Raw genomic sequence first — 57,671 nt, 5'->3', positions numbered from 1 at the left:
TCATTGGCATAACCCAGGCAGTGGAGGGCGAGCAGGGAATTGAGCATGGCGGGCTGAATACCGCCCCAATCCCCGCTGTCTTCCTGATGTTCCAGAATCCAGTCCTCGGCCCGCTTGAGAGCCAATCGGCGGAAAAGGTGAAGTGGCCAGCTCTGGTAAAATTTCAAGACCCGATCCCAGAGCACAAAGAGATTATCCAGACTCAAGCCATTGTGATTCCATTGTACCCGGTGGTTCCGGAACCCTTCTTCCGCATCACTAAACAACTCCCTCACTCCCAATTCCAGGGGCAGGGAGAGCACAGGCTGTTTGGCCATGACCACCGACAAGGGCACAATGGTGGCGCGAGACCAACTGGAAAATTCGTAGATGCTCAAGCCACTCTGGGGGGGGAAAAGTATAAATTCCACCGGCAGGGTGGGAACTCCTTCCCAACTTACCTGGCCAAACAGGGCCAAGAAAATTCGGGTGAAAACCCGGGTCCGCAACGGTCCCCCACGCTGTTGAATAAAGGCCCGGGCCCGCTGCACAGCCGGCTCCTGAGGCGAGAGGCCAGCCAACTTCAGGGCTAGGTAAGCCTCCACCGAGGTGCTCAGGTCGCCGCCATCTCCATAATAGATAGACCAGCCACCGTTGTCGAGCTGTTGCTGAAGAATATAGTTGGCCAAGGCGGAAATCTTGGCTGGCTCGGCTATTTCCAGTAGATAATGGAGCATAAGGTATTCGGCTGTAATAGTAACATTGGACTCCAGCTCCGCCCACCAATAGCCATCTCGCGTCTGCATTCCCAACAACGCCTGGCGAGCCCCAGCCACGGCTTTTTCCACGGCTTCAGTCAGTGACTCATTCGCCAGGAACCAGGTCCTTTGTTGAGACATCCCAGTGTACTGCAAACCCTCAGTCATTCTGTCCGCCTTTAACTTAACAATTATATATGGGAAATTTAACAAAAAAGATTATCATACATTGGTGTTCAATTCAAAAGATTTTTATAAGTAAATTTTGGTCCCGCGGTTTCGGCCTGGAAACAAACTTTTTTTTCTGCGCCTTTATTTCTATCAGCTAACGACATTTAATTACCTGGAATGACTTCTATCTGTGTATAGACAGGATGTTGTCGATGAGGTAAACTCAGAGGGCAATTTTAAGGCAGCATTCAAGCAACCTAACGCCTCTTCTAACAGGTTCCGCTGCTTATGGCGATACCCATAGGGACATCTCAGAAAATCCCTCCAGCTCTGCTCTTGAAGGAACCGGGCCTGCAGGTCGTGCGCCTCAGCGGCACCCCACCTGAGTTGGGCTTTGCTCACGGCCGCTGGTTAGCCCGGGAGATTTGCCAAATTCGGTGTAGTATACTGAAATATTTGGCCAAAATCACCGGCTGGCTGGGGGGCTTGCCGCTCTATCTGGGACTGGTTGTTCTGGCCTGGCGTTTCCGGCCTTTTATCCCTGGTCCTTATTGGAAGGAAATGAAAGGGGTGGCGGCAGGTGCGAGGGTCGGGGTACATTTCATTTTATTGCTTAATGTTTTTGATGACCTGGCCCAGAACATGCCGCACTGCTCGGCTGTAGCCGGCCGGGGGAGGTGCAATCAAACCGGTGCCTGGCTGCTGGCCCGGAATTTGGATTATGCGGTCTTCACCGAGGTCATGACCCGACTGCAGACCGTCTTTCTGTTACATCCGGTGCGGGGAGTGCCTCTGGTTTCGGTCGCCTGGCCGGGGTTTGTTGGACTCTATACCGGTATGAATCAGAATCAGGTAGCCTTGGCCCAGCTCTCGACCATGACCGTGGACCGGACCCTCAGGGGCTGCCCGGCAGGTATCCGCAATCGCCAGGCCTTGCAGCAGGGCCGGAGTCTGCCGGAAGTGGCTGGTCTGATTACCGCCAGTACCCGGACCAGCGGCAACAATCTGGTGCTTTGCAGCCCCACCGAAGCCCAGGTACTGGAGGTTTCTGCCCGCCATTGGCAAGCCCGGCAGGCCGCCCAAGGTTTAATTATCGCCACCAATCACTACCATAGTGCCACCATGCAGCCCCTCCAGGGCCGGTTTCCGCCCCGGCCGCCGTTTTCGCCGCTTTCCCCCAGGCACTTTACTGAAGCCTATAGCCATAGCCGCTACCGGCGCTTACAAGAATTGGCCGCTGGTGGCCTAAATATCCCCAAGGCCAGAACCTTGCTGGCTGATCCGGAAGTAGCCAATCCAGGCACGGTCAGCAGCGTCATCTTCCAGCCCCCGGACCTGGCCATGTGGTTAGCGCAATCTTTGCAAACTCCTGTGGCTACCGGCGGCTGGCGCCGGCTGGCCAGATTATTTGCGGATAATGGCCCCGACATTGAGCTGATGCCCGGTTAATCTTATTCCATCCATGCCCGGAGGGATATAAGTGTTTTAATGGACTCTGTCAACTAGAGCTGGCAACTTGCCGTAATTACCGGCTTGATTTAAAATAGAAACTGACCTATCGGCTCGGAGGTGGAAATTGCGGGAACGGCTGCGGAAGTTATACAAACTCTTTGCTCACGATGACCGGCTGTTGATCCTGATCGACGCTGACCCTGATTCCATCGCCAGCGCTTTAGCGCTGAAACGGTTGCTCTGGCGTCGGGTGGCCACCTGTGTCATTGTGCCCATCCGCCCCATCACTCGACCGCAGAATCAGACCATGGTCCGACTCCTGGAAATTCCTCTGGTAGCTTATGAGAAAATTGATCCGCGGGAGTTCTCACGCAAGGCCCTGGTCGATAGCCAACCGAGTCATCATGAACGGTTAGCCGACCTCGATTACGACCTGATCATTGATCACCATCCTCTTCATCCCCAGACCGAAGCGCCGTTCCTAGATATTCGCCCGAAATATGGGGCTACTGCCACCATCCTGACCGAGTACCTCCGGGATGCCAAGATCAAACCATCCTTGAAATTGGCGACCGCACTGTTCTACGCCATCAAGACTGATACGTCTAATTTTGAGAGCCATTCCACCGAAGCCGATGTGCGGGCCTTCCACTTTCTATTTCAATTCACCCGCCGGGCTTTGGTGCGCCGCATCGAAATCGCCGAATTGACTCTGGGGATGCTCAAGTATTTCCGGCGGGGGCTGGGACGTTGGCAGATTCACCATGACCGGCTTTATAGCTTTGTGGGCTCGGTCCCAACCCCCGACCTTTTAGTGATGCTGGCGGATTTTTTCCTGCGTTTGGTTGAGATTTCCTGGAGCATTGTCGCTGGCATTTACCAGGACAAACTGATTGTCATCTTTCGCAATGACGGCTTGCGAAAAAATGCTGGCCGTCTGGCCAATAAAGCCTTTGGCAAGCTGGGCTCGGCCGGCGGCCACCCCGCCAGTGCCCGGGCGGAGATTCCACTGGAGGCGCTGGGGGAAATCGGGCAAGAAGACGAAGACGCCTGGGAAAACTTTCTGATCACCAGGGTAGAAGGAAAATAATTCTCTATGAGGTAAAACTGCAGGCCAGGCACTAAGGCCCCCCGATTAATTATCCGCTCTGAGTGCAACCCCTTATTGACGGATTGTTCTTTTTGATACTTATTCCAATCGCCGGGCGAAGACCACCCGTTGGATCTTCTGGTAATCGTACCGGGTCTCGGCGGGGGCGTAAGCTCCCTGTTGGAGTAACAGGTCCAAAACTGCCGAGGCCTGCCCCTGTCCGACCTCCAGGGCCAAAAGTCCGCCCGGAATCAGATATTGATGAGCTTCCGAGACCAACCGCCGGATCACTGCTAAGCCATCAGGGCCGCCGTCCAGGGCAGCGCGTGGTTCATAGTGGCGAATCTCCCGGGGCAGGTGCTGCCATTCCCTGGTAGGCACATAAGGGGGGTTAGAAATGATTACCGAAAAGGTGGGGCGAGGCGCCAGCGGCTGGAAGAGATCGCCCCGGATGAATCCGATGCGTTCCACAACCTGATGGCGTCGGGCATTTTCCTGGGCCACAGCCAAGGCCGCGGCCGACAGATCCAGAGCGACAAATCGAGCAACTGGAAGTTCTCGGGCCAGGACGATGGCCAGCACCCCGCTGCCGGTGCCAAGGTCTAACAAGGGGCCTTGGGCCAGAGGAAAATCCGGCTGTTGCACCTGCTTCAGGACGGTGTCGATCAGAATTTCGGTCTCCGGACGGGGGATCAGGACCGCAGGGTTGACCAGGAAATCCAGGGACCAGAATTCCTGGTGGCCGGTGATATATTGGGTCGGTTCCCCGGCCAGACGGCGCCGGATCAGCTCCTTAAAGTTGGCCAGTTCCGCGGTGCTCAGAGGCTGATCATGTTGCAGATAAAGAGCCAGCCGCCCCCGACCCAGACAGTGCGCCAACAACACTTCGGCCGAGGCCCGGGGTTCGCTGATTCCTTTGTGGTGAAAATAACTGGTAGTCCAGCAGAGCAGTTCCATGATGGTCCAGGCTGCTCCGGGGTCGGCGGTCATCCGACCTGCTGTTTCAGGGCCGTGCTGCGGTGATAGGTGTTCAAGGCATCAAGCAGTTCATCCAGATTCCCGGCCAGAATATCCTCCAGACGGTAAAGAGTAAGTCCGGGGCGGTGGTCAGTGATGCGCCCCTGGGGGAAATTATAGGTGCGGATGCGTTCGCTGCGATCACCAGTGCCGACCTGGGTCTTGCGGTCCTGGGCAATTTTTTGCCGCTGTTCCCGCTGTTTTAGATCCAACAGGCGAGCTCTAAGCACCTTCAAGGCCTTGGCTTTGTTTTTATGCTGGGATTTTTCATCCTGACAAGAAACCACCAGACCGGTGGGCAAATGGGTAACGCGCACCGCCGAATCAGTGGTGTTGACGCTTTGCCCCCCGGGGCCAGAGGAGCGGAAGACATCCACCCGGATTTCCTCCGGGTTAATCTGGACGTCAACTTCTTCGGCCTCCGGCAAGATGGCCACGGTGACCGCCGAGGTGTGAATCCGGCCCTGGGATTCGGTGACCGGCACTCGCTGCACCCGGTGCACTCCACTCTCAAATTTTAAGCGGCTATAAACCCGTTGGCCCGAGATCAAGGCAATGATCTCTTTCAGTCCACCCATGCCTGTGGGGCTATGACTCAGCACTTCGACCTTCCAACCCTTATTTTCAGCATAGCGGCTATACATCCGGAAAAGATCGGCGACAAACAGGGCTGCTTCCTCGCCTCCGGTGCCGGCCCGGATTTCGAGAAGAATGTTCCGGGCATCATTGGGATCTTTGGGGAGTAAATGTAACCGCAGTTCTTCCTCTAATTCCAGCAATTGGGCTCGCAGCTGCTGAATCTCTTCCCGGGCCAGGGCCTTGAATTCCTCGTCGGTCTCCTCTTTTAACAGGACTTGGTTAGATTCCAACTCCTGGCGGACCTGTTGATAGCGCCGAAAGGTTTGAATCAACGGCATTAACTCAGCGTGTTCCCGGGCATATTGCTGATAACGCTCCTGATCTTTGATGATCTCAGGATTGCTCAGGCAGGCTTCCAGTCCCTGGAATTTATCTTCGATGGCTTGCAAGCGTTCGATAAACATAATGAATCGGGGTCAAAAAAACCCTCTTCCCTACCCCGTAAGGGGGGTGGGAGGGGAGTTTGAGGGAAGGGCGGGGGCCGGTAGTCCTCCGGCCCTTTCCCCAAGTATTTTTCTTAATGCTGCAAATTATAATTATATTATAAAACAGACGGCTTTGGGCCGCAAGTTACCGATTCCACCCTGGATAATAAATGTTAGGAAAGTTAAGGCCGCCGCGGTCCCTTTAACCAGGGGTTTGCAAGACTTCCTGTTCACCGTGGATGGCGGCGCGCAGGGCTGCCAGAGCCACCTCCAACTGATCGTCGGCGGGTTCACGGGCAGTAAGGTGTTGGGTCATCAGTCCTGGCCACAGCACCAGTCTCATGAGGGGATGGTCGGCATGGCGCCCACCGAAGCGGATGACTTCATAGGACAGCGCCGCGATGGGGATCATGAGGATGATTTTTAGACCTACCTGCAGGAGTAGATCTAGCCAGCGTCCCCAACCGCTCAGGCCGGGTACCAGCGGAAATAGCGCCGCAAACAGAAAAATACTGAGCAGCAGCACTACCAGAATGAACGAGGTGCCGCAGCGGGGATGCATGATCTGGTGCTGCCGGGCATTTTCCAGGGTGAGGGCCTGTCCAGCCTCATAAGTAAAGATCGATTTATGCTCTGCACCATGATATTCAAATACCCGTCGAACTTCTTGGAAAAGGGATATGGACCAGACATATAACAGGAAAAATCCGATCTTGAGCAGGCCGTCGATGACATGGAAGGCCAAGGTATCGGTACTTAACTCCTCGCCCCACAGGCGGCCGATCAGACCGCTCAGATAATGCGGCAGCAGTCCGAAAAAAAACAGCGCCAGCGCAAAGGCGGCGATTACCGTCAGGATCAGCGCCCCGGACCCGAGTTGTTCCTCATCTTCCTCTACGGCGGCCTGGGCCGAAAAGGTCAGGGCCTGGAGGCCGTAGAGCAGGGATTCCCACAGAACGATTGGCCCCCGTAAAAAAGGCCAGCGCAACCAGGGGAGGCGGTCGCCCAACAGCTTGAGACGGTCTGCCCTTACGATTATTGACCCGTCAGGCTTGCGGACCGCAATGGTCATCATGTGGGGAGCGCGCATCATCACGCCCTCAATGACTGCCTGCCCGCCCACGGGAAAATCTGGCATCGCCGATTACTCCGCGGCTTCGCCTTCTGCAGCTTGATTCTGAACCTTAGAGTATTTCCGCAAAAACCGATCCACCTGGCCGGTGGAGTCCACCAACTTCTGTTTGCCGGTAAAGAAAGGGTGGCACTTGGAGCAAATCTCCACCCGGATATTCTCCTGAGTAGAGCCGGTGACAAATTCATGGCCACAGGCACAACGCACTGTGGTCTGATAATATTTGGGATGGATATCCTTTTTCATCAGTAATACTGTTCCCTCCATTTTTTACTAATCTTTATAATTATGTTTATTTTTAAACCAAAAATCAAGGATTTTTAGTGAATTAATGGTTAGTACGATTTAATCCGGGGTTCTGGGTGGAGAATCTGACAACCGGGGCAGAAAAAACTGCTGCGACCGGCCTGGACCAAACGCTCAATCGGGGTGCCACAGCGAGGACAGTGTTCCCCGGCCCGGCCATATACCTTAAGTTGAGGATGGAACCTGCCGCTCTCCCCCTGGCTGTTCTTAAAGTCGGCAATGGTGGTCCCTCCCAGGCGGATGGCAGCCCGTAAAATGCGGCGCATGGCCTTGATCAGGGTCTGCCAGTCCTCCCTGGTTAGCTGCCCTACCGGGGTCTGGGGATGGAGGCGGGCAGCAAAGAGAATTTCGCTGGCGTAGATGTTGCCGATGCCGGCGATAATCCGCCCATCTAACATGAAATTCTTGATGGGCCGCTGGTGCCCCCGGGTGAGCTCCAGGAGGCGGTCCGGGGTAAGACGTCGGGAAAAAGGCTCCAGCCCCACCGCGGCCAGAGGCAGAGGCTTGACTCCGGGAGGATAGATAAGAAACTGGCCAAATCGTCTGGCATCCTGAAAAACCAGTGCGTGGCCGTCATCCAGGTGAAGGATGATATGTCCGTGGGGTAGGGCAGGGGAGGGGGTGTCAAACAGCAGCAAGCTGCCGCTCATCCCCAGATGAATCAGCAGGGTTGCCCCTTGCTCCAGGTGGAGTAAGAGATATTTACCCCGTCGGGAAAGTTTCTCAATGGTATGCCCGATCGTCCATCTTGCCAATTCTTCCCGGGAGGATTGTTGCCGCAGCCGCTTTTGCCCTATAGTCAGAGCGGTAATCCGCCCTCCGGGGAGATGTAATGCCAATCCCCGGCGAATGACCTCGACCTCAGGTCCTTCTGGCATGGGACTTTAAACCTCGGCGGCCATCCAGGCTTTGAGGCGCGGCAGTTCCGTTGCCTCCCACTCCGGGCTCAGGCGGAGTCGCAAGAATTCGGCAAACAGGCCGTCGAGGATGTCAGTAATTTCCTCAACCTGGGCCATCTGATCAAAAAAGTGGGCTTCATCGTCTTCGTCGGCAAGGGAATGACTGGTATTGTTTTTCAGGCCTTTGACCTCGAAGGTGGTTGCCTTCAGGGTCAGAGGCCACTCTTGGTCCTCCCGGGTAACCTTGAGGTGCAGCTCCTCCAGAGTCTTGCCCTGTCGTAGTCCCAGGCGGGCCTCCTGGTGGTTGGAATGGCTGCCTTGGACCGCCAGACTCTGGAAATATTCTCCTTCCCCTACTTCCAGCCGCATTTTCTCTCCAACTTCCAGGGACAGAGGTTTTTGCCCGGGCAATTGGATGGTGCCATCAGGATCATCTTCGCTCTTGAACCAGAGCCAGGTTAGGAATTCCCGCCCCAGGAAGCGATAGTTCCACAGCCGCTCCACTATATCCATGTTAGTCATACCTGCTCTCCGGACAAAATTTCAGTCCCCAGGGAGGGGCTGAGACTTTCCAGGGCCTGCCATTGAGATTCCATTTTTATCAGGCTCTGGGCCAGGGTATAGGGAAAAAGGAGATAAAGGTCCAGTTCAAAGGTGTCGCGAAATAAAGTCTCAAAGACTTCTCGCACCTTGGGGCTGGTGCTGAACAGCCATAAACGTCCTTGGGCCGGGCTCCAGACCACATCGTAGAGATGCGGTTGGGGCATCTGACGGCGCAGGAGCTCCTGCATTACGGTTTCCTTCAATTCTGCCTTCTGGGTGCGGCTTAAAGCTCGGGAGCGTTGCCGGGTCTGGGTGGATTCGGCCAACAGATAATGTTTACGGAACAGCGCGGGCGGGACTTTACGGGTATCGATGCGCAGAGAAAAAGCCAGGTATTCACCCTTATGAGTGCCCCCCTGCTGGAAATCAGTCTCCAATAGATTTCCTAACTCCACCCAGCCTACAGATTTTTCCTGGGCGCTGTCATCAATATCCAGAAACTGGTATTTCTGTAAGCAATTGTCAACCCAGGGGAGGAAATCCTCTGGGACCTCCCCCCGAACCATATAGCGGCAAAAACTCAATGACTTAGACGAGATTCCCATCTTGACGAGTTCTCCTTTCCAGCCTTCAGCATCCTAACTGAAAACATTGATAAACGCAAGGCCATTTATCATATTACTCGGAGCTTCAAATAAGGATAATTTGAGGGGGGAGCGGGGAACTGCCAGCTTTCCGCCCCCCTCAAGTTCCCCTTTCAACCCCCTTTAATACCAAGTTGCGATCAAAGAGCTAAAATGCCCCCTCACCCTCGCCCTCTCCCCCGCCAGCGGGGGAGAGGGGATATAAGGATAAAATTACTCATTTGAAAGCTAATCGGAATAAGGGGTTGGGGGAGTGGGTTTGGCAGAGGGCGAAGTTTTCTATCCGGTTGACTACTGACGAACGGGCCTCGACCAAACCTTGGCGAGAGTTATTTCAGCAAGGGCGGTGGTGAACCGTCATTTTCCGATAAGATCGAGATTATAAAACTAATATTCTTTGGACAGGTTGATTTTGGGGATTAGATAATTGCTAATCAGATCACTAAACTCTGCTCTTTTTGACATCACGGAGACGCCGGAGCACCTGCCACCGGCCCGGCCGGATCTCCCTCTCAGCCAGATCTCGGCGCTGCCAGAGGATTAGATTGCGTTCCCACGGGAAAATAGGCCAGGGTCGAAATGGTTGCAAGCCATAGTGGTGGATTTTTTTCAACGTACGTACGTATCCATGGAGCCGAAGCTGCTGTCTTTCGCAGCCGTGCAGGTCCTCCTGGAGCACCAGCTTGGGCATCATGGAGGCGATCAGCTCTTCCCAGCGACAGTATGGGTACACTCTCTGACAGACCACCACCGCGCAGTGAATACCGTTCAGCTCCTCCACCCAGGTTTTCGGAAAAAGTTTAGCAGCCTCCCAGAACTTCTGGGGCTCGCCCTGATAATATTCGATCAGCAAGTCGGTCATCCCCTCAGGGTCCATGAATAGGTCGGGAGATGACGGATTGATGGAAGGGCCGTAGTCAATGCCAACGTAGTAGGTGAGATTCAAGGCGGTCATAAGACGGAGGTGATTGTCAAGCCGGTTAAGCTCCAGGCCGCAACCAAGGCTGACAAGAGAGTTGTGCCCGAATTTGCCGAGGAAGGCCACCGCGGGGCTGGTCATTGCTAAGCTCTCCCTGGAAATGGTCAGAATCGGCGCGGCCGCGTCAATCACTTTCAGGAAAACCTTAAAGCGCTAAACGCCGGGCGCAGGAGGCAGATCCCGAATAGGGAGTTTCCGTCATCTCATAGACATAGTAAAGTCGTAGGCTGTTATAATATTTGTAATAAAGGGTCGGAACAAAGGTCGCCAGAGCAAAACCCGGGGGTAAGGCATTGAGCATGCCGCGTTGCTGCGCGTCCTGTCCGGCGCACTTATGGATCAATTCCGAGCCAGGCAGATCAATCCAATGGCTTTCCAGTACTTCGGGGAACTGCTTGATAAGAGCTAACCCCTCGTCAATAGTTAAAGGCAATCTTCCTTGGTTTTGGAAAAGGGCAACGCATTTTTTCGGAGGGGTATTTAGCATGGCATAACCGGTCTCGACATCTAACAGAAGATAGGGTTGGTCTGGAGTCGATACCCCTTCGGCGTTCTTAAACCATTCAGGTCTGACGATATATTCCAGTTGGGTATCGTTGAGGTTCTCTCGGATGGATTTTAATTGATAGCTTAAACTGACTATATTGTTAGGTACTACAATTAGGATGGGAATACGGTCTTCGGTTGATTCGGTCTCGGTATGAATGTCAACCATTAATTGCTCTAAGGGCCTGATATAGCTGTTGATAAAATCCTCTTGACTCAGGCCGGCCGCCAGATGAAACCGATTAGCAATAATCCGGTTTACCTGTTGGTAAAAAAGTTCTTTCAAGAAATCCATAGATTGACCTGCTTCTTAGTGCATGCCAGATATTTATTCTATTTTAACCTATTATTAAACAAACCAGGTTGCCCTCTAACCTGCATAGTTTGAGGCAAAACGGGGGATTTCGCCTCAGTTTGGCCTAGCCCCTGATTTTAAACCCGACCCCTTCCGGACATTGATCACTTCTCATGAAGGCCGGAATGGATTTTAGCATGGATCGCAGTTGACAAAGCGATTTCTAATACTATATATTAAAAAAATTTTAAAAAAATTAATTTACCCATAGAAAGGGGGATGAGTGCCATGGACTGTTTAACTATCAAAGCGGGGTATCCGTGCGCCTTCATGACCAAAAAGGGTTGTACGTTCAACGGGGGTAAGTGTCACCCCATCATCGACAAATGCGAGGGATGCGACCGGATTTTGGATTTGGAAACTGGGCGCTACTGTATGATCAGCCCGGACCCGGCGATGAAATGGCGGAACGGTAACTGTAATATGGCCACCCATATGAAGAACGGCAATAACGGCGGTCAGGCAGCCAGGCTCAATCCGCTCAAAGCCTCTAAGCGGGGTGCCAGTAGTAAGTAAACCCTCGCTGGGCGTGCAGCGCGACGGCCCTTCCACTCTGGCCGGTCGCGCTGACACCTAAAAATTTATCTGCTCAACTTTTCTAAAGCTCGCCCCAAACGCTCCAGGCCGGTAGCGATCCGTTCCCGTGAGGTAGCATACGAAAAGCGGATGCAATTGTCTTCACCGAAGCCGCTTCCGGCCACCACGGCCACATGGGCCTCTTCCAGCAGATAATCCGCCAAGGCGTCCGAGAAACCTTGTTCCGGGCCGGGCCGGAAGTAGGACTGATAATGGGAGAAGTTGGGAAATACGTAAAAGGCTCCGCCCGGACGGATACAGCTGACTCCGGGTAACCGGGCCAGCCGGGAGAGGATATCGTCCCGGCGCCAGGCAAATTCCTGAACCATGGCTGCCACCGAGTCTTGGGGGCCGAGCAGGGCCTCGATCGCGGCTTTCTGGGCAATGGAATTGGGATTAGAGGTGCTCTGACTCTGAATTTTGGTCACCGCCTTGATCACCGTTTCCGGGCCTGCCATGTAGCCTATGCGCCAGCCGGTCATGGCATAAGTTTTGGAAACCCCATTCAGCACAAAGGTCCGGGCCTTTAATTCCGGGTCCAATTGGGCGAGGCTGACAAATTCCTGACCATCGAATAGAATCTTTTCATAAATGTCGTCTGAGACTACGAAAAGATGGTGCTCCAGAATCACTTCTGCCAAGGCCGCCAATTCCTCCCGGGTATAGACGGAACCGGTGGGATTGGAAGGGCTGTTCAAGATTAGGCCCTTGGTGCGCGGGGTCAGGACTTCCCGTAACATCTGGGGAGTAATTTTAAAGCCGTTATCTTCCGGGGTGGAGACAATTACCGGCACTGCTTCGGCTAACAGCAGCATGGGCGGATAAGAGACCCAATAAGGCGCGGGCACGATGACCTCATCGCCCCTTTCGAACAGCACTTGAAAAAGATTGTACAGGGAATGTTTGCCGCCGCATGAGACCACGATCTCTTCGGCCCGGTAATCCAGGTTATTGTCTTTTTTGAATTTATGGATAATCGCTTCTTTTAACGCCGGGATGCCACCGACCGCAGTATAGCGGGTAAAACCTTCCTGGATGGCCTGAATGGCGGCCCGGCAGATATTATCCGGAGTATCAAAGTCTGGTTCCCCAATGCCAAAATTGACGATGTCCACACCTTGGGCAGCCAGGGCCTTGCATTTGGTGTCGATGGCCAGAGTAGGGGAAGGTTTAATCTGGCCGATGCGTTTTGCCAAAACCAATTTTTAATTCTCCTTATTCTGATCTGTAATCCGAGATTGATAAATATAAGAAACTATGATATTTGTCAACGGTAACTCAATCTGCTCAGGAGATCTTGACGAATTTAACGGAAATCCCGGCCAAGCCTGATATTAGTGAGTCTTAGACCCAAAACTTAGGCTTTTTCCCTGGTCCGGTGTGGAACACTGGCAACTACAACTATCGAAAAGTAACCGACAATGATTCAACAATTGGCCATTATTACTAAAAAACACAAATCCGATGCCTATCAGGCCGGGAAAGAGTTCAAAGACTGGCTGACTGCCAAAGGGGTAAAGGCAGCGCTGTTCGAAAATGAACCTGAACCACAGATTCCCAATCTGCCAGCCGGAACCGAAATGATCGTGGTCATGGGTGGAGACGGGACCTTGCTCAGTGCCGCCCGGCATTATGGCCAGCAAGGCATTCCAATTTTAGGGGTCAATGTCGGCGGTCTGGGGTTTATCACCGAGATCGCCTTAAGAGAGCTCTATCCGGTCATCGAACAGATCCTGGGACACGATTTTGTCATTGAAAAACGGATGCTGCTGGCCGCCACCGTTATCCGGGGCGGGAAAAAGCTGGAACAGCAGTGCGTCTTAAATGATGTGGTGATCAATAAAGGGGCGTTGGCCCGGATCGTGGAGTTGGATACCTTTATCGACGATGAATACCTGACCACCTATCGTGCCGATGGCCTGATCGTCTCCACCCCGACCGGCTCCACCGCCTACACCCTGGCAGCGGGCGGACCGATTGTTTACCCCACCCTGAAAACCATAACACTGATTCCGATCTGCCCTTTCACATTGACTAACCGCCCCATTATCCTGCCTGATTCAGTAACCATCACGGTGGCCATGGATGCCAAAAGCCGTGATGTTTATCTAACCTTTGATGGCCAGATCGGCTTGGCCCTCCAACCTCAGGATCGGGTTGAGATCCGCAAAGCCGCCAAGTCTATCCGACTGGTGAAATCGCCTTCGAAAAGCTATTTTGAAATCCTACGGACCAAGCTGCGTTGGGGTTGAGCAAACTTAAAGATACCTTAGGCCCAAACCCAAGGTTAACAACCATGGCTGCTTAGACAACATGGGAACCGGGACCAGACAGACTTTTGGCAAAGGAGATGATGGGTATGGAGAAAATCAATATTGGCACCAATGTTAGCCCTTATCCCATGCCGGTGTCGCTGTTGGGCGCCATGGTCGGGGGCCGGATCAATTTTATGGCCGTGGCCTGGCTGGCCAGGGTCAACTACAAACCGGCCATTATGGCCGTGGCCATCAACCGGCGGCATTTTACTACGCCAGGCATTAGAGAAAATGGCTGCTTCAGCGTCAATTTTCCCAGTGCCGATATGGTAGTCGAGACCGACTACTGCGGCATGGTCTCTGGACGGGTAGCCGATAAATCAGGCCTTTTCGAGGTCTTTTATGGCGAACTGGAAAATGCCCCGATGATTAAAAAATGCCCGCTTTGCCTGGAATGCCGCCTGATCGACACTGTGGCCCTGCCCAATAACGAGCTTTTCCTGGGTGAAATTGTCGGGGCCTATACCGAAGAACGATACCTGACGGACGGCAGGCCCGACATCCAGAAGATGAATCCTTTAGTATTATCCATGCCGGACAATAGCTACTGGACGGTCGGGGCCCATGCCGGGACGGCCTGGGAGGCCGGTAAAAAACTTAAACAGAAGAGAAAGTCGGAAAGTGATTAGTGGTCAGTGGTTAGCTTTGGCAGTTGGTTTAAACTGGCCATCGATTATGGATAACTGCCCGCTTACCTTAAAATAAGGCCATGCTCAGCCAGATCGCCAAGGCCAGGGTTTGGAAATACTCCCCCTCAGAGCTGGTAGCCATGGAAGAACCGGTAGTTGTAGAGGAGCTGTTGGCCATTAGCATCGAGGGGAACAGTTGTCAATATCGGCTCTACCTGCCTGGCCAGGAGAAGCCTCTGGCCCTGGGCTTCTTATTCACTGCCGGAGTCATTGGCGGTTTAGCTGACATCGCCGCCATTGAATTTTATCCTCCCGACCCAGAGGCTGGCCGGTCCTGGGCCGTGGTCGAAATCGGGCTGACGGAATCGGCCAGGACCCGGAGTGCGGCTCCGGACTTGCCCATTGTCCTTTTAAAGGACCGCGGCGGCGGGGACTGGAATGCCGAGTTGGCAAGCCGGTTCCCGCCCCTCAACCGTGAGCTTCAGATCAAGGCCGATGATTTGCTCGCCCTGATGGCCCGGCTTCCCTTGCGACAGGAGCTCTTCCAGCGGACCGGCGCTACTCATGCCGTTGCCGTGGCTAATGTCCAGGGCGATATTATCCTCAGTGCCGAAGATGTGGGCCGCCATAATGCCTTTGATAAGGTCATAGGCCGGGCCTTGCTGGAAGGCCTTCCGTTACATGACAAGATTACCTTGTTGAGCGGCAGGGTCAGTTATGAAATGATGTTCAAGGCAGCCCGGGCCGGGATACCCATCCTGGCGGCGGTCTCCGCCCCCACCCACTTGGCCATCCGCCTGGGAGAGGCCCTGGGCCTCACCCTGGCCGGTTTTGTACGAGGCAACCGAATGAATATCTACAGCCATCCCGAGAGGCTGATCGATCTTTCGGCCTAATTTAAGGGACGGTTAAGCCGATCACCCCGCAGAACCTAATGGTTGGCCGGGCTGGTCTGTAATTTTTCCAATTCATTGCAACATAGCGGATGGCCCAGTTGACAGCCCCGACGGTAATCAGCCAGGGCCTTATCCTTCTGGTGCAGATGGTGTAGATATAGATTGCCGCGGAAAAAGTAGGCGTGCGGCAAATCGGGCCCCAGGCGGATGGATTGGGTAAAATCAGCCACCGCGGCTTGGTAGTCCCCCTGGCAAAATTTTACCATCCCTCGATGGTTAAAAACCCAGGGATCCTTGGGATTGAGAGCGGCAGCCTGGTTGAGATCGTTTAGGGCCTCGGCAAAACGGCCCTCTTGGGCCTGACTGACCCCCCGTTCTTTCCAAGCTTCCGGGTTCTTGGGGTCCAGGGCAATGACCTGCGAAAAGGCGGCGATGGCCTCTGAATGCTGCTTCAATCTGGCCAAAAGTTTCCCCCTCTCCAGGAGTAAAGGGATACTTTGGGGATTTTGAGCCAGTCCCTGATCCAGGGCCGATAAGGCCTCGCGGTGGTGCTCCAGTCTGGTGAGGGCCAGGGCCAGATAGCGGCTGGCCTCCGCGGCGTCGGGATGATCCTTCAGATATTGCCCTAATAACTCAACCGCCGTGGCATATTGCGATTGTTGATAGGCGGTCATCCCCTGGGTCAGCAGATTTTCTTGAGCCTGAGAAGCGATGACCATAAAGCCGCAGCATAGAATGACGGTTAAAATCTGTAATTGCCTTTTCACCCCAATCCCCCAGATCTGGGTTGAAGGTTGCTACACTGCTTTCAGTTTTCGGTTAACAGATTTTAGAATTGGACTATATCCTTCACCCTGGAAAAAAATTAAAGGATCATCTGCCGCGGCAAATGACCCCGTTCATCCTTTAAGGTCGTGCTATCCGGTTGGCTTAATATCTGCGCATGGCCCGGAGCCGGGCGACCCGTTCCTCAATGGGCGGATGAGTGCTGAACCAGCTCATCAGCCCACCGCCGGTCAGCGGGTTGACAATGAACATGTGCGCGGTACTGGGGTTGGCCTGCATGGGAATCCTCTGGTTGCCATAGGCCAATTTCTCCAAGGCGCTGGCCAGGGCTTGGGGATTGTGGCACAGTCTGGCCCCGGTGGCGTCAGCCATGTACTCCCGCGACCGGGAGATGGCCATCTGAATCAGCATGGCCGCAATCGGAGCCAGGATGGCCATAGCGAGCGCCCCCAAAACGCCGCCGCCTTCCTCGTCATCCCGCCCGCCAAAAATGGCCGCCCATTGGGCCATATAAGCCAGATAAGTAATGGCTCCACCCAGAGTAGCGGCCACCGTTTGAATGAGGATGTCACGATTTTTGACATGCCCCATCTCATGGGCCAACACTCCTTTCAGTTCCGTGGGGGAAAGGAGTTTCAGGATGCCACTGGTAACCGCCACCGCGGCATGTTGGGGGTTGCGACCGGTGGCAAAGGCATTAGGGGTTTCGCTCGGAACCACATAAACCCGCGGCATCGGCACTTGGGCCTCGCGGGCCAATTCTCCGACCATCGCATGTAGCTCCGGGGCCTCCTGGGGGCTGACCTCTTGCGCCCGATATAGCCGCAGGACAATCTTATCCGAATACCAGTAACTGAAAAAATTCATCGCCAAGGCCAGAATCAGGGCAATCTGAACCCCCCGGGTGCCACCAATGACTTGGCCCATAAAGAGGATCAGGCCGGTCAAGGCTCCTAACAACAGAACCGTTTTTATCTGATTGCTCATGAACCTACCTCCGTTGGCTATAAACAGCCAATCCATGGTGATTGATAGTCAGATTTATCTTTAATATAAATGTGCCGAGTCGATTTTGTCAATAGCGCTAAGACTCTACCACTGGTGAATCACTGGCTCGGCACCAAGTGAATCACGAAAGCGATTTTTATAAGGTCAGCACTAAAGGCAGAATCATCGGCCGCCGTTCCAGGAGTTTAAAGAAATACTTGCGCAGCGCCTTGCCGATCTGGATCTGGATTTCCAACCAATCCTGGGTGGGTTCTAGCAAGGCCCGAGAGACAATTTCCTTAATGATCTCGCGCGCCGTAGTCAGCATCGGGGTCTGTTCCTCTTCAAACACAAAGCCCCGGGAGACCAGATCCGGACCGGACACTATCTTCCCTTCCCGGGCATCCACAGCTACCACGGCGATGACCAAGCCGTCTTCAGCCAGATGGCGGCGGTCGCGCAGAACAATCTGGCTGACGTCCCCCACTCCTTTGCCATCAACAAATACCCGCCCTACATCCACCTGATCTAACACGCGGCCGCCGGTGGCATCAAACCGCAACCGGTCGCCGTTGCGCGCCAGTAATAGCCGTTCCTTAGCAATCCCCAAAGATTTGGCCACCTGGGTATGTTTGATCAGGTGGCGTAGTTCTCCATGGATGGGGATAAAATATTGCGGTTTGGTGAGATTGATCAACAGCTTTAATTCCTCCTGGGAGGCATGGCCGGAGACATGAATATCGGCTACCTCTTCGTAGACCACCTCCGCTCCCAGCCGATAGAGATTGTTGATCACGGTGCTGATGGCCTTTTCGTTGCCCGGAATGAATTTGGAAGACAGAATCACCAAGTCTCCGGCCTTAATGTGGATGTGTTTATGGGAGTCCAGGGCGATGCGGGCCAAAGCACTCATGGGTTCCCCCTGGCTGCCGGTGGTGACAATGACCACTTCCTTATCCGGCAAGTGTTTGAGCTGGCTGACGGTGATTTCCTGTTCCGGAGGGATCTTTAGGAAGCCCAGTTCCTTGGCAATCCGAACATTAATGGCCATACTCTTGCCGTTAAAGAGCAGCTTGCGGTTAAACTTGGCCGCCAGATGGACTATCTGTTGCAGGCGGGGGATATGCGAGGCGAAAACGGCAATAATTATCCGCCCCCGCGCCTCTCGGAAAAGCCCCTCCAGGGTCTCCCCGATATCTCGCTCAGACATGGTGTATCCGGGCCGCTCCGCATTAGTCGAATCCGACAGCAGGGCCAGCACTCCCTTCTCACCGTATTCCGCAAAACGGTTGAGATCGGTTATCTCACTGGTCATCGGGGTCGAATCGATCTTGAAATCACCGGAATGAATAAAGGTTCCCACCGGGGTATTAACGGCTAACCCCACGCCATCCACAATGCTATGGGAAACCCTGATAAAATCGAACTCAAACGGTCCCAAGGGCAGTGGATGCCGCGGTTGGATAAGCCGCAGGTCGGCTTGGTCTAACATTCGGTGTTCTTTAAGTTTCTCCTTGACCAACTCCAGAGTGAGGGCAGTGCCATAAACTGGCAAGGAAATCTCTTTCAGGAGGAAAGGCACCGCGCCGATATGGTCCTCATGACCATGGGTCAGGATCAGGGCGGCTGCCTTCTGGCGGCGCTCCCGGATATATGAAAAATCAGGGATAACAATATCAATTCCCAACATATAGTCTTCCGGGAACATGATGCCGGCATCAATGATGATCAGATCCTCGGAACTCTCAAACACCATCATATTGAGGCCAATTTCACCCAGGCCGCCTAAAAAAACCAGGTCCACCCAAGGCCCGTTGGCGGCGGGAAATGGTTGGGAAATGGACATCGGTTTAGGTCACCCTCGTTTCAGAAGCTCGGCAATAGGGGTAATTAGGATCCAAATTTCTTTCGATGGCGGCCCGCAACTCCGCCATCAGTTCCTGTTTACGGTTAAGAGTATAGGCGGTGGTCTCCAAAGGAGGACCCAAAACCACTTTTACCGGCCCCGGATGGATGCGCAGCACCCCCCGAGGTTGGATAAACTGGGTACCACTGATACTTACCGGCACGATCGGCTGGCCGGATTTAATCGCCAGGACGAAGCCGCCCTTTTTAAAGGGTAACAACTGTCCGGTAGCCCCCCGGGTGCCCTCGGGGAAAATGATGATCGAAGTCCCACCCTGGACCTTGGCCGCGGCCTGATCCAGGCTTTTGATCGCTGTCTGCCGATTACTGCGGTCAATCGGCAGACTTCCCATCAGTCTGAGGGCCTTGCCAAAGATGGGGACAGAAAAAAGTTCAACCTTGGCCAGCCATCGGAACTGACCGGGCAAATAGGCCTGGAGCACGAAGATATCAAATTGGCTCTGATGATTGGCCGCGAAAATATAAGAGCGATCAGGAGCCAGATGCTCCAACCCCTGGATGGAAACAGCAACCCCGGCTATTTTTAACAAAGTTCTGGCCCACCACCGGCCGATCTCATGGACCCGATTCCCCTGGCGGTCATGCAACGCTAACAGGATGACCGCTATGCCCCCGAATATGGTCAAAAAGACCAACCAGAAATTAAACCACAGGCTTTTTAGCATGATCTCCGAGACCTCCCAGGGACGGCAGTCTGAAATTATGTTTACTGAGAATGACCCGCGGCGTCAACTCTTATTATAACCCATCGGACTCCCGTTCATAATGGGATGCCACTCACACCCTAATATTTGCTTAAGAAGGTAAATTCGATTGGGAGGTTGGAAGATGGCATAGTATCAGCAAGTTAGATGTTTCTCAAGTTTTCAATTTAGCGTCTTAAGGAAGCTAATTAAATTAAGCCAGGTCAGCCCTGAGCCGGGTAAGCAGTTGCGGCAACAGTTCTCCGGCCCGGCCGGAGAAGGCCCAGTCTGCATGCTGAGTCAAGGGCGTCGGCTCCAGGTTGAATTCCGCAATGGCAGCCCCCGCCTGCTGGGCCCAATAGGCAAAGGAAGCTGCGGGTTGGACCACGGCCGAGGTCCCGACCACCAGCATAACCTGGGCCTGTTGCAGAGCTAACTGAGCCTGGCGCAGAATGGTTTCATCGAGCGACTCCCCGAACCACACCACATTAGGCCGCAACAGGCCGCCGCATTCCGGACAATAAGGCAACAGCGGCAGTGGCACTCGCCGGTCTTCGCGGACCCGGCCACACTCCTGGCAACGCACCTGCCAGAGGTTGCCATGAATCTCCAGCAGCCGCTTTGATCCCGCCAACCCATGTAAGCCATCGACATTTTGAGTTATTAAGGTGAATTCGGGGGTCTCGTTTTCTAATGCAACCAGAGCGTGATGAGCCGGATTGGGCTGTTTGGTGGCGATCAGACTGCGGCGCCAATCATACCATTCCCACACCAGTTGGGGATTTCGGCGAAACGCCGCCGGGGTAGCCAGCTCTTCCGGGCGATGTTGCCGCCACAGACCTTCGGGGCCGCGAAAGGTCGGTATTCCGCTCTCCTGGGAGATTCCGGCCCCAGTCAGGACCACCACCCGCTGGGAGCTCTGCAGACGCTTGGCCAACTGTTGCATGCTTGCTTCCCGGGACTGATAACGGCTTTTAGGTTCTGCCATAGTCTCTCGGTCCCCCTACGTAGTTTTTAAAAATCATAAAACCTTAAAAGTGCTAATGACAAGGAAAAGTTGAAAAATTGTGACAAATTTGCTTTCATTTCTGGATAAATTGAGATTATAAAAGCTATACAAACTATAAAGCTCGAGGGAATCATGAGCGTTATGCCAAAGAGCTTGATTAGATTTATTTTTGCCATTATAGTGCTTTGGGGAGTAGGCCTTGGCTGTGTGACGGTTAAGGTGTCCCTGTGGGAAGAGCCTGCTCCCCTGAAAGAAAAGGTTGTTGCCGGACAGGGCCGGGATAAGATTCTATTGCTGGATATATCCGGGATGCTCCTGGAGCAGTCCCCCACCCGCTGGCTGGGGCTAGGGGGCCCGGTCAGTCTGCCCACCCGGGTCAAGGAGGAACTAAAAAAGGCTTCTAAGGATAAGCGAGTCAAGGCCGTGGTGCTGCGGCTGCATAGTCCGGGGGGCACGGTTAACGCCGCTGACCTGATCTACCATGAGCTGGTGCAATTCAAAGAAGACCATCAGGTCAAAATGGTTGCCTGGGTGATGGGGCTGGCAGCCTCGGGAGGCTACTATGTAGCTCAGGCGGCTGATACGATCGTGGCCCAGCCTACCAGTATCATTGGCTCTATCGGGGTGTTGGCCTTAAAGTTCAATGTTAAGGGGTTGATGGATAAACTCGGCGTGGATACTGAACTGGTCAAAGCCGGAGAATTGAAGGATCTGTGGTCCCCCTTCCGACCTGCCACCTCCCAGGAGGAATTCCTGATGCAGGGGATCATCGATGATTTCTACGGCCGTTTTGTGACAGTAGTGGCCGAAAATCGTCAGCTCAGTCGATCCGAAGTCTTAAAATGCGCCGATGGCCGCATTTTCACCGCCTCTCAAGCCTTAACCCATCGATTGATCGATAAGGTCGGCTATCTGGATGAGGCCTTGGAATTAGCCCGGGAACAGGCGGGGTTGAAAGAGGCGCGGGTGGTTAGGTATCATCGTCCGGAGGCTTATGTAAACAATATTTATTCATTATTACTGGCCGGGGGACCGCCAAGGGTTGGTCTCCCGGAATGGCTGGCCGAAGCCAAGGCTATAGAATCATTGCCAGAATTTTTTTACCTGTGGTGGCCAGGAGCAGGGTCACCATAAAAATTGGATTGATGAGCAAAGTACTATAAAGTTTTCAAGATTTATGGCTTTGGTCCGATAAGTAAAGTTAAAGGGCCAGTCATGACCATAACCAGCTATCAGATCCAGAATGTGCTGCGAGCCTATAGCCGGCAGCTGCGTCGGAAGCTCAAAAAGCGTTATGCCACCGGCATGGAATCCCCGGAACAAATCTTTCCAGGGATCATGCGCCAACAGGTCATCGACTGGGTTGCCCAAGATATGATGAAAAAGTCACTGTCACCGGAGTATATAATAACATCGGCAAAGCGGCTCTGGCCAGATTAATCCAGGAGGTTGGTCCTGATGTGGAAATCGTTCCTGATATCGAGGGGAACAGCAGCTAAATATTGCCTCTGCTGAGAAGACCAGACCAGAGGACGAACTTCGACTATTTCTGCAATCTCTAAGCACTAGAGAAAAAACGCATGTTAACTTAATTAAGACACCACTGCTCACAACCGTAAACATGATGAATCAGGAGCATTGCCAATGAGAATACACTATGCCCATAGCAGCGGGTTAAATAATCTCCGCACTGATAAAGCCGTCCCTTTCGAGATCAGACCCGAAGCCAAACCTTTACCCACTTATAAACTTGATAAAATAAATCCTGTTAAGTTGCCAACCCGATCGCGGCTGCAAAAGGCTAACCAGTTGATCGCCCAGACCTTAGAACGGCGTGCCCAGAAAGTGCGAGCAATTGCCAAGGCTATCCAGAATAATTCTTATCAAATTGATAGCCTTAAGGTAGCCGATGCCATTATCGCCAATGCCATCTTGGAACGCTGAGTGGTCTTTCCCTCCTAGCCGACCTCACTCTTGATGGAGCCATCTTATACCGATTAGCTTTCAAATGAGTAATTTTATCCTTTATCCCCTCTCCCCCGCTGGCGGGGCAGAGGGCGAGGGTGAGGGGGGCATTTTAGCTTTTTGATCGCAACTTGGTATTAATCCTCAATATTTGGCAATACGCCAGGGACTCATCGAGTTTGGCACTAGAACCACGGCGAGACGCAATTGCAGGCCAGGGCCGGTTAGCTTACCTCGGGATCAATCGAAAAAAAGCCTGTGGAACTGCTATCCTTAGCATCTGCTTGGTAACTTTTTTACTCTATTGGCTGGCCAAAACCGGGGCCGACCCGGATCTGTGGGGCTATATGGCCTTCGGCCGGCTATTCTGGGAGACCGGCAAATTTCCCTATCAAGATGTGTTTTCCTATGTTCCCACCCTGGAAACCTGGGTCTATCACGAATGGCTCACCGGAGTAATATTTTTTCCGCTTTATGAGACCTTCGGGGCAACTGGTCTGCAGCTACTCAGGTATGGATTGGGCCTGGCCACCGCCGGACTTATTTATCTCAGTGCGGTAAGACGCGGGGCCACCCCGGCAGCCGCAGCATTTATGCTGTTTCTAATCAGTGGCTTCTTCTCATTAGGCTACAGTCCGGTTCGGGCCCAGGTATTCACCTTTTTCTTTTTCGCGCTGTCAATTTACCTTTTAGAAACAGCCCGGCTCACCCGGCGCTGGCGCGGTTTATGGCTGCTGGTACTGATCCAGATTCCCTGGTGTAACCTGCATGGGGGATTTGTCTCTGGGTTGGGATTACTGGGACTTTACACTCTGGGAGAAGCCCTCAGCCGCCGACCTTGGTGGCCTTACCTAGGGATTTTGTTGCTTTCCGGGTTGGCCACCCTGATTAACCCCTACGGCCTGGAATATTGGCACTATATCATCTACGCGGTCACCATGCCGCGCCCTGAGATCACGGAATGGGCCTCGGTTATTAAGGGCTATCAGAAGGACATTATTAGTCTAGGTGAACTGGTTTATATTCTGTCCATCGTCGTTTTTGGCGCGTTGTTGATAATATGGGCCCGCTGGCGGGAGATTACCGCGGGGTTGGTAGTAGGAGTATCCTTATATTTAGGATTGAAGCACATTCGCCACCTGTCTCTTTTTTGGATTGTATTAGGGGCATATCTTCCGGTATTAGTCAGCGCTTTTTTTGAACGTCTTAAGACCATCCCTTGGATAAAGGCCGGTCACGAACGTTTAGATTGGAGGGTTTTGATATTACTGGCCTTGGGTCTGATAGCCTTCAACTCTTATCGCTTCATCCATCATCAGCCTCTAAACCTAACCATTCCTTCTCAGCCCGAACAACCGGACGGCACCAAGATCAAAATGTATTACCCGGTGGGGGCGATCGACTACATCCAGAGGCATCATTTATCCGGAAATATTCTGACCTGGTTCGAATGGGGGGAATATCTGTTCTGGACCTTATATCCGCAGTGCCTGGTAGCCCTGGACGGACGCTACGAAACCGTGTACCCGGAAGCAGTTAGTTTAGAATATTTTGATTTTCTCAATGGTCGCCCTAACTGGCAGCAGTTCTTGTCCCATTACCCGCCCGACATGATCGTCATCAGGGTTACTTCCAAGATACATGATCTGCTTCAAAAGCATACCGAGTGGCGTCGGGTCTATAGCGATTCCGGTTGCGCCTTATTCTTGCCCCGCGGGAGTTCTTCCCCGTTATCCGATACACCACCCACCCATAACCGCTAGGGACGCTTGATCGAGCAGAGGGCAACCCATTGAGTAAATCCGGGGCGATTCCTAAGTCCGGGTTTGACTTGACAGAATCCCTATTCTTATATAGTTTTAAGCAGATTGGATAATCTTCCCCCACTTAGGAATTAAGCTTGCGAGATCGGTTTCTTCAACTCACCGGCCACAACGTGGTCCGCTTCGTGGACTATATGGGAAGGCTGACCCTGTTTTTTGGCGAGGCCTTTACTTCCCTGTTCCGCCCTCCCTGGTTCTTTCGGGAGGTCATCGCCCAGATGTTCCACTTAGGGGTCAAATCCCTGCCGCTGGTGGCGGTGGCCGCGTTTTCGGTGGGGCTGGTACTGGCCATGCAGACAGTGGGGGTGCTCTCCTGGTTTGGGGCGGCTAATTATATCGCCACCATCGTGGGGATGTCCATGGTCCGGGAACTAGGCCCGGTATTAACCGCCCTCATGGTGGTGGGTCGGGCCGGATCGGGGATGACTGCCGAACTAGGCTCTATGCGGGTGACCAGACAGATTGATGCCATGCGGGTCTCAGCCGTTAATCCGATGAAGTACCTGGTGAGCACCCGTTTACTGGCCTGCATGTTGGTAATGCCCCTGCTTACCGGGGTAGCCGATATCTTGGGCATCCTGGGCGGCTGGGTTATTGGTGTTACCCAGGTTGGGCTGACCTCCAAGTATTATTACCAGCTTACCTTAAAATATATCAGTTTAAATGATGTAATACCGGGGGTGTTGAAGACCGTGGTCTTTGGCGCCATCATCGGCACCGTGGGCTGTTTTCATGGTTATCATACCTCTCATGGAACTTTCGGGGTGGGGCAGTCCACTAAAGCGGCGGTAGTTTCCGGATCGCTATTGGTTTTGGTCTCTGATGTATTTTTAACCCGGATTTCTCTAATCATCTGGCCTTGAGAACTCAGAGATAGACGGTGACTTCGCAATCGGCTCCGAACCTGGTTTTTCCACCTAAAGGCGAGCCGTTAATCTATTTCCAAGGCATTTACAAGACCTACAACGGTAAACCGGTGCTCCAGGGGATCGATCTGGAGGTCCGGTGTGGTGAGACCCTGGTGCTGTTAGGCCGTAGCGGGGCCGGCAAATCAGTATTAACCAGTATGTTGGTGGGATTGGAAACCCCGGACGCCGGGGCCATCATATTGAACGGTGTGGAACTCACCAAACTGCGGAATGAAGCAGACTGGGATAGACTGCGTCTGCAGATGGGTTATCTATTCCAAGGCTCAGCTCTATACGATTCCATGACCGTCGGGGAGAATATCGCCTTCCCGCTGGTCCATCACAGCCGTCTGCCTCCGTCCCGCATTAATCAGATAGTTAAAGAAAAACTGGCCCTGGTAGGTCTTAAAGATGTTGAGGAGCTGGAACCTTCGGCCCTATCGGGGGGCATGCAACGACGGGTGGCCCTGGCCCGGACCCTGGCTTTGGACCCGCACATCATTATCTATGATGAACCGACTACCGGGCTGGACCCCATTACTTCAGACGGCATTGCCCATTTAATCCGGGATTTGCAAAAATCCCTGGAAGTAACCTCGATTTTGGTAACTCATGACATCCGTACTGCCAGGTTTGTGGGCGACCGTCTGGCCATGCTATATGACGGCAAGATTGTCTTCGTGGGAACCTGTCAGGAGCTGGATGCCTGCCCCAATCCCGAGGTAAAACGCTTCCTCGCCACGACCCCACTGATGGAGTGAGATAGCAATGAGCCAGAAGAAATATGAGACTATTGTCGGGGTCTTTGTAGTGGTCACTTTGTTGCTCCTCATGGCCATGGTGCTAATCATCGCCCAGCAGGAGCGCTTGTTTGAAAAACGCCTGGAATATCGCACCGTGTTCAAAAACATCGGCGGTTTAAAGGAAGGGGCGGAGGTACGCCTGTCGGGGGTAACAGTAGGCAGTGTGAGGAAGATTTCCTTCGATCCCAAAGGCAATATAATTGTCGAGTTTGAAGTGCTGGCCGAATATCGCGAACGTATCCGGAAAGATTCCAAGGCTTCCATCGGTTATCTCGGACTCCTGGGGGATATGTGCCTGGACATTACTTCCGGGTCCCCCGAAGTAGCGATGCTTCCGCCTGGCAGTACTATTTCTTCGATAGAACCTTTAGCTCTTACTACTTTTATCGAACGAGCCACCCCTTCTTTAGAGGATATTCAAAAAATTTTGGCCAATCTGAACAAGATCACCGCTTCCTGGGCCGATGAACAGGGCACCTTAAACCGAATGGTCAATCAGTTAAAAGATATCACCACTAAGATCAACGAGGGTCAGGGCAGCCTGGGCAAACTGGTCAATGACCCTGCTCTCTATAACGATCTGAGACAGGCCATTTCCGGGACCGAAAAGGTCATCACCAGCCTTAATACCCAGGAGGGTCTGTTGGCGACCCTGCTACATGATCAGGAATTCAAGGCCGAGGCCCAAGAATCCATGGCAGCGCTTAAAGCCACCCTGGAGAATTTCCGTCAGGCCTCGGACAAATTTCGCAAAATGGCGGAGAAAATGCCAGTCGCGGTGGAGAAAGGAGAAAACTTTCTGGACCACTTAAACCGGGCCGGGGCCGGGTTGCCGGAATTAGTTAATAGTGGCCAGATGCTAATCAATGATGCCGATGATGTGGCCCAAGCCGCCCAGAAGAGCTGGCTGTTACGCCGTCATATCCCTAAAAAGGAAGAAAAGACGATCCGCCTGGATCGGGAAATTCAAGGGAGCAATAGACCGTGAGAGCCAGCCGGGCTAGGCAGAGGTACGGCAGTGTAGTATTAGCAGTTTTACTGATTCTGCTCCAGGGCTGTGCCGCCCCAACCCCCAAACCTGGGGTAGGCCTGCGCCAGGACGCCCTCAATGCCAATGATACCGGCTACCATTATTATGCCCGGGGAAATCTGGAACTGGCCCAGGAAAAATTTGCCCAGGCCCTCAGACTTAACCGGTTAATCGACCATATCCCCGGGATCGCCGCAAATCTCAATAACCTGGGGGCTATCCACCAGGAACAGGGCCAATATGACCAGGCCGAGAGATGTTATAAGGAGGCCTTGGCATTGCATCGGCAACAGGACGACGCGGCCGGCATCATTGAAACTTTAAATAATCTCGGGACCCTCTGGCAGGCCCAGGGAAAGCTTAAGCAAGCTAGGGCGGCCTATACCGAGGCCCAGGCTCTGGCCCAGCTACCAGGTTTGGAGCGGCTCTTGGCTCTGACTCTGACCCACCGGGGGGATTTGGCCCGCCAGCAGCAAGACTATGATGAAGCCCTAAGCCTTTATGAGCAATCCCGGCAGTTAAATACAGCTTATGGAGCCGCCCGGGGACGGGCCGTAAGTCTGGAAAGACTGGGGCGTACTCATCTCGAACTGGGGAATTTTTCTCAGGCTGAAATGGATTTAAAATCAGCCTTGCAAGAGTTCCGCCGCTTGGAGTCAGTGCCCGGGGTAATCGATGCCTTGGACGGCCTGTTCAAATTGTATCTGGCTACCGGCAATCAAGCCGCGGCTCAGGACTACGGCCAACGCTTATGCCAGCTTTATAAGGCCTTGGGCAAAACCCAAGAGGCCCAAAGGATATGCCTGCTTCTGGAGTCTTTGACTGCAGATTCCACCCATTAAGGTTAACCGGGAGAGATTATGAATAATAAAAGAGTATGGGAATCCCTGATTCTGGGTGCGTTCATAGGCTTGGGTCTGATAATCCTGGGATATTTCTTGGCTGATAGTGTAACCCGGCTAAAGGCTCAGGATAGAACGGTTACGGTTAAGGGTTTGGCCGAACAAGAAATGCCCGCCGATATCGCCATTTGGCCCATAAGATTTACCGTGGCTGATAATGATCTGAGCAATCTGTTTACGGTTATTCAACGAAATAATGCATTGGTCATGGAATTTCTGAAAAACCACGGCTTTAGCGAGCAGGAAATATCAATATCCGTTCCCGCCATCCTGGATCGCCAGGCCCAGGAATATGTGGACGCCTCCAAAACCCAATATCGCTACTCGGCCTTTTCGGCCATAACGGTTTATACTGACAAAGTAGCTAAGGTTAGGGAAACCATGGAGAAAATCGTGGAACTGGTAGAGCACGGCATTGCCATTGCCGGCAGCAACTATCAGAGCAAACCACAATTTTTGTTTACCCGGTTAAATGATTTAAAACCGGCCATGATCGAAAAGGCTACCCAAGAGGCCCGACAAGTGGCCGAGAAGTTTGCCAAAGATTCTGGGAGTCAACTGGGTAAAATTAAACGGGCCCGCCAGGGACTGTTCGAGATTAAAGATCGGGACAGTAATACTCCTTATATCAAAAAGATCAGAGTCGTTTCAACGATAGAGTATTTCCTGTCGGATTAGATCAAACCAGGCAACGATGTTTTTTAAGTCTCCCCAGCCAGCGGCGCTGATCAGCATCATTTCTAACCTGACCCTGACCACCGGTAAGGCCGGGGTAGCCCTGCTCAGTGGCAGTACCGCCATTCTGAGCGAAGCCTTGCACAGCAGCCTGGATCTTATGGCCTGGCTGGCTCTGAAATTTTCTGCGTCGCCGCCTGACCGGGAGCACCCTTACGGCCATGGGAAATTTGAAAACCTGAGCGGCTTCCTGGAGGGCCTGTTGATCTTTGGGGTGGCGGCCGGCATCTTTTATCAGGCCGGACAGCGGTTGTTTCATCCGGTGCTGGTCCGTTTTCTGGGCACTGCCATGGGGGTAATGGGGCTATCGGCGGGGCTTAATCTGGTGGTCGCCACCTACCTCTACAAGGCGGCCCGTCGCTTTGACTCGGTAGCCCTGGAGGCTGATGCCGCCCACCTGCTTACCGATGTCTATACTCGGTCGGAGTATTGTTCGGGCTGGCAGGTTATTATCTAAGAGGAGAAAACCACTGTATTTCCGAGACTTGCATCTGTCCCTTCCGTCTGGACGTTACTGTTTAAACCCCAACTTCCTCAACCTCACCCCAGCCTGAACCTCAGGACGATCAATAGTGAGCGCTGCGGTATTTTGTATTTCATTATATGGAAAATACGCCAGAATTTGATGTAATCCTAAGGAAAGCTTTAGTTGTCGGCCGATATCTGGTCTGCTTGATCATCGCTGGGGTCATCTTAATCTCAGCCGGGGTCGCGGCCAGCGCGACTCCGGGGGATCGTCTCCGACTGATCGGTAAAGTTGAGGATGAGCGAGGCAAGGGTATCAAAGAGGCCGAAATAGAGATTTTGGTCAACGGTCAGCCGATCAAGCCGATCGAGGGAAAGCAGACCCTTACTACTGACAACCATGGGGAGTTTCTGGGGGAATACAAGCTTGCCGGCGGGATCCTGACAGGTGCCCAGGTAGAGGTCCAGGCGCACAAGCCCGGTTGGCAGTCCCCATCCCCCACGGTGGCCAAGCTGTTCAGAATCGGCCAGGATAAAGAGGGGTATCGACTCTTTCAGGCCCAGCAACATCTCACCCTGAGTCGCCAGATTACTCCCGCCTTCTGGATTGCCACCCTCATTCTGGTGCTGGTTTACGCGGTTATCGCCGCCGAGCTGATGCACCGGACTTTAGCGGCCATGCTGGGTGCGGCCCTGATCCTGTTCATCAGCTATACCCTGGGAACCTTCAATAAGGAATATTTTATTATTTCCTTCGAGGATGCGGTCCGGGCCATTGACATGAATGTCATCTTTCTGCTCATGGGCATGATGATGATTATCGGGGTGTTGAAAAAGACCGGCCTGTTCCAGTGGTTGGCCTGTCAATCTTATGCCCTGGCCCGAGGCAAAATTTTTTTATTGTCTGGCATACTGATGATAGTAACCGCGGTCCTCTCAGCCTTTCTAGATAATGTTACCACCATGCTGCTGCTGATTCCGGTAACCATCGAGATCGCCTTGACCCTGAAGATTAACCCTATTACCCTCTTAATTCCGGAAGTATTTGCCTCCAATGTGGGCGGCACCGCCACCCTGATCGGCGATCCCCCGAATATCATGATCGGCTCCTATGCCCGGCTCAGTTTCGGCGATTTTGTGGTCAATCTGACCGGCATCATTGTCATCTGCCTGCTAGCCACTTTGATTTACTACATTTACTGGTATAAAAAAGCTTATCTGACCGCGGAAGTCAAAGATGTTGAAGGCACTATCGTTGAACTGCGACGGCAATACCGCATTACTGACAGGAAGCTGCTAGCCACGGCTTTAATCATCCTGGTCTTTACCATCTTCCTGTTCGTCATCCACGGTATGCTCCATATGGAACCCTGCATCGCCGCCCTGACCGGAGCCATACTGTTGTTGACCATTGCCCGGGTAAATATCGTCGAACTGCTGGAACACGATATCGAGTGGCCTACTCTGATGTTTTTTATCGGCCTATTTATTATCGTGGCCGGAGCCGAAGCGACCGGGTTGATTCATGTTATTGCCGAGTGGGTGGCCCGGGTTTCCCAAGGGTCATTAATTATGGCAGTGCTGATGGTGCTCTGGGTATCGGCCCTGGCCTCGGCCTTTGTGGATAATATTCCCTTTACCGCCACCATGCTGCCGATTATTGCCTTTTTGAACGAGACCATTCCGGGAGCAGAGAGCGGGGTGCTGTGGTGGTCTTTGGCCCTCGGGGCCTGCCTGGGGGGGAACGGCACCATGATCGGCGCCTCGGCCAACGTGGTCACTGTGGGCCTGGCCGAAAGGGCCGGAGTGCACATCTCTTTTCTTTACTACCTACGGGCCTGCTTTGTGCCGATGTTGATCACTATCATTCTGGGCACGGCTTATTTGCTGATTTTTAAAATTTAGGGTTGGAAAAATCGGGACAATCGATATTGCGCTTGCCCTCAACTTCAGTGAACAATTTTCATAACTTAAATATTTAGGGGCCGGCCATAGATTTGGCTGAGGATTTCCCGGCCGCCCTGGTCCAGAAGGGATTCAGCCAGGCTAGTTCCCAGGGTTTCGGCGTCCTTGGGGATCCCCTCTACCTTCTCTCGGAGCAGCAGACGCCCCTCTGGATCACTGATCAGGCCCTCCAGGGTCAGACGGCCCTCCGTCAGCAAACCCAGGGCGGCCACCGGCACCTGACAGCCGCCCTGGAGCCGGGCCAGAAAGGCGCGTTCGGCCCGGACCGCGACCCGGCTAGCCGGATCATCGAGACAGGCCACCAGTTCCTGGGAGCAGGTATCCTGGCGCCGCAGTTCCAATCCCAGGGCACCCTGGCCAATGGCCGGAAGCATCTGCGGGGCTGGCAGGTAGCTGGTGATCAGATGTTCGAGTCCCAGTCGCTTCAGGCCCGCCACCGCCAGGATGATAGCGTCCAGATTTTCCTCCGCCAGTTTGCGAAGTCGGGTATCGACGTTACCTCTTAGGGGCACGATGTTGAGATCCGGCCGCTGGTGCAGCAGTTGGGCCCGGCGGCGCAGGCTGCTGGTGCCGATCCGGCCTCCGGCGGGAATATCCTCCAGCCGCGGATATCGATGCGAAATCAGGGCATCCCGCCAATCCTCGCGCGTCGTGATAGTGCTGATCGTCAATCCAGCGGGCAACTCGGCCGGAACATCTTTCATACTGTGCACCCCCAAATCCACTTCCCTGGCCAACAGGGCCTGTTCGATTTCCTTGGTAAACAGTCCCTTGCCCCCCACCTGGGCCAGGGGCACATCCAGAATTTTATCTCCGGTGGTTTTGATAATGGTAAGGGTTACCTGTAAATGAGGATGGTGAGCCTCTAACCGGGCCTGGACCCAGCGGGCCTGGGCCAGGGCCAGGGGGCTACCGCGGGTACCGATAAGGAGTTGGACGGTCATGGTCGGGTGCGTTCGCAGGCCATAATTCAGGTAATCTCTCGGTGTCTTTCAGGTAGGACCTTCTTTACCACAAGGACCCAGAGACCCAGAGGATTTAGGATGGCGCCAAACTTTTCAGGCGCTCCTGGACGCTGGGGAAATACTCTGCTTTGGTATGCGGCAAAAACAGGGCTGCAACATATTGGTCCATAAAACCAGGGGTTTCCGAAAGTTCGAAATTGGTCATCATCAAGGCCACGCGGCGTTCTTCCTCCAGCATTTCCCGGGAAAAAGCCACGCAAGTGGCCCCTAATAAGGAGCCATTGCCGACAAAGTGAAATCTGTCCAGGGGCAGGTCAGGCATCAGCCCGATGGTAATAGCATTTTCAATATTGATGAAATTGCCGAAAGCCCCGGCCAGAATTACCTGTTCGACGTCCTGGATGTCAAGCCCAATATTCTGCAACAGGGTGAGGTAGCCGGCATACATCGCCCCCTTGGCCCGCATCAAGTTGTCGATGTCCACTTCGCTCAGAGTCAGATCCTGGTCGATCTGGGTGTCGGCCGCCCAGGCCAGGACATATTCCCGTCCATCTTCTCCTATCCGCAACCGGGGGGTGTCCACATCTTCCCGGAACTTGCCGTTGGGGTCGATAATGCCGGTTTCCATCAAGGCGGCCAGGATATTTATCAGGCCGGAGCCGCAGATGCCTTTGGGTTTGACCATACCGATGGTCATCAGCATGGGCTCGGCATTGGCCGGATTGATGCTGACATCCTCAATCGCTCCCTGGGTAGCCCGCATCCCGAAACGGATGCCGCCGCCTTCAAAGGCCGGCCCCGCAGAACAGGCGGCACAGGCCATCCATTCCTGATTACCGACAACAATTTCGCCGTTGGTGCCAATATCGATAAACAGGGTTAACTTGCTCTCCTGATACATTCCCGAGCCCAGCACCCCGGAGACGATATCGCCGCCCACGTAGCTGGAGACCGAACTGATACAATACACAAACACATGTTCAGCGACATCCAGCCCCAGATCCCGGCCCCGGACCGGAGGTACCGAGCAGGTGGTCGGAGTATAGGGGGCCAGCCGGATATATTTGGGCTCCAGTCCTAAAAAAAGGTGGGTCATGGTGGTGTTGGCCGCTAAGGTCAGGTGAGAGATCTGGTCTCGGGCAACCCGGTGTTTCTTCAACAGGCGGTGGATAACCTGATTGATGGTGCTGACCACCAGCTTTTGCATCTTGTCCAGGCCCTCCGGCTTCTGGGCGTAGACGATCCGGCTAATGACATCCTCCCCATAACTGATCTGGGCATTGTATTCCGCGGCTTCACCGATGATCTTGCCCTCGGTCAGTTCCAGCAACTGGCCCCAGACCGTGGTAGTGCCGATGTCGATGCTGATGGCATAGTGGGCGGCAGTGGTATCCCCCGGTTCGACGTCGACCAGCCGCGGCTTGCGGGAGCGCCGCTGGGCAAAATCGAGGACCGCGGTAACCTCAAAATCTTTTTCTCGCAGCACATGAGCCAATTTGCGGAGCAGGAAGAAATCCAGGGTGATGTTATCGAGGCCGTGTTGTTTTCTCAGACCTTCCCGTAAGCGCCGCAGATCACAGACGTTGTCGGCCAAAGTGGGGGGCGGCAATTTGACAAATTTTTTCTGGAAGGCGGGATTGTAACGGCCACTGGCCTGCAGTTCGGCAATATCGAACGGCATCGGCCGCAAGCGGGCGGTTTTGGGCTTGAGCCGCAAGACCTTGCGGTCTAACAGCGATTCCGGGGGGATGCGGACGACGACATCGGAGACCACCTGCGACTGACAGGCCAGCCGAAAGCCCAGCCGCCAGTCTTCCTCACTCTGGGTGACCCCGCGTTTACTCTCCAATTCACCCTGTTCCAGGATGATCTTACATTTGCCGCAGACCCCTTCGCCGCCACATGAGGCATTGATATGGACACCGGCCTCCATGGCGGCCCTTAATAGATTTTCTCCCTCTTCGACCTCTACAGTAATATTATAAGGCTGAAAGCAAACGGTCTTTTTCACAGCTACCACAACAAGTTATCGAGATTAACCATAAACTGAGACCTTAACTTTAACTAAAGCGGTAGGTGACCAGAAGGTCTAATCTTCCTGGTTTATTTAAAAGGGCGATAGCCGTAGGCAAAGCCCGGATGTCCTTTGATCCACTCCAGTAAGGCAGCCAGATAGCGCAGGGCCTCCTCTTTATCCTTAACAATTACGATTTCTTCAATTTTCTGTTCTTGGGAAATCATAAAAAGTTATAACCACATCCGCCACCGGCCATTCTCCTCTGAATCAGGGGTTATTCCATATTTTAAGGGACTTGAGGTCGTGGTGTTCCCTGGGCTAGGTCGCCGGGCTCTCTACCTCAGATAAAAAAACCCGGATCGTGCCTGACCCGGGTAAGGCACCCAGTTTTTTTTGATCCCCAGACCCACTAGTTGGCCTGATTGCGGGTCCTGGAACAATGCCTTTCTTCAAGCTTTAGTAGAGCCTCTGTTGTTTGCTTATCTTATTAAGATAAAATAATCAGGGTCTGTCAAGCAAAAAATGGTTGGGAGAGATTCTGGGGGGGGGATTTGATTTTATATAGAGCTGGGCTGACCATGGTGAAGAGCGATCTTATCAGAATTCATTAACTTAAGGGAAATTAATTCTTTTACTTCTGGAAACCGATTAAAAATTCTAAGAATGGTAAAAAAGTACTGACTTGTTTGGGTTTTTTTAGTATAATGAAATGCCAAATTAGGTCCTAAAGGGGTGGATGTGGCAACTTGGTGGGCCCGAAGGCTTATACTAGCAGGTCTTTTATTATGCTTTGGGGATGGCATAGCCTTGGCCCAGGGGCAAGACTTTAAACTCCATCCCGACGGCTCCATCGTTATAACTGGAAATACGCCCTCCCCATCTGTCACTCAAGACCCGGTTTCCGAAGCTGACCAGAAATTGTCAAAGTCTCAGGTGCAGGTTTATATTTTCCGAAATTCCTCCCGAGTATGCCCTCCGGCACCGACACCAACGGCTTCCCCGGCTTCTTTCAGACAACCAGTGCCCAAAAAACGACTTCCGCAGGTCCGACAGCTAGAGCCCTTGATCGAGAAATATGCCCGGCATTACGGGGTGGATAAAAAACTGGTGCGGGCAGTAATGCGCCAGGAGTCGGGTTTCAATCCCCGGGCCGTGTCTCCGAAGGGGGCCATGGGATTGATGCAGCTGATGCCTGAAACCGCCGCCCTGATGGGAGTACAAAATCCCTTCGACCCGGAACAGAACATTGCCGGCGGGGTCAGATATCTGAGGCGATGTTTGGTCCAATTCCAGGATGTCCGGCACGCGCTGGCGGCTTACAATGCCGGGCCGGAGAATGTGGTAAAGTATAATGGTTGCCCGCCTTTTGAGGAGACCCGCAACTACGTCGCCACCGTCATGCGCAACTATTCCGGCGCCCCCATACCCCAAGGTTATAACCCCAGCCCCTCCCGCGCTTCATCATTCATTAAAAAAGCGCCCCGGCTTACTCCCCCTCGACCCCAATGGCATACCTACTGCTATGCCTCTGGGATTCCGGTGAAGATCTGTTACTCTCCCTCCGGCAAGGCCAAGATTATTAAGGTAATTCCCAGAACCAGGAGGAGGAGATCAAGGTAAAACTTGGATCCAGGTAGGTTTACTTTAAGGCAAAGTTGAGTTGATCGGCGATGCCTAGCAAGATATCCAGATCCAGGATTCCGGTAGTAATCTCTTCGCCTGCCGCGCTCTCTTTAAGTTGACGCCCCTCCTCCTGCCAGAATTGATAAAAACGGTTCTGTGCTCCCCAGAAATTGACCGGAAATGGCAGGACATGGGCAATCTTCAGCATCTGCAAAACCTTTTCCAGCTTCTCGGGCTGATCCAAAGACCGCAGGGCGCAGTCCAAAGACTTTTCCAGAGTCCGGCGAAATTGGGGTTCCAGGCGCTCTGCCTCCACCCTTAAATTCCAGCGGCGAATTTCCTCGACTAAGGAGGCTATCCTCTCCAAATCCGGGGTTTCCTCCAAATCGGTGATCTCCCGCTCCAGGTCCTGGGTAAGAGTGTATTCTGCGGCCACCAGGAAGGGACGCGGAATCGGGGTCTCAATATCTTTTAGGTATTCCATTAACTTGCGGTTCTCTTCATACTGTTGCCGATAGGTATTTTCAAACCTGGCAAAAGTCTCCGCAATTATCTGAAAGATTAGCTTGCGGCGTTCTTCGGTCAGCAGATCTTTCAAACTATAATAATTGGTCCCAAAATTGTTATCCAGGTAACGGATTACCTCGGTAAGGGAATGAAAGGAGAAAATCTGGAACAGTTCCTTTTTGAGTTGTTCATACTCCATGATACCCCGGGTAGTACGTAAGACGCAGTGAAAATCATGTCCCCCCAGGTAGAGCACTACGAAAGTCAACTCCTCGGCCGACATGGTGATCTGGGAAATAACCATTACTCGGCCAACTGCCAGGGCAGTGCCGCCATAGGTTTCTTGCCGGTAATCCCGATGTTCTAAATCAAAGCAATAGATCTGACTTCTTTCTGGTTTCTCTTCGAAAATCGAGGAGATAGCGTATTGCGCAATAATCCGTCTGAGATCAACCAGCGCCGGCATTACCAAACATCGATAAACTCGGGCCCCATTACCGAATTCGGAGATATTACTGGGAGCCCAGGAAAGCCTGCGCAAGAACTCCTCTTCTAGATCCTCCCCGGTAAAGGACCGGGCCAGTTGCAGGGCCCGGGCTGCGTACTTAAGGTTTTGAACCGTCTCTTCGCCGGAAATTTCATCAAAGAACCAAGCACAACTGGTATACATCAATAAGGCATGGCGCTGCATTTCCAACAGTTTCAGGGTATCCCGACGCTCGAAATATTTCAGGGGATATTTCTGGTGCTGATTTAGAAACTTATCCAAATTATCCAAACCGCGGTCCAGGATTACGGAAATGTATTGATTCCGGGCTTCCCAGGGATCGCGCAGGTATTGGCCGCCACGAGTCTCAAACAGGACTGACAGTTCATTGCGCAGCCAATCGAGGGCGGCCCGCAAGGGGGCACGCCAAGCCTGATTCCAGCCTGGATGCCCGCCACTATTGCAGCCACAATCAGCCTGCCAGCGCTCCACCCCATGGGGGCAGCTCCAGGAGGAATTATCATACACCTCTACTTCCCAGGTTGGCGGGTATTCCTCCAGAAACTGGCCATAATTAATCAGTTGACATTCATTATTGGACCGTAGCCTTTCAATGGCATAGGCCAGCGCCATCTCGCCAAAATGGTGATGATGGCCATAGGATTCACCGTCCGTAGCGATATGGACCAATTGGGGGCCTTGCCGATCATCTGAAAATCCTCCCAGTAGCCGAGTGGTCAGATGCTCACCACTAGACAGCAACCCCTCAAAAGCCACGGCTCGAGCAATGGTTTCGTTATAGAAAAAGATATCGATATATTTAGGATTATTGGGGTTTGGGTCAAGCACTACCCGATAGGGCTGGCTAGGGTCGATCTGCCCGCCACTCACATCTAGCCAATCACCTTCGGTTCCCCCTAAGGGCCGGATGCGATGGGCCTGGTGTTGCGCCAGGATAGTAAACTTAATACCATGATCGACCAGCACTTCCAAGGACTTGCGATCAACCGCGGTTTCCGGCAGCCACATTCCTTCAGGGCGCCGTCCATAACGGTGTTCAAAATCCTTGATCCCCCAGAAAACCTGGGTTTGCTTATCACGGCGGTTGGCTAAGGGCATAATCAGGTGATTATAAACCTGAGCCAGGGCATTGCCATGGCCGCTGAAATTATTCTGACTGAGGCGATCGGCTTCCAGAATGGCCTGATAAATATTTGGGGCATGCCGTTGGAGCCAGGTCATTAAGGTGGGGCCAAAATTGAAGCTGATATATTGATAATTATTGATAATATCAATTATCCGGCCATCTTCCCGCAGGATGCGGGCCGCGGTGTTAGGTCCGTAACATTCCGCGGTGATCAGCTCATTCCAATCATGGAACGGCGCCGCCGCATCCTGGACCTCGACCTCTTCCAACCAGGGGTTTTCCCGCGGCGGCTGATAAAAATGGCCGTGGATACAGATATATCGGGAGGGAGCTGGTTTCACTCGGGTGACTCCGCAAGCATCATCCTATTCTTTTAGGGATCGATTATAGGGGGTAGGTCAGGGCATGTCAATAGTCTGACTCAAACCGCGACCTTTTACCCAACTCTTCTTGGCCGGTGGATTCATGCCGTCGCATCAAAAGAATATGGTTGGACTCTGGCATTTGCTTAATATGGAGATCACGCTGCGGAAAGGGGATCTCGATGCCGTGTTCCCGGAAGGCGTCAAAGATGGCGCAGTTCAACTCATGGGTCACAGTGATCCGAACATCCGGGGTCCTAAGGTAAACCCATATGTTAAAATCCAGGGAACTGTCGCCAAAGGCACTAAAATAGATGGTGGGCGGGGGGGCATGGAGCACATTGGGATTGTCCCGGCAGACACGATCAATAATTTTGGTCACCCGATGCACATCCGAGCCATAAGCCACCCCCACTTTAAGGCTGAGACGGTTAATCCCCTTGCCGTAAAAGGTCCAATTGAGAACCTTATTGGAGATCAGTTCCGAGTTGGGGATGATCAACACATAGCGGTCAAAGGTCTGAAATACGGTGCTGCGCACCCGGACTTCCTTCACCATGCCCCACTGGCCATCGATGATCAGCATGTCCCCAACCTTGATGGGCCGTTCCAACAGCAGGATCAAGCCGCTGATAAAATTATGAACGATATTTTGCAAACCAAAGCCGATCCCCACTCCCAGAGCGCCTGCGATTAGAGCGATGTTTGTGAGATTAAATCCCATGAAACCCAGGGCCACAATAGTCCCCAGGGTCATCAGGGCATAATGCGTTGTTTTAGAGATAGTAGCCTGAACCCCCTCATCCCAGCCTTTGCGGGAATAAAGGCGTTTTTCCATCAGGAACTGGAGTAGATAAGAGAGACGGTTAGCTAGATAGAGCACCACAATTGCCAATACAATTGCCAGCGGCGTTAATTTAACCGGCCCCAAGTGCGGCCCATAGGTGAGTATCTTCAAAAGCTTAGCGGAAATTGTTGACCACATTCCCCAGATATCTAAAATGAAGGGTATAGCTAAAATGACAATCGCGGCGGGGACTAGTTTCCGCCACTGCTGATAGATATTTGCTATACTTGCGGTCCAGGAAGGAAATTTTTGGACCAACAAGCCTTCTTTAGGGTGGATAAAAAAGGTAGCAAAATCGTCGCTCAATTGGGCCAGAACTAAGAAGAGAAACAAGATTCCGGTGGTATTAACTGTGGCTTGGGAGAGATAAGTGGCCAGATTGTGAAACCCCAAGAGATCGCCCAAAATAACCACCATTAATCCAAATAATACTAATAACCGAAGAGCCTTGATGATATCCTGCCACCAGAAACACTCGGACACCCCCATGCCGTCTAAGAGGTTGCCTAAATGGGGCTTTTTGAGCAGCCCCGCCAGCCCTAATAAGATACTGATTTCATAAATAAATTCTGAGAAATCCAAAGTTCCCATAGGATATTTTAATAACTCTAAAACCACCAGGACCCACTGGCCAGCCACCACATAAATCAGGTATAAGCTGCCATATCGGCCATAAAACCGGGCGGTTTCGTCAACTACCGGAATGATTCGGCGATCTGGATCTCGGGGGCCAAACAAAACCTGGTTCAAATTAGTCAGCAGTCTGATCACTACCCAGGCTACCAAACCGGAAAGGACCATTTTTATGGCGGTAATTTTCAGCAGGTCCAGGATCCATAGTCCGAGAGCCAACCATAGAACTAAAACCAGTGAAATAGCATGCCGGGAAATAAGCTGGACAATAGCCAGGAAGGACTTCTGGGCAAAACTGAAGGCCCTGGCTTCCCACTGTTTGATAAATAAATCAACAAGCTTCTTCAGGCGTCGCGTTCCGTACAATACGAAGGCCAGAGAAACCAGCAACCCCACCAGTGGGGCCATTTGGTCTTTGACTTTCTGCCTCAGGGCTTCCGACTCAATCTGCTGCTGGGTCCAGTCTTTTAGCCTGGCTGGCAAGGATACGGATTCCTTTGCCAATTTTACGATATCGTACCAAAAATCATAAATACTGCGGCGGGTGAACAGTTGTTCTTTCCAGGTCTCAGTGATGTGGGTCTGAAAGGAGCCGGTCAAGTCATGCACTAGTTTCTGTTGCTGGTGAAGTTCCTGGGCCTGAGCCCGCTGTATCTGAATCAACTGATTGACTAACTTGCCCTGAGCAGTTGCCAATCTCAAATATCTCTGATAAATTGCGCGAATACTTTTTTGCTGCTCCGCCGGTAGGTCTGAGTCTTTGAGCCGATCGATTTGTGCTTTTAAATCGGCCAGAGAGGCAGCGTCATCGGCCTGTTTTTTCTCAAGGGTAGCGATTTGCTCTTCTAACTTTTGAAGAGAAGAGTTAATTTTTTCTTCCTGGGCGGAGAATCTTTTAAGGAGTGTTTCAGCCTGTCGTAAAGGTATTTTATCAAGCGCCAAGGCCGCTTTCATGGCGCTGATAGAAGTGTTGAGTTCCTCGGTGACCTTTTGGGCTGAGTCTAAGTCTTTCTTGTTTTTGTTAATCTGTTCTTCCAAGGAGGCAATTTCTTTTTCTACATCCTGGGTCGTTAACATCAGGATTTTCACCATCGCCGGTTGTACATTTGGCGCTGGCGAGGTTCCCCCGGTGGACTCAGTAGCTTGGCTTTCCTCCCAGGCGAGGCCGAGAAATCCCGCGAGCAGAATAACCCCCAAGAGAGATAGCAGAAATTTATTACCAGATCTCGCGGCATTTCTTCTCCAGATCATTTACCCTCCAAATAAATAGTTCTTTGATGTTCGATCATTATTCATGCTCAAGTTGAATCCCCTGGTAGGAGAGGGCCGGGGAGAGGGGGAGACACGTGGAGGTATTGTTGCTTACGATGCTTCCTCCACCCTAACCATCCGCCCAAGACGGGGAGAAGAATTTAGGGTTTTCGGACAAGCATGATATATTTTATAGGCTAGAGCGGAACTTGTCAATTGTGGTACGAGAGGTGATCTTATGGCCGAATTCGAACAGACTTTTGCCGACCTGGTCGCAGCCCATCGCTGGGAAGACCTCAAATCGACCTTGAATGAAAAAAATCCCATGGATCTGGCCGGTCTGATCACCTCCCTGCCCGCCAGTGAACGTGCCCTGGTTTTCCGGCTGCTCGATAAACGTCAAGCCGTGGAAGTGTTTGAAAGTCTGGAAGTCAATGACCAGCAGGAATTGTTAGCCAGCTTTCGGGATGAACAGGCCCGAGACCTGGTCGAACATATGTCACCGGATGATCGGGCCTATCTTTTGGATGAAGTCCCGGCCAAGGTCGCCAAAAGACTGCTCCGGATGTTGAGTCCGGCGGAGCGGGACGCCACTGCCCTGCTTTTGGGTTATAAAGAGAACACCGCCGGCCGGATCATGACTCCGGAGTATATTGATCTGAAGAGCTTTATGTCGGTCAGCGACGCCCTCCTGAAAATTCGTCGGGTGGGCCTGGATAAGGAAACGGTTTATTATTGCTATGTGACCGATGAACAACGACGTTTAACCGGCATCATATCCTTAAAAGACCTGGTGCTGGCCGACCCCGAAGCCAAGATTGCCAACCTCATGAAACGACAGGTGGTGGCGGTCCATACGGATGAGGATCAAGAAGAGGTAGTCCATAAAATCAAAAAATATGACCTGCTGGCCATCCCGGTGGTAGACAGGGAAAACCGCCTGGTGGGCATTATCACCCATGACGATATCATGGACGTTCTGGAAGACGAAACCACCGAGGACATCTACCGCTTGGGTGCGGTGCAGGTCCCGGAGCAGAGTTATTTTAAATCCGGGATGCTGGCCGTGGCCAGCCGCCGGGTGGGCTGGCTGCTTGTCCTGTTGATCACCAACACCTTTACCGGCAATATCATCATGCATCAGACCCAATTGCTCCATTCGGTCATTGCACTGGCGGCCTTTGTGCCCTTACTGACCGGCAGCGGCGGCAACATCGGCGCCCAGACCTCTGCGGTCATGGTCCGGGGTTGGGCCCTCCAGGAAGTCACCTTTAGCAATGCCCTTAAACTGTTGCTCCGGGAAGTGGGAATCGGCCTGTTTCTGGGGTCCTTTTTAGGGTTTATTGTCATCTTCTGGGCTTTTTGGCTGCAGGGGAACTGGTGGGTATCAATCGCGGTGGGCTCGTCTCTGATCCTGATCTCGACTCTGGCTACTTTGTTCGGGAGCCTGTTGCCCTTAATCTTTGTTCGTCTGGGGCTTGATCCAGCCGTGGTTTCAGCCCCGTTTATCACCACCATGGTCGATGTCTTAGGAGTATTCACCTATTTTCAGGTGGCCAAGTTTATCCTTTTCCACTAAAGGAAACACTGGACCTGATTACCTGAAGCAGCCGTTGGTTGATTTTTGCCGGATTATCGAATACCCTGTTAGCAGACCGGTTATTCAATCAGTTAAAGGCCTTGATATTTATGCGCACTGATCCGCTTTTTATCAGCGAGGTGATCCGGCAGGTATTGGAATTAATCGATTATCGGGATAGCAAGCTGGACCCTTTCCTCAGGGAGCATCTGTTGGCTCGCCCACTCAGCCAATCCAAACTCAGCCGATCGCCCAACTCCTACCATGTGCTGTGGACCGCCAACCAATACTTATCCCGTGATTACCCGGGGTTTGTCGGCATTGATTTGGGTGAGCCCAGGGTTATCGGCCCACGGGAGACGGCTCGAACCATCCTTATCCTGGCTCAGGGCTTGAACAATGTCCTCCCCGGATACCAGTGTCAACAGGCCTTCATTTCTTTTGGCACGGTAAGCGAGTTCACCCATTTCAGCCACTGCGAGTTCCATTTTGAGTTTCTGCTCTGCTTCTTGAAGACCATCATTGCCGCCATGAAAGGCCAATCTTTCAAATCCGTCCTGATATATAAGCTTAACAGTTTTATTCGTCAGCGGAGCTGGAAGGTGATGTACGGTGCCCCCCAGCTCCATTGAGGGGGTCAGGGATGAATCTAAACCTTGTGCTGGTATTGGTGAGCAGCTTGGCTGGATTGGCAGCTGGCATGTGGTTGATGAGAATCCTGATTCGTTTCCACGGCCGGGTTCGGCGCATTGGCAAAAATATCGCTCTTATCGAACTGCCATTTTTAGGGAGTCTGGAAACTTCCTGGGACCACCACCCTGACGGCCTTAATATTCCGGAAGTGGTCGAGGTGCTAGACAAAATCAAGCGCTTTGGCCGGTTGCTGGACTTTGACATGCTACTGGATTATGCCCGGCACTATCAGGTAACCTATTTGGGGCTGGCCAGCGATCACCCTGAACACTTCTGGGGGCCGGGGCACCTGGCCTGTTCCACCCTGGATTGGGGACCGGATGGGGGTTACAAGGTCTACCTCAATCCCGCCCTCAATCTGGAAGATACCGCGGCCCGGCTGAGCCAGGAACTGGGCCTGAAGTTGGGGCCCAAAGAGGTGCAACCGTTTCTCTTCCTCCACGAAATTGGCCATACCCGCCGGTCGGGAAACACCTGTTTGATTTCGGCGGCAATTAACTCGGCCCTTTCCGGTGGCCGTCGCACCCACCGCCGGCGACGGGAATTGAAAAGATTACGCGATCAGGTGGAAAAATACGCCGACGACTTTGCGGTCCGGGAACTCCGGAAATGGCGCGCCGTCCAGAAAAACCGGTCTTGGGGACGCCAGCCTACGATTACTGTCTCACTTGGGAGCGGAGATAGTTTTGAACTTGTCTGAGGGCCTGGGCCTGGTTGGCAAAGCGGATCAATGGATAAAGTCTCTCACAGTCCTGGAAAGTCAACCGATTAACCAATAAATTGGCCTGGATTTCGTCATCGGTGTGCGGAGTGGCGGATTCCCCGGCCAAGATTTCCTCCTGATTCAGCAGCTTGATGTGGATTAAGCTCTGGGCGGCCAGGAGATTTTCCTTTTCGGCAGAGCACTTGGCATTAAACTGGTAAACCAGGGTGAGCCGATCACCCGGGCCCAGAACCCGGCTAGTTCCCAGCAACGGACGCACTACCGAACCTAACAGAAAAACCGACCGAACCTTTCCGGAGTTTCTTAAATGGCGGCGCAAAGCCCTCGGCAGTCCCAGGTGGATATATCCAGCTTCCACATAGATGCGCTTATACTGGCTGGCCAGAGCCGCCAATGCCTGGGCCCGGAGTTCATCCCGGTAGCGAAAACGGCCCGCGTCAGCCCGGGCAAAGCTCTTGACCGCTTCCACTACCTGGCCAAAACTAGACTTCAGAGAATGTGTATAAAAATTTAACAAAGCCCGGGTAGCTTGCCTTTCCATCTGGTAAACCGGGGCTAAATCCGGCAGCGCCAAGACCTCAGCGGGAGTCTGATCCAGGGCGAACATCTCGTGGATCTGCAACAGACGTTCTAAAAAAGGTTCGATCTGAAGGATAATTTTGCCGGCCTGGTGCATCTCTTGTAGGAGCACCGCCTGCCGGTAACTATATTCTGGAAATTCCGAGCCTTGCTCCTGGATATAGTCCGCGATGGGCAATTGGCCGGCCAGCATCGGGGCTAGCGTTTCCGAGGGCGGCTCTTCCAGGACGATGGCCTGGTGGCCCGCCATCTCCTGCCGGGCATAGGGCAAGGCCTCAATCCGATGCGAAGAAAAGCCGAGAGTAAATAAGGTCTGGCCGGAAGGCATAAGATCGGTCTCCGAACTCATTAGAGCGGTTACCTTACCTAGACGGCATAGAATCGTTGTATATAATTACAACAAATGTCAAGGAGACTGGATAATTTATGTACAACAAAAATTTCAAATAAATCAAATGCATATTAAATAAAAATAGAAATAGCGTACAATTTTACAACATTTATCTCGGCAAATTTCCTCCGTCTTAAATCAGTAACAGCCCCATTAAAAAAATAATAACCGCTATATCAATAAGTTATCAAAATATACAACCATGGTACCTTCTTTGCATTTGCATTAGTGGAAATTTATCTTTTCTGTTTAAAAGATTCAAGGAGGACTTAGCCATGGGACAGAAAGCCCCCCGTGATAATAAATATTGTATCTGGATGCAGGCCGGGGTGGTCAAATATAAGCTCTGCGATCATAATTATGATTGTAATACCTGCCCCTTTGACCAAGCCATGACCAAAACCGCGGAACACAATATTGCCCTGCGCCAGGCTGGGAAGCCTGCACCCGGGAAAAAGGGCGAGATCATACCCTGGCAGGACAAGATGCGGCAACGGGCCGGTCTGGATCAGAAATGCCGTCATATGCTTACAGGCCGCATTCCGGCCTATTTCTGCGCTTACAATTATGAGTGTTACCGCTGTCCTTTTGACCAGATGTTGGAAGAGCAACTGGAAGTTTTCACCCCGCTGCGTCCCCAAGTCAAGGAGATTTTCGGCTTTCAGGTGCCGACCAGCATCTATCTGCATTGCGGCCACGCCTGGGCCGCAGTGGAAAACGCCGGCCGCATCCGCATCGGACTGGATGATTTCTCCCAGCGGTTGTTAGGACCCGCAGAGGAAATGCAACTGCCCAATATCGGGGATGAAGCCAATCAAGGTGTCATAGGACTGGCCCTGGCCCGCCAGGGCAAAAAAGCCGCGGTCATGGCTCCGGTGGATGGCATTATCGAAGCCGTTAATCCCAAGGTGCGGCGTCAGCCTCGCCTGGCCCATGATGATCCTTATGGCGAGGGCTGGCTGTTTGTGGTCAATCCCACCAACCTCAAGCCCAATCTGGAAAATTTACTTTTTGGGGATGAAAATATGGCCTGGACCAATAACGAGGCCCACCGCCTTCTGAGTCTGCTGGAATCTTCGGTAGGAGTTACCCTCCCCGACGGTGGGACTATTGTCGACGACGTCTTTGGTCACTATCCCCAGCTGGGTTGGGAACGCCTGGTCCGGGAATTTCTGTTAACCGGATAGGCTGAGCCGCCCTGGCACCGGACTCAAATGTGAGGTTGCCAGGAAAACCCGTCATTCCGAGAGCCAGCTATAGCGATTCTCAAAAAATTTTTCTTAATAGAAGGTAAAATTTTATATGATTATATCCTTCAATTAAACCATATTTATCAGAGCAAAGGTAACATTCGTATAAAATTTCAACCACAGCGTGATTGTTGCCCGTTAATATTTATTTCCGCGAATGCCCCGATGACCGTATCGGTAGCTAATCTGGCTTTGGTGGCCATCTTTAATTAACTTGGAGAATCTGGTTTCGGGCCAGGCCGCTGATCGGTCAGGGCCTGAAGGCGGCGGCAGATTGCCGCGACATGACTGCCGGCCCAAAAAACCCGATGGCAGCCGGGACATTCAAAGAACTGGTAATGGTGCTGAAAGATATGTTCCGGCACCCGTCCCCTGACTTCCTCTCGGGATACTGGCACCAAGAGCTGGTTACAGCGGCTGCACCGCTTTAAGGGATCGAACTGATCCGGAGGCGGACGGAGGGCGGTGATAACCTCAGCCAGTTGCGCTTCCGGACTATCAGCGGTCACCACCAATATATCGTTTCGAGCGCTACCGCGGCCCAGGGCCGACTGTCTGGTTAAGATATAGGTATCCTGTTCCGGAGAGGGTAGACTGTCAATGTCCTGGACCCGGATCAGCTTCTGGTCGGTATCAAAACCGCAAAGTCGCAGCCATTTTCCCAGGCCGCCCAGAGTCTGATCAACGATAAATCTCATGGCGGGAAGGGTACCTGTTGAACCTGGGCGGGCACCATCAGAGTTAAAGCTTCTGAAGTAACTTGCGGATTAACCGTCAACTCCCGATAATGCAGCCGGAGTTGACGCTTATTGTCGCCAGTGGTCAGGATAATCTGGTGGGGCAGGGTATATCTGCCCTCGGGCTGATAGTCTTGGAATTTTACTTTAAATAAAAGTTGTTTCTGCGCATCGGACCATTCCCCGGCCATGATTTGCAGATTCTGGGCGTCAACCCAGAGGACAGTATGACCGGGGCGATCTTGGTTACTCAGGTCCAGGCGGTACTGGTCCTGCTCCGCCATATAGGTCATCTGGGCCGGTCCTTGCGGGGACAAGACTACGCTGCCGGTAAGAACCTCCAATAGTTCGGAGATTTTTACCGGAGGGATAAAGGCGGCCAGATTGCGGGTGGTCACGGGGCCGCGAAACAGCTTTCCCTGGCGATAGTCCAAAATCTGCAATTCATCCCCATCGGTATGGATAGACAGGGCTGATTGCCCCCAGAAGTTAAGCACATCGACCCGCAAAGTTTGAGGCTTGGACCCCAGGAAATTAGCAGTGCCATTATATTTTTGGTCGGGAGAGATATAGGTTACCCTGCCCTTGGCTTCGAAGCTCTGAATAGCCTGAGCTCGGGCCAAGAGTCGCGCCCGTAAGTCTTGAGCCGAGTGGATGTCGGGACGGATTTTGGTCTCTATTGGCACCCGGGCACAGGCGGCCAGCCAGACCAAGACGCTGACCACGGCAAGCAGTCTGAAATGAGAAGACCGGTCAAGGGTCACAGAGACAACTCCTGAATCAAGCCTTCCAGGCGCTGAATCTTTCTCTCCAGTCTTGGCTTGTCGTCGCAATCCAACTGTATGGCGCGTTTATAGACTTTCAGAGCCTTGTGATAGAAGGCCTTCTTATAGTATGCATCTCCCAAGTGCTCAGCGATAGTGCAATCATCGGGCATTTTCCGATAGGCCTTTTCCAATTGTGCAATGGCCTTGTCATATAGCCCTTTTTTGAAATAGACCCACCCCAGGCTGTCGATGATATAACCTGCCTCGGGTTCGGCTTCCAGGGCCTCGAGGATTAATTTTTCGGCTTCATCCAGGTTGACCCCTTCTTCGGCATACATATATCCGGCAAAGTTTAAGGCATCCGGGTTCTTGGGCTCCAGTTCCAGGACCTTCTTAATCTGGCGCAGACTCTCTCCCCGATTTTTTAGTTTGTCATAGATCACTGCCAAGCGAAAGTAGACTTCGGAAGGGTTTATAGAGGTCTTAAGAGCCTGCTGTAAGACCTCAATCGCCTGGGAAAATTGTTTCTGCCCTTCGTAAAGCATGGCCAGGGTGACATATAATTCCCCTTGATCGGGTGCCAGCGACAGCGTCTCTTTAATCAGGTTTATGCCTTTTTCATAATTCTTCTGACGGGCCAGGAGATGGGCCAGACGTAAGCAGGCCGGAATATAGCTGTCGGAAAGCCGGTGGATCTGTTGATACTCCTTGTAGGCTGCCTCCGGGTTGCCTTTTCCTTCTAAAGCCGCACCTAGAAAATACCGGATCCGGTCTGAACCTTGCCGGGTGGCCAACAACTCCCGAAATTCTCGGATAGCCTCATCATAATGTTTCTGTTCCAAAAAAATCAGTCCGATCTTAAACCTTAGGCGCGGATCATTTTTTTCTAAGGTTTTGATTTTATCAAAGATCTGCCTGGCTTCGGAATCACGACCCATGATCAGATAGAGCCGTCCTAAATTGGCCAAGCCATGGATATTGGTGGGGTACCTTGTTAATATGCGGCGATAGATGGTGACGGCCTGGGGAAAATTCTCTTCCCGCTCATAGACTAAAGCCAGGTCAAACATCGGTAAAATAAAATCCGGTTTCTGATTCAGGGCCTGATAAAATTCCTCTTTGGCAGAGTCCATTTGACCCAGTTCCAGATAGATTTTCCCCAGATAATAATGGGCCAAGGGTAGTTTAGAATTCTTCTTTAATAATTTCTTTAAAATATGAGTGGCCTTGGCAAAATTTCCCTGCTGAGCATAAAGGGTAGCTAAAAAAAAATGGGCTTCTTGATTTTCTGGGTCCAGGACGACAATCTTTTCATAGCCAGTAATGGCTTCCGTTAACTGGTTCAGTCCGGCCCGCAAGCCGGCTAGCAGCTGGTACGCCTCCAGATAATTGGGGTCTAAGGTGATAGCCTTTTCAACATGGGTCAGGGCCTCTTTCACCTCTCCTTGGCGCAGATAAAGGGTAGCAAGTTCGGTCTCCAATTCCGCCGAGTGGGGATCATATTTGATGGCCTGCTGGTATTCGGTGATGGCTGGGTCCAGTTGCGCATTAAACAGATACCATTGGGCCTGCAGATAATGGCAAAAAGCCTGAGTTTGAGGAGAATCTGGAGAAGGACCGCTCTCAGCCAAGGAAGAGTCAGGCGTAACCGCAACCCGATGGTGACATCCGGCCAGAACCCAAACTAACGCCAGACCAAGTATTCCCAAGGCAAAAACCAGGCACCTTATGGTCCTAAATGTCATCCTCCCCACCTTTTAAATCCAACATATTGATTCATCTGTGATCCGGCCCGGAAGCGTCAGCTTTGGACCCTGCCCATCAGGGTTGTGGGATCCTGTTTACCACGGTTAGGAAGCAATCCTTTTCCTGCTATTAACCCGGATCAGTGACCAGGGACTGGTAGGTCCCAAAATCCGGGATTTCCTCCTGCATAAACTGACGTAATTTATTTAACAGACGCTCTTCAATCTGGCGCACCCGTTCCCGGGAAATTTGGTGTCGGGTGCCGATCTCTTGCAACGTCAAGGGCTTTTCGGCCAGCAGGCGTAAGTCTAAGATATCTTTTTCTTTATCCTTCAAACCGCTTCGGAATTGCTTGAGTTTATCCTTAAAGATGTCCTTCATTTCTTGCCGGGCCAGATGTTCTTCGGCTGAAGGCTCGGGAGTCGCCAGGGAGTTTTTATGCAGTTCCTCGGAGTTTTCTTTGAGCGGGGCATCCAGAGATAATTCCCAGCCTCCCAGACGCTCGTCCATCTCGATCACTTCTTCCTCTTTTACTTTGAGGCGGTGCGCCAGCAGTTTGGGTCCCGGGTCAAAACCTTGGGCCTCGAGTTTTTCTTTTTCTTTGCGAAGGTTATAAAACAGCTTGCGTTGCGATTGAGTAGTGCCGATCTTGACTAACTTCCAGTTGTCCATAATAAACTTGAGAATATAGGCCTTAATCCAGAAAGAAGCATAGTAAGAGAGTTTAATGCCGCGATAGGGATCGAATTTCTTCACTGCTTGCATAAGGCCGATATTACCTTCTTGAATCAGGTCCAGTAAATTTTTCGTCCAATAGCGCTGAAAGTCCAAAGCGATTTTAACTACTAGCCGCAGGTTGGCAGTAATTAACCGATAAGCTGCCTCGGGATTCCCGGTTTCGACATAATCTTGGGCCAACTGTTTTTCTTCCTCGGGATGGAGCAGCGGATAACGATTAATCTCGGTCAGATAACGCTGCAAGGGATCGAGTCCGATCAGCGACCCTTCGACTTCTGGCTCCACTTCGCCTTCCACCGATTCCGCTTCGGAGCCAGGGAAAGGTTCCAAAATTTCAATCTCTTCAGGTTCTAAAGTGGTTTTTTGGGTTCCCATAAATGGTTTCTAACTCCTTCGGGAGGATAGACTGCTACCAGTAGAGTCGAACTTTAACTCCCTGCTGATTAAGGTAATCTTTTAATTCTTTAATGGTGTAAAGGTGATAATGCACCATGGACGCGATTAACGCCGCGTCCGCGGCTCCGGCCGTCAAGACCTCGTAAAGGTGGGCCGGGGTCCCAGCTCCGCCCGAGGCAATCACCGGTACTGACACCGCCGTCGAAATCATCCGAGTGAGATTAAGCTCATAACCCTTCTTGGTGCCGTCGGCATCGATGGAATTGAGGCAGATCTCTCCCGCTCCCAGACGCACTGCTTCTTGGGCCCACCACAAGGCATCGATTCCCATAAAGGTGCGTCCGCCATTAATTACCACTTCATAACCCGAGGGAATCTTCCCCGACTTGGCTACCTGTTTAACATCCATCCCCAGGACTATGCATTGACTGCCGAAAGATTGGGCCCCTTCCCGAATCAGTTCCGGGTCCTGGACAGCAGCCGAATTGACGCTAACCTTTTCTGCCCCGGCCAGGAGTGCCGCCCGCATATCGGCTAGGGAGCGGATGCCGCCCCCGACGGCAAAGGGAATAAAGATCTCTCGGGCCACCTGTCGCACCACGTCGATCATGATCTCCCGGCGGTCGCTGGAGGCAGTAATATCATAGAAGACGATCTCATCGGCTCCGGCCTCATAATAAAACCGAGCCATTTCCACCGGATTACCGATATCGATATTATTTTTAAATCTTATTCCCTTAGTGGTCCGGCCGTTTCGGACATCTAAACAAGGAATTATTCGTTTACTCAGCATGTGCCGTCCCAAGCCAGGAAGTTTTTTAACACGGCAAGACCAAACCGCCCGCTCTTTTCGGGGTGGAACTGGGTGGCAACCAGATTACCGCTACCCAGAGCGCTGGGGAAGGGCTCTCCATGGGTGGTGACCCCCAAAACACACTGGGCCACGGCCGGGGCTGGATAAAAGCTGTGGACAAAATAAAATTCCACCTTATTCGGCAAGCCTTGAAAGACCGGATGGGGACGGAGAAAATCTACTTCGTTCCAGCCCATGTGGGGTATTTTAAGCGATTCGCCTTGAATTCCAGGATACAGTCGGGCCAGAGCCCGGACCCGCCCCGGCAGCAACCCCAGACATGGGACTTCATTTTCTTCGCTGAAATCCAAAATTATCTGGGCTCCCAAACATATGCCCAGGATGGGGGTCCCGGTCTTAAAAGCCTGGCGCAGCGCTTGGTCTAGTCCCCAGCATCTCAGATTGTCCATGGCCTGACCCGCCGCCCCGACGCCTGGAAAAATTAGCCGCTCCGCCTGGGTCACTACCTGCGGGTCCTGGGTTACTACCGCCTCCGCTCCTAGGGCGGACAGCGATCGCTTCACACTGGCCAAGTTGCCCGCTTCATAATCAATGATGACAATCAACTCTTTTTGGACCGGTTATCCTGCCCACCAAAATTTTTCTAATATACAACTATTTAAAAATTTAACAGTCTAAGGCACAAGAGTCAATAAGATTATCCTCAATTAGAAGTTGATTAGAGAAACCGGCCAACCCGAGGATGACCGAACTTAGGTAAGCAGAACAGATGGTTGGCGGTCCCCCGACCCTGCTCTCAAATCAAGCTTTTAAATGCTAAGAGGGGTGAGCCTTGTTATCCAATGGATGGAAATTAATGATTCCGGTCTTAACCTTAGACCCAACCCATAAAAATGTTAACCTATTAAAATTATATAAATATTTAATAAATACCGGAAACCCAAACCTTTAAGGGTATAATCTCTTGCCTATTGTTTTGATTATGCTATGTTTTAACAAAGATCAGGAGACCGCCCCGGAGGGTGCTTCCTGCTCAACCTGCGGGCTGGCGGCAGTACAGATTCAAACCGCAGGATTTCATGGCATAGCAAGGAGGTCTGAGGTTAGTATTCATGAAACTGCTTACTGCGGCCCAGATGCGGCAACTGGATCGACAGGCCATCGAGGAAATCGGCATCCCATCGATAGTATTAATGGAAAACGCCGGGCGGACCACCTACCAGATCCTACGGCGGGAGTTTCCTGACCTGAGCGGACCGGTATTGGTTATCGCTGGGCGGGGCAACAATGGCGGTGATGGCTTCGTCGTCGCCCGTTATCTGGCTCATGAGGGTCTGCCCGTGGAAGTGCTGCTGCTGGCCGAAAAGGCCCAAGTGCGTGGAGATGCTCTTACTAATTTAGACATCCTGGAGCAGATCGGGGTAAGGGTAGAGGAAGTGACCAGCGGAGAGGCCTTGCTTCCACGAATCAGAGATGTTTATAACTCCGAGTTGATTGTCGATGCCATGTTCGGTACCGGTCTTAATGCCGAGGTACGAGGCCTGTACCAACAGGTGATTGAATTGCTCAATGAGCTGCCGGTGCCGGTACTGGCGGTGGATTTCCCTTCAGGATTATGTGCTGATAGCGGCCAACCTCTGGGGGTGGCGGTAGAGGCGGCGGTGACCGTGACCTATGGCTGGCCCAAACTGGGACAGATCCTGCCTCCGGGTCGGGATTATGTCGGTCGCCTGTGGCAGGTGGATATCAGCATTCCGCCTGCCCTGGCCGCCACCATGCCGATCGAATTGGCAGAAGCCGAAGAACTGCGCTCTCTGATGCCCTCCCGGCCTTTTGCCAGTCACAAGGGCACTTATGGTCATCTATTGGTAATAGCCGGGTCCGAAGGCAAGACCGGTGCTGCCACCCTGACCGCCTTGGCTGGTTTGCGGGTGGGGGCTGGTCTGGTTACTGCCGGAGTTCCGGCCAGCCTCAATGATATATTGGAAGTTAAACTCACCGAGGCCATGACCTTGCCCCTGCCCGAGGCTTCCGGGGCACGGGCGCTGGGAACAGCCGCCTTGGCTCCCTTAGAAGCCTTCTGGGCCGGCAAATCCGCGATCGCTTTGGGCCCGGGATTGGGCACCCACCCGGAAACCGCTCAACTAGTGCGGGACCTGGTGCGCCGCTCGCCCGTCCCAATGGTCATCGACGCCGATGGTCTCAATGCCCTAGCTGATGAGCTGACCTGCCTGGAGGCGGCCTCAGCGCCGATTATCCTCACGCCGCATCCGGGGGAGATGTCCCGGCTGGTAGGCATAACTACTAAGGATATTCAAAGCCAGCGCCTGGAACAGGCCCAGGAACTGTCCCGCCGCTATAACGTGATAGTGGTGCTCAAAGGAGCTCAGACCGTGGTGGCGGCCCCCGACGGGCGGCTAAGCCTCAATCCCACCGGCAATCCCGCCCTGGCTTCCGGAGGCACGGGCGATGTGCTGACCGGCATGATCGGCGGATTTCTGGCTCAGAAGCTGGCGGCTTTCGACGCCGCCCGGCTGGGGGTCTATCTCCATGGGCTGGCGGCTGATCAATGGGCTAATTTGCAAGGAGAATGCGGCCTTCTGGCCGGGGAATTGCTAGACGAGTTGCCGGAGGTTATCAAGGAGTTTGCCCTGGGCCAGCTGCCCGAAGTCGAGGAGGAGGGATGTTACAAGCGCGTGATATCATGACCCGGCAGGTGATTACTATCGCCCCCCAAGCCTCGGTGCTGGAACTGGCTCGCCTGCTGGCCGACAGCCGGATCAGCGGCGTGCCTGTAGTCGATGCGGAGGGACGGGTGATCGGCGTCGCTACCCAGAGCGACCTGATCGATCGGGCCAAGAGATTTGACCTGCCCCATGTGATCACCATCCTGGACGCCCATATCTTTCTGGAAACCCCGGGGCAATTCAAAAAGAAGCTGGAAAAGCTGTTGGGCAGCACCGTGGCCGACGTTATGACCGCGGATCCCATTACCATTACTGGAAACATGCCGGTGGACGAAATTGCCACCCTGATGGCCAACAAAAAGGTGCATACCTTGCCAGTGATCGAGGACGGCAAACTGATCGGCATCATCGGCAAAATAGACATTGTCCGCTCCCTGTCGCAGGAGGGTTGAAAAGCAAACATGGTTAATTAATTTAAGGAGGACCTGGGGACCAAAAGTACCCCTACCCAGACCAATTTCTCTCTGGCTCCGATTGAATTATTTTATGAACCGAGTAATATATTAATAAGAGGATGGATCAACTACGGATATCCAGCCTTTGCCCAGAAGATACCCAGGCCATCGGCGCCAGGCTGGCGGCCGGCCTGCAGCCGGGCGATGTGATTGCCTTGATCGGCGAGCTCGGGGCGGGGAAAACCGAATTGGTCCACGGTTTGGCCCAGGGTTTAGAAGTGCCACCGGGCTTAGTCGCCAGCCCCACTTTTGTTTTGGTGCACGAATATGCCGGCCGTCTCACCCTGATACACGTTGATCTTTACCGGCTGGAGCAGCTTAGTCCGGACTTTTTACTGGAGCTGGAGGAATATTGGTCCGGACCCTATGTCACCGTCATCGAATGGGCCGAACGCCTGGCCGGGGCTTTGCCCGAGGAATATCTGGAAGTCACCTTGATCTGGACGGGGGAGCAGAGCCGAGAATTGGTTTTCCGCGCTCATGGCCCGCGGGGTGAAAAATTATTGAATCAATATGGTCATAAAACCATAGTAAATCAGCCAGGCGGAATCGAATCTGATGTCAGTTTATGATATCCGCAAGAGTTATGAGGCCAATCTGGCTCATGGTCCCAATTTGGCGTTGGAATCCCTGCCGTTTACTTTAGTGGGCCAGCCGCGCCATGAGTTTTTCGGAAAAAAGCTCAATTCCCGGTTGGGGATTCCGGCCGGGCTGCTCCTGGACTCCTGCTGGGTTCGGCTCTATGCCCGGCTGGGCTTCGATATCCTAACTTACAAGACAGTTCGCACTAGGCCCCAGGCCAGTCTGACCTACCCCAATTGCCTGCTGATCGGGGCTTCCGCCCCTTGGGAGCGCGGGGCGATTCCTGACTCGGTGAAGGTCTCGAACCGCTATCGGCCGCTTACCGAGATCAGTATGACCAATTCCCTGGGCATGCCCTCCCAGTCCCCGGAAGTCTGGCAGCCGGATATTGCTAAAAGTAAAGATTACTTGCAACCGGGGCAGATGCTGATCGTCAGTGTGGTGGGGACGGCCGAGGATAATCATCCGGCTAGGTTTATCCGGGACTTTGTCCGGGCTGCGGCTCTGGCTGCTGAGGCCGGGGCTGAGGCCATCGAGCTAAATTTTTCCTGCCCCAACGCTCCGGTCGCCGAGGGTCACATCTATGAAGCCCCGGACTTTGCCCGGCAGATCACCCGGGCGGTGCGACAGCAGGTCAAAGACCTGCCAGTGCTCATCAAAGTCGGTTACCTGGCTGAGGATCAGCGTCTGGCCGAGCTGCTGGCCGCGGTTAGCGATGATGTTAATGGGATGGTGGCAATCAATTCCTTGAAATTGACGGTGGTCGATCAACAGGGGGGGCAGGCCTTGCCCGGACCCGGTCGGACCGCAAGCGGGGTCAGCGGTTATGCCTTGAAAGCTCTGGCCCGGGATTTTATTCGCCGCCTGGCCAGTCTTAGAGAACAGAAGCACTACGATTTTAAAATCTTGGCGGTCGGGGGTATCCTGACTCCTCAGGATTTCCAAAATTTTTTGGACCTGGGGGCGGACGCCGCTCTGTCCTGCACCGGTGCCATGTGGGATCCCTATCTGGCCTTGAGATATCATTCGCAATACTCTTTGCCGCCCCAAAATTTATCGCCTGCCAAAATCATGGATTTTCGGGAGTGCGGGGTGCCGGACCAGATTGAAAATACCCTTAAGGCCGAACATTGGCGGGGCGATAATGAGATTTTATACCCACCTGACTTGGAGAGATGCCCGATCTGCGGCGAACCCCTGGAGCCAGTGCCGCCCGAGGCCCCCCGTTATTGCCGCTGTCGCTTGATGCCCGATTGTTGAGGACCTAAAAATGGCCAAGAAAATGCTTACCCCTCGCAAACCGTTTGTTAAAAATGAAGATAAATTTATTAGTTTTTCCAGCCGTCTCCTTGAGTTTTGTAAAAAGAATCTTAAAATCCTGCTGCTGGGCTTCACGTTGGTAATTCTGGCCGGGGCCGGGTGGGCGGTTATCCATAAAATTTACCAGCAGCGCGCCATAAGCGCGGCGGTGTCATTGGAAAAGGTGCGGCCAGAGTTGTCCCCTTCAGGAGAGGTGGATAAGAGTCTGGCGGCTTTACAACAGGTCATCAGCGATTATCCGGACAGCGGGGCCGCCTTTCAGGCTCGGCTGTTTAAGGCCCAACTGCTTTATCAACAGCAGAAATATGCCGAGGCCGCGGCAATTTATGAATCTTTACGGGGGGGAGACCCTGGCTTGGAGGTGTTGCTGACCGAAAGTCTGAGTTATTGTTGGGAAGGCCAGAAGCAATTTCAACGGGCCGCCGAGATTCTCGAACCGCTGGTAAAAGACCACAAACTGCCATATCGGGGGGAACTGCTAAGACGCCAGGCAATGCTCTACGAGGAGGCTGGAGATCGGGCTCGAGCTCTTACCTGCTATCGCCGGTTATTAGGACAGCATCCTGATGCCGCGTTCACCCCCCTGATTGAGGAAAAAATTCAAATCCTGAAACAAAATCAGGGCTGAAAAAGGAAAACTGGCCCTCTTCAGCCAGCTTGTCAGATTATCTGGCAAGCTGGCTTGATTTTGGTATAACTCCGACCAAAGAGAATTCTGGAGACGGACTATACACATTGTTTTTTAGTTTTCGCATATTTAATCCCAGCCTTAACTTCGTCAATCGCCTGATCAATCAACTTCATGGCTTTAGCCCGATGGCCGCCTTTGTTAGCGCTTGCCTTTTTTTAATGCAGTTTTGGCTCTCTCTAAGGCATTCAAGGTTTTTTGCATTTGCGGCTGTATTATTTCCGTTTGTTTTTTTGCAGGGGTTGCTTCTTCTGGGCCTATAACTTCTTTGACTGCACCTTTCAAGGC

56 protein-coding genes (1 of these 56 running past the window's edge) are annotated in these 57,671 nt (G+C 52.7%); 27 read left to right on the top strand and 29 right to left on the bottom strand.

Annotated elements, in window-relative coordinates:
* On the bottom strand, positions 1–878 hold the start of the coding sequence (gene shc / locus JRG72_03955; protein MBW2134377.1) for a squalene--hopene cyclase. It extends 1,063 nt beyond the left edge of the window; 878 of the gene's 1,941 nt are visible here — the first part of the coding sequence; its start codon is at positions 876–878; the stop codon falls past the left edge of the window.
* A 318-nt stretch (positions 879–1,196) separates the two neighbouring features.
* Between shc and JRG72_03950 the strand changes: the two genes are divergently transcribed.
* Complete coding sequence (locus JRG72_03950; GenBank protein ID MBW2134376.1) at positions 1,197–2,357, top strand: hypothetical protein; 1,161 nt, start codon at positions 1,197–1,199, stop codon at positions 2,355–2,357.
* A gap of 127 nt (positions 2,358–2,484) precedes the next feature.
* Positions 2,485–3,450, top strand: a complete 966-nt coding sequence (locus JRG72_03945) for a DHH family phosphoesterase (GenBank protein ID MBW2134375.1) — start codon at positions 2,485–2,487, stop codon at positions 3,448–3,450.
* Positions 3,451–3,549: 99 nt separating this feature from the next.
* Here the strand turns inward: JRG72_03945 and prmC are convergent, their stop codons facing one another.
* The 9 genes from prmC to JRG72_03900 all read right to left on the bottom strand — a co-directional run bounded on the left by prmC (position 3,550) and on the right by JRG72_03900 (position 10,875).
* A complete protein-coding gene (prmC, locus tag JRG72_03940) occupies positions 3,550–4,440 on the bottom strand; it encodes a peptide chain release factor N(5)-glutamine methyltransferase (protein MBW2134374.1) in 891 nt (296 codons plus the stop codon).
* Complete coding sequence (gene prfA / locus JRG72_03935) at positions 4,437–5,510, bottom strand: peptide chain release factor 1 (protein ID MBW2134373.1); 1,074 nt, start codon at positions 5,508–5,510, stop codon at positions 4,437–4,439. The genes prmC and prfA overlap by 4 nt, the downstream gene beginning before the upstream one ends.
* 223 nt (positions 5,511–5,733) lie before the next feature.
* On the bottom strand, positions 5,734–6,669 hold the full coding sequence (locus tag JRG72_03930; GenBank protein ID MBW2134372.1) for a DUF1385 domain-containing protein: 936 nt from the start codon (positions 6,667–6,669) through the stop codon (positions 5,734–5,736).
* A gap of 6 nt (positions 6,670–6,675) precedes the next feature.
* Complete coding sequence (rpmE, locus tag JRG72_03925) at positions 6,676–6,909, bottom strand: 50S ribosomal protein L31 (GenBank protein MBW2134371.1); 234 nt, start codon at positions 6,907–6,909, stop codon at positions 6,676–6,678.
* Between the two features lie 89 nt (positions 6,910–6,998).
* The gene (mutM, locus tag JRG72_03920) at positions 6,999–7,847 is read right to left on the bottom strand and encodes a bifunctional DNA-formamidopyrimidine glycosylase/DNA-(apurinic or apyrimidinic site) lyase (GenBank protein ID MBW2134370.1); all 849 of its coding nucleotides are present in this window, start codon (positions 7,845–7,847) and stop codon (positions 6,999–7,001) included.
* A 6-nt stretch (positions 7,848–7,853) separates the two neighbouring features.
* The gene (locus JRG72_03915; protein MBW2134369.1) at positions 7,854–8,390 is read right to left on the bottom strand and encodes a hypothetical protein; all 537 of its coding nucleotides are present in this window, start codon (positions 8,388–8,390) and stop codon (positions 7,854–7,856) included.
* Positions 8,387–9,016, bottom strand: a complete 630-nt coding sequence (gene rdgC / locus JRG72_03910; protein MBW2134368.1) for a recombination-associated protein RdgC — start codon at positions 9,014–9,016, stop codon at positions 8,387–8,389. The genes JRG72_03915 and rdgC overlap by 4 nt, the downstream gene beginning before the upstream one ends.
* Before the next feature lie 481 nt (positions 9,017–9,497).
* The gene (locus tag JRG72_03905; protein MBW2134367.1) at positions 9,498–10,115 is read right to left on the bottom strand and encodes a hypothetical protein; all 618 of its coding nucleotides are present in this window, start codon (positions 10,113–10,115) and stop codon (positions 9,498–9,500) included.
* 64 nt (positions 10,116–10,179) lie between these two features.
* Complete coding sequence (locus JRG72_03900) at positions 10,180–10,875, bottom strand: hypothetical protein (protein ID MBW2134366.1); 696 nt, start codon at positions 10,873–10,875, stop codon at positions 10,180–10,182.
* Positions 10,876–11,163: 288 nt separating this feature from the next.
* Between JRG72_03900 and JRG72_03895 the strand changes: the two genes are divergently transcribed.
* A complete protein-coding gene (locus tag JRG72_03895) occupies positions 11,164–11,451 on the top strand; it encodes a PxxKW family cysteine-rich protein (GenBank protein MBW2134365.1) in 288 nt (95 codons plus the stop codon).
* 65 nt (positions 11,452–11,516) lie between these two features.
* Here JRG72_03895 and JRG72_03890 read toward each other — a convergent pair whose 3' ends face one another.
* Complete coding sequence (locus JRG72_03890; GenBank protein ID MBW2134364.1) at positions 11,517–12,713, bottom strand: pyridoxal phosphate-dependent aminotransferase; 1,197 nt, start codon at positions 12,711–12,713, stop codon at positions 11,517–11,519.
* A gap of 219 nt (positions 12,714–12,932) precedes the next feature.
* Between JRG72_03890 and JRG72_03885 the strand changes: the two genes are divergently transcribed.
* The 3 genes from JRG72_03885 to fdhD all read left to right on the top strand — a co-directional run bounded on the left by JRG72_03885 (position 12,933) and on the right by fdhD (position 15,351).
* Positions 12,933–13,763 (top strand): NAD(+)/NADH kinase, encoded by an 831-nt coding sequence (locus JRG72_03885; protein ID MBW2134363.1) that lies wholly within the window; start codon positions 12,933–12,935, stop codon positions 13,761–13,763.
* Positions 13,764–13,870: 107 nt separating this feature from the next.
* Positions 13,871–14,455, top strand: coding sequence for a flavin reductase family protein (locus JRG72_03880; protein ID MBW2134362.1), 585 nt, complete (start codon positions 13,871–13,873; stop codon positions 14,453–14,455).
* 80 nt (positions 14,456–14,535) lie between these two features.
* Entirely contained in the window at positions 14,536–15,351 is an 816-nt protein-coding gene (gene fdhD, locus JRG72_03875; protein ID MBW2134361.1) for a formate dehydrogenase accessory sulfurtransferase FdhD, read from the top strand.
* A gap of 35 nt (positions 15,352–15,386) precedes the next feature.
* Here the strand turns inward: fdhD and JRG72_03870 are convergent, their stop codons facing one another.
* The 5 genes from JRG72_03870 to JRG72_03850 form a co-directional block, all read right to left on the bottom strand.
* Complete coding sequence (locus tag JRG72_03870) at positions 15,387–16,118, bottom strand: tetratricopeptide repeat protein (GenBank protein ID MBW2134360.1); 732 nt, start codon at positions 16,116–16,118, stop codon at positions 15,387–15,389.
* Positions 16,119–16,281: 163 nt separating this feature from the next.
* Positions 16,282–17,124 (bottom strand): zinc metalloprotease HtpX, encoded by an 843-nt coding sequence (gene htpX / locus JRG72_03865; GenBank protein ID MBW2134359.1) that lies wholly within the window; start codon positions 17,122–17,124, stop codon positions 16,282–16,284.
* 157 nt (positions 17,125–17,281) lie between these two features.
* Positions 17,282–18,970: a ribonuclease J gene (locus JRG72_03860; GenBank protein MBW2134358.1), complete on the bottom strand. Its 1,689-nt coding sequence runs from the start codon at positions 18,968–18,970 to the stop codon at positions 17,282–17,284.
* Positions 18,971–18,974: 4 nt separating this feature from the next.
* Positions 18,975–19,715 carry a 1-acyl-sn-glycerol-3-phosphate acyltransferase gene (locus JRG72_03855; protein MBW2134357.1) on the bottom strand — a complete coding sequence of 247 codons (741 nt, stop codon included), beginning with the start codon at positions 19,713–19,715 and terminating at the stop codon, positions 18,975–18,977.
* A gap of 232 nt (positions 19,716–19,947) precedes the next feature.
* Positions 19,948–20,679 carry an NAD-dependent deacylase gene (locus JRG72_03850; protein ID MBW2134356.1) on the bottom strand — a complete coding sequence of 244 codons (732 nt, stop codon included), beginning with the start codon at positions 20,677–20,679 and terminating at the stop codon, positions 19,948–19,950.
* Between the two features lie 270 nt (positions 20,680–20,949).
* Here JRG72_03850 and sppA point away from each other — a divergent pair, with 270 nt between their 5' ends.
* The 11 genes from sppA to JRG72_03795 all read left to right on the top strand — a co-directional run bounded on the left by sppA (position 20,950) and on the right by JRG72_03795 (position 31,278).
* Positions 20,950–21,876: a signal peptide peptidase SppA gene (gene sppA, locus JRG72_03845; protein MBW2134355.1), complete on the top strand. Its 927-nt coding sequence runs from the start codon at positions 20,950–20,952 to the stop codon at positions 21,874–21,876.
* Positions 21,877–21,957: 81 nt separating this feature from the next.
* Positions 21,958–22,182 (top strand): hypothetical protein, encoded by a 225-nt coding sequence (locus JRG72_03840; protein MBW2134354.1) that lies wholly within the window; start codon positions 21,958–21,960, stop codon positions 22,180–22,182.
* Positions 22,183–22,386: 204 nt separating this feature from the next.
* On the top strand, positions 22,387–22,686 hold the full coding sequence (locus JRG72_03835; GenBank protein ID MBW2134353.1) for a flagellar biosynthesis anti-sigma factor FlgM: 300 nt from the start codon (positions 22,387–22,389) through the stop codon (positions 22,684–22,686).
* Positions 22,687–22,991: 305 nt separating this feature from the next.
* On the top strand, positions 22,992–24,470 hold the full coding sequence (locus JRG72_03830; GenBank protein MBW2134352.1) for a hypothetical protein: 1,479 nt from the start codon (positions 22,992–22,994) through the stop codon (positions 24,468–24,470).
* A 137-nt stretch (positions 24,471–24,607) separates the two neighbouring features.
* Complete coding sequence (locus tag JRG72_03825; protein MBW2134351.1) at positions 24,608–25,393, top strand: ABC transporter permease; 786 nt, start codon at positions 24,608–24,610, stop codon at positions 25,391–25,393.
* 41 nt (positions 25,394–25,434) lie between these two features.
* Complete coding sequence (locus tag JRG72_03820; protein MBW2134350.1) at positions 25,435–26,199, top strand: ABC transporter ATP-binding protein; 765 nt, start codon at positions 25,435–25,437, stop codon at positions 26,197–26,199.
* 7 nt (positions 26,200–26,206) lie between these two features.
* Complete coding sequence (locus tag JRG72_03815; protein ID MBW2134349.1) at positions 26,207–27,229, top strand: MCE family protein; 1,023 nt, start codon at positions 26,207–26,209, stop codon at positions 27,227–27,229.
* Complete coding sequence (locus tag JRG72_03810) at positions 27,226–28,113, top strand: tetratricopeptide repeat protein (protein ID MBW2134348.1); 888 nt, start codon at positions 27,226–27,228, stop codon at positions 28,111–28,113. Before JRG72_03815 ends, JRG72_03810 begins: the two co-directional genes overlap by 4 nt.
* 18 nt (positions 28,114–28,131) lie before the next feature.
* Complete coding sequence (locus JRG72_03805) at positions 28,132–28,851, top strand: SIMPL domain-containing protein (protein ID MBW2134347.1); 720 nt, start codon at positions 28,132–28,134, stop codon at positions 28,849–28,851.
* A 16-nt stretch (positions 28,852–28,867) separates the two neighbouring features.
* Complete coding sequence (locus tag JRG72_03800) at positions 28,868–29,365, top strand: cation transporter (protein ID MBW2134346.1); 498 nt, start codon at positions 28,868–28,870, stop codon at positions 29,363–29,365.
* 146 nt (positions 29,366–29,511) lie between these two features.
* Complete coding sequence (locus JRG72_03795; protein ID MBW2134345.1) at positions 29,512–31,278, top strand: ArsB/NhaD family transporter; 1,767 nt, start codon at positions 29,512–29,514, stop codon at positions 31,276–31,278.
* Between the two features lie 65 nt (positions 31,279–31,343).
* Here JRG72_03795 and hemC read toward each other — a convergent pair whose 3' ends face one another.
* From hemC to JRG72_03780, 3 genes are all read right to left on the bottom strand, one after another.
* Entirely contained in the window at positions 31,344–32,282 is a 939-nt protein-coding gene (gene hemC, locus JRG72_03790; GenBank protein ID MBW2134344.1) for a hydroxymethylbilane synthase, read from the bottom strand.
* A 94-nt stretch (positions 32,283–32,376) separates the two neighbouring features.
* Positions 32,377–34,314, bottom strand: a complete 1,938-nt coding sequence (locus tag JRG72_03785; protein ID MBW2134343.1) for a DUF4445 domain-containing protein — start codon at positions 34,312–34,314, stop codon at positions 32,377–32,379.
* Between the two features lie 92 nt (positions 34,315–34,406).
* Positions 34,407–34,544, bottom strand: a complete 138-nt coding sequence (locus JRG72_03780; protein ID MBW2134342.1) for a hypothetical protein — start codon at positions 34,542–34,544, stop codon at positions 34,407–34,409.
* Positions 34,545–35,238: 694 nt separating this feature from the next.
* Between JRG72_03780 and JRG72_03775 the strand changes: the two genes are divergently transcribed.
* On the top strand, positions 35,239–35,940 hold the full coding sequence (locus JRG72_03775) for a lytic transglycosylase domain-containing protein (protein ID MBW2134341.1): 702 nt from the start codon (positions 35,239–35,241) through the stop codon (positions 35,938–35,940).
* Between the two features lie 19 nt (positions 35,941–35,959).
* On the opposite strand, the gene JRG72_03770 is transcribed toward JRG72_03775, so the two are convergent.
* Both JRG72_03770 and JRG72_03765 read right to left on the bottom strand, forming a co-directional pair.
* Entirely contained in the window at positions 35,960–38,425 is a 2,466-nt protein-coding gene (locus JRG72_03770; protein MBW2134340.1) for a DUF3536 domain-containing protein, read from the bottom strand.
* A 67-nt stretch (positions 38,426–38,492) separates the two neighbouring features.
* The gene (locus JRG72_03765) at positions 38,493–41,177 is read right to left on the bottom strand and encodes a mechanosensitive ion channel (protein MBW2134339.1); all 2,685 of its coding nucleotides are present in this window, start codon (positions 41,175–41,177) and stop codon (positions 38,493–38,495) included.
* Positions 41,178–41,415: 238 nt separating this feature from the next.
* On the opposite strand from JRG72_03765, the gene mgtE reads away from it, so the two are divergent.
* The 3 genes from mgtE (at position 41,416) to JRG72_03750 (ending at position 44,149) form a co-directional block, all read left to right on the top strand.
* Positions 41,416–42,756: a magnesium transporter gene (mgtE, locus tag JRG72_03760; protein ID MBW2134338.1), complete on the top strand. Its 1,341-nt coding sequence runs from the start codon at positions 41,416–41,418 to the stop codon at positions 42,754–42,756.
* 110 nt (positions 42,757–42,866) lie between these two features.
* Positions 42,867–43,388, top strand: a complete 522-nt coding sequence (locus JRG72_03755; protein MBW2134337.1) for a hypothetical protein — start codon at positions 42,867–42,869, stop codon at positions 43,386–43,388.
* Between the two features lie 11 nt (positions 43,389–43,399).
* Complete coding sequence (locus tag JRG72_03750) at positions 43,400–44,149, top strand: hypothetical protein (protein MBW2134336.1); 750 nt, start codon at positions 43,400–43,402, stop codon at positions 44,147–44,149.
* Here the strand turns inward: JRG72_03750 and JRG72_03745 are convergent.
* Positions 44,106–45,101, bottom strand: coding sequence for a hypothetical protein (locus tag JRG72_03745; GenBank protein ID MBW2134335.1), 996 nt, complete (start codon positions 45,099–45,101; stop codon positions 44,106–44,108). The genes JRG72_03750 and JRG72_03745 overlap by 44 nt on opposite strands.
* A gap of 317 nt (positions 45,102–45,418) precedes the next feature.
* Here JRG72_03745 and JRG72_03740 point away from each other — a divergent pair, with 317 nt between their 5' ends.
* Positions 45,419–46,330, top strand: a complete 912-nt coding sequence (locus JRG72_03740; protein MBW2134334.1) for a hypothetical protein — start codon at positions 45,419–45,421, stop codon at positions 46,328–46,330.
* 272 nt (positions 46,331–46,602) lie between these two features.
* Here JRG72_03740 and JRG72_03735 read toward each other — a convergent pair whose 3' ends face one another.
* From JRG72_03735 to hisH, 6 genes are all read right to left on the bottom strand, one after another.
* Positions 46,603–47,091 (bottom strand): Mut7-C RNAse domain-containing protein, encoded by a 489-nt coding sequence (locus JRG72_03735; GenBank protein ID MBW2134333.1) that lies wholly within the window; start codon positions 47,089–47,091, stop codon positions 46,603–46,605.
* The gene (locus tag JRG72_03730) at positions 47,088–47,894 is read right to left on the bottom strand and encodes a DUF4292 domain-containing protein (GenBank protein ID MBW2134332.1); all 807 of its coding nucleotides are present in this window, start codon (positions 47,892–47,894) and stop codon (positions 47,088–47,090) included. Before JRG72_03730 ends, JRG72_03735 begins: the two co-directional genes overlap by 4 nt.
* On the bottom strand, positions 47,891–49,642 hold the full coding sequence (locus JRG72_03725) for a tetratricopeptide repeat protein (protein MBW2134331.1): 1,752 nt from the start codon (positions 49,640–49,642) through the stop codon (positions 47,891–47,893). The genes JRG72_03730 and JRG72_03725 overlap by 4 nt, the downstream gene beginning before the upstream one ends.
* Positions 49,643–49,772: 130 nt before the next feature.
* Positions 49,773–50,756 carry an RNA polymerase factor sigma-32 gene (locus JRG72_03720; protein ID MBW2134330.1) on the bottom strand — a complete coding sequence of 328 codons (984 nt, stop codon included), beginning with the start codon at positions 50,754–50,756 and terminating at the stop codon, positions 49,773–49,775.
* 34 nt (positions 50,757–50,790) lie between these two features.
* Positions 50,791–51,570, bottom strand: a complete 780-nt coding sequence (hisF, locus tag JRG72_03715; protein MBW2134329.1) for an imidazole glycerol phosphate synthase subunit HisF — start codon at positions 51,568–51,570, stop codon at positions 50,791–50,793.
* Positions 51,564–52,196 carry an imidazole glycerol phosphate synthase subunit HisH gene (gene hisH / locus JRG72_03710; protein MBW2134328.1) on the bottom strand — a complete coding sequence of 211 codons (633 nt, stop codon included), beginning with the start codon at positions 52,194–52,196 and terminating at the stop codon, positions 51,564–51,566. The genes hisF and hisH overlap by 7 nt, the downstream gene beginning before the upstream one ends.
* A gap of 507 nt (positions 52,197–52,703) precedes the next feature.
* Between hisH and JRG72_03705 the strand changes: the two genes are divergently transcribed.
* The 5 genes from JRG72_03705 (at position 52,704) to JRG72_03685 (ending at position 57,323) form a co-directional block, all read left to right on the top strand.
* Positions 52,704–54,299: an NAD(P)H-hydrate dehydratase gene (locus JRG72_03705; GenBank protein ID MBW2134327.1), complete on the top strand. Its 1,596-nt coding sequence runs from the start codon at positions 52,704–52,706 to the stop codon at positions 54,297–54,299.
* Positions 54,275–54,730 (top strand): CBS domain-containing protein, encoded by a 456-nt coding sequence (locus tag JRG72_03700; protein ID MBW2134326.1) that lies wholly within the window; start codon positions 54,275–54,277, stop codon positions 54,728–54,730. Before JRG72_03705 ends, JRG72_03700 begins: the two co-directional genes overlap by 25 nt.
* A 122-nt stretch (positions 54,731–54,852) precedes the next feature.
* Positions 54,853–55,365 carry a tRNA (adenosine(37)-N6)-threonylcarbamoyltransferase complex ATPase subunit type 1 TsaE gene (tsaE, locus tag JRG72_03695; GenBank protein MBW2134325.1) on the top strand — a complete coding sequence of 171 codons (513 nt, stop codon included), beginning with the start codon at positions 54,853–54,855 and terminating at the stop codon, positions 55,363–55,365.
* Positions 55,352–56,635, top strand: a complete 1,284-nt coding sequence (locus JRG72_03690) for a tRNA-dihydrouridine synthase (protein MBW2134324.1) — start codon at positions 55,352–55,354, stop codon at positions 56,633–56,635. Before tsaE ends, JRG72_03690 begins: the two co-directional genes overlap by 14 nt.
* A gap of 10 nt (positions 56,636–56,645) precedes the next feature.
* A complete protein-coding gene (locus tag JRG72_03685; GenBank protein ID MBW2134323.1) occupies positions 56,646–57,323 on the top strand; it encodes a tetratricopeptide repeat protein in 678 nt (225 codons plus the stop codon).
* 201 nt (positions 57,324–57,524) lie between these two features.
* Here JRG72_03685 and JRG72_03680 read toward each other — a convergent pair.
* A partial coding sequence (locus JRG72_03680; protein MBW2134322.1) for a hypothetical protein occupies positions 57,525–57,671 on the bottom strand: 147 nt, incomplete at its 5' end.

It is taken from the genome of Deltaproteobacteria bacterium, from assembly GCA_019309545.1.
Classification (GTDB): domain Bacteria; phylum Desulfobacterota; class Desulfobaccia; order Desulfobaccales; family Desulfobaccaceae; genus Desulfobacca_B.
The sequence above is the reverse complement of the archived record's forward strand: the minus strand, read 5'-3'. Positions and strand labels throughout refer to the sequence as shown.

What these genes read in the sequence shown, in the direction of transcription:
- JRG72_03860 (MBW2134358.1), bottom strand. Translation starts at nt 18,970, where the DNA reads ATGTCCATTTCCCAACCATTTCCCGCCGCCAACGGGCCTTGGGTGGAC.
- JRG72_03750 (MBW2134336.1), top strand. Translation starts at nt 43,400, where the DNA reads ATGAATCTAAACCTTGTGCTGGTATTGGTGAGCAGCTTGGCTGGATTG.
- JRG72_03885 (MBW2134363.1), top strand. Translation starts at nt 12,933, where the DNA reads ATGATTCAACAATTGGCCATTATTACTAAAAAACACAAATCCGATGCC.
- JRG72_03815 (MBW2134349.1), top strand. Translation starts at nt 26,207, where the DNA reads ATGAGCCAGAAGAAATATGAGACTATTGTCGGGGTCTTTGTAGTGGTC.
- tsaE (MBW2134325.1), top strand. Translation starts at nt 54,853, where the DNA reads ATGGATCAACTACGGATATCCAGCCTTTGCCCAGAAGATACCCAGGCC.
- JRG72_03895 (MBW2134365.1), top strand. Translation starts at nt 11,164, where the DNA reads ATGGACTGTTTAACTATCAAAGCGGGGTATCCGTGCGCCTTCATGACC.
- JRG72_03745 (MBW2134335.1), bottom strand. Translation starts at nt 45,101, where the DNA reads ATGAGTTCGGAGACCGATCTTATGCCTTCCGGCCAGACCTTATTTACT.
- JRG72_03700 (MBW2134326.1), top strand. Translation starts at nt 54,275, where the DNA reads ATGTTACAAGCGCGTGATATCATGACCCGGCAGGTGATTACTATCGCC.
- prmC (MBW2134374.1), bottom strand. Translation starts at nt 4,440, where the DNA reads ATGACCGCCGACCCCGGAGCAGCCTGGACCATCATGGAACTGCTCTGC.
- htpX (MBW2134359.1), bottom strand. Translation starts at nt 17,124, where the DNA reads ATGAGCAATCAGATAAAAACGGTTCTGTTGTTAGGAGCCTTGACCGGC.
- JRG72_03740 (MBW2134334.1), top strand. Translation starts at nt 45,419, where the DNA reads ATGGGACAGAAAGCCCCCCGTGATAATAAATATTGTATCTGGATGCAG.
- JRG72_03725 (MBW2134331.1), bottom strand. Translation starts at nt 49,642, where the DNA reads ATGACATTTAGGACCATAAGGTGCCTGGTTTTTGCCTTGGGAATACTT.
- JRG72_03805 (MBW2134347.1), top strand. Translation starts at nt 28,132, where the DNA reads ATGAATAATAAAAGAGTATGGGAATCCCTGATTCTGGGTGCGTTCATA.
- JRG72_03835 (MBW2134353.1), top strand. Translation starts at nt 22,387, where the DNA reads ATGAGAATACACTATGCCCATAGCAGCGGGTTAAATAATCTCCGCACT.
- JRG72_03850 (MBW2134356.1), bottom strand. Translation starts at nt 20,679, where the DNA reads ATGCAACAGTTGGCCAAGCGTCTGCAGAGCTCCCAGCGGGTGGTGGTC.
- hemC (MBW2134344.1), bottom strand. Translation starts at nt 32,282, where the DNA reads ATGACCGTCCAACTCCTTATCGGTACCCGCGGTAGCCCCCTGGCCCTG.
- fdhD (MBW2134361.1), top strand. Translation starts at nt 14,536, where the DNA reads ATGCTCAGCCAGATCGCCAAGGCCAGGGTTTGGAAATACTCCCCCTCA.
- JRG72_03690 (MBW2134324.1), top strand. Translation starts at nt 55,352, where the DNA reads ATGTCAGTTTATGATATCCGCAAGAGTTATGAGGCCAATCTGGCTCAT.
- JRG72_03795 (MBW2134345.1), top strand. Translation starts at nt 29,512, where the DNA reads ATGGAAAATACGCCAGAATTTGATGTAATCCTAAGGAAAGCTTTAGTT.
- JRG72_03930 (MBW2134372.1), bottom strand. Translation starts at nt 6,669, where the DNA reads ATGCCAGATTTTCCCGTGGGCGGGCAGGCAGTCATTGAGGGCGTGATG.
- prfA (MBW2134373.1), bottom strand. Translation starts at nt 5,510, where the DNA reads ATGTTTATCGAACGCTTGCAAGCCATCGAAGATAAATTCCAGGGACTG.
- JRG72_03755 (MBW2134337.1), top strand. Translation starts at nt 42,867, where the DNA reads ATGCGCACTGATCCGCTTTTTATCAGCGAGGTGATCCGGCAGGTATTG.
- JRG72_03780 (MBW2134342.1), bottom strand. Translation starts at nt 34,544, where the DNA reads ATGATTTCCCAAGAACAGAAAATTGAAGAAATCGTAATTGTTAAGGAT.
- JRG72_03880 (MBW2134362.1), top strand. Translation starts at nt 13,871, where the DNA reads ATGGAGAAAATCAATATTGGCACCAATGTTAGCCCTTATCCCATGCCG.
- mutM (MBW2134370.1), bottom strand. Translation starts at nt 7,847, where the DNA reads ATGCCAGAAGGACCTGAGGTCGAGGTCATTCGCCGGGGATTGGCATTA.
- rdgC (MBW2134368.1), bottom strand. Translation starts at nt 9,016, where the DNA reads ATGGGAATCTCGTCTAAGTCATTGAGTTTTTGCCGCTATATGGTTCGG.
- JRG72_03905 (MBW2134367.1), bottom strand. Translation starts at nt 10,115, where the DNA reads ATGACCAGCCCCGCGGTGGCCTTCCTCGGCAAATTCGGGCACAACTCT.
- hisF (MBW2134329.1), bottom strand. Translation starts at nt 51,570, where the DNA reads ATGCTGAGTAAACGAATAATTCCTTGTTTAGATGTCCGAAACGGCCGG.
- JRG72_03855 (MBW2134357.1), bottom strand. Translation starts at nt 19,715, where the DNA reads ATGCTAAAAAGCCTGTGGTTTAATTTCTGGTTGGTCTTTTTGACCATA.
- JRG72_03900 (MBW2134366.1), bottom strand. Translation starts at nt 10,875, where the DNA reads ATGGATTTCTTGAAAGAACTTTTTTACCAACAGGTAAACCGGATTATT.
- JRG72_03765 (MBW2134339.1), bottom strand. Translation starts at nt 41,177, where the DNA reads ATGATCTGGAGAAGAAATGCCGCGAGATCTGGTAATAAATTTCTGCTA.
- mgtE (MBW2134338.1), top strand. Translation starts at nt 41,416, where the DNA reads ATGGCCGAATTCGAACAGACTTTTGCCGACCTGGTCGCAGCCCATCGC.
- JRG72_03840 (MBW2134354.1), top strand. Translation starts at nt 21,958, where the DNA reads ATGACCATAACCAGCTATCAGATCCAGAATGTGCTGCGAGCCTATAGC.
- JRG72_03735 (MBW2134333.1), bottom strand. Translation starts at nt 47,091, where the DNA reads ATGAGATTTATCGTTGATCAGACTCTGGGCGGCCTGGGAAAATGGCTG.
- rpmE (MBW2134371.1), bottom strand. Translation starts at nt 6,909, where the DNA reads ATGAAAAAGGATATCCATCCCAAATATTATCAGACCACAGTGCGTTGT.
- JRG72_03705 (MBW2134327.1), top strand. Translation starts at nt 52,704, where the DNA reads ATGAAACTGCTTACTGCGGCCCAGATGCGGCAACTGGATCGACAGGCC.
- JRG72_03720 (MBW2134330.1), bottom strand. Translation starts at nt 50,756, where the DNA reads ATGGGAACCCAAAAAACCACTTTAGAACCTGAAGAGATTGAAATTTTG.
- JRG72_03950 (MBW2134376.1), top strand. Translation starts at nt 1,197, where the DNA reads ATGGCGATACCCATAGGGACATCTCAGAAAATCCCTCCAGCTCTGCTC.
- JRG72_03915 (MBW2134369.1), bottom strand. Translation starts at nt 8,390, where the DNA reads ATGACTAACATGGATATAGTGGAGCGGCTGTGGAACTATCGCTTCCTG.
- JRG72_03685 (MBW2134323.1), top strand. Translation starts at nt 56,646, where the DNA reads ATGGCCAAGAAAATGCTTACCCCTCGCAAACCGTTTGTTAAAAATGAA.
- JRG72_03800 (MBW2134346.1), top strand. Translation starts at nt 28,868, where the DNA reads ATGTTTTTTAAGTCTCCCCAGCCAGCGGCGCTGATCAGCATCATTTCT.